A 57,090-nucleotide genomic window follows, 5' to 3' on the forward strand; every position below is an offset into this window, starting at 1 on the left:
CGGCGCGTTCGCTGACGGTCAGGACACAGGCGACCTCGGCCACCAGTGCCATCTCCTGTACGGCACGGTCCCGCGGTGACGGCGCCGGCGGCGCCAGGAACCTGGTTGCCTGCGCGTAGTCGGCGGTCAGCCGCACCCTCAACGCGGCCATCCGGGCCTCCATCCGGGCGACCTCGGCGAGCCCGTCCAGGCAACCGTCCGCCAGCCGCCGCAGCGGATCGCCGTCTCCCACCGGGTCGGCAGCAGGCGCATCGTCGCTAGCGGCCGATCCGGCCAAGGCAGCCAGCGCGGCAACCGAGGCGGCGACGGCTTCTATCGCCGTACCGCTCTCCGCGCTCAACGCTGTCCTGCTCTCCACACTCAGATCATCTCAGGTGCCACCGACAGAATAGCGACACGGCTGTCCTCGAGGGTGAGCATTAGCCTGAGGGACATCCCGCGACACCGGAGAGCCCTTAACGGCGGGAGCCGGAATCCTTAGCAGCCGGTCAGGTGCCGCTTGGGCCTGTCCTGACGGTAGAGGTAGCGGCCGGTTTCGCGGAACCCTGCCCGCGCGTACAGCTCACGGGCACCGGCGTTGGAGGCCATGACCAGCAGCCAGTACCCCGCCAGGCCGCGGGCCCCGCCCTCGTGCAGCAGCGCCCGGACCACCCGGCCGCCATAGCCCCGACGCCGTGCATCCGGACGCGTTGCCATGCAGTACAGCCCGCCCCACCCGGGCCCGGACGGGCCGGTGTTGGGCAAGGCGAGGCGTGCGACGGCGGCTGGCGCGCCGCCGTCGTCCCGCACCAGAGCGTACAGCGAGGGGCACCCTTCGAGAATGCCGCGGGCCACGGCGAGCTCGTCCGCTCCCCCGCGGCCGTCGACGCTCCACCACAGCTCCAGCCATTCCGCCGACGGCTCGGCCGAAATTTCCACGGCAGGTTCGGGGGCGCCGGGCCCGACGCCGGACTCAGCACCGGGAACATGGACCAGCACCAAGGTTTCGGACTGCCGGGTGAACCCTTCGGCGTCGAGCACCGCGTTGAGCGCCGCGTGGCGTGAGCCGTCAAAAATTTGGAAGATGAGCGGAAGCCGCCGGCTGCGGTACCAAAGCCGGGCGTCACGGACTGCGGCGAGCTGCCGGTGCGGATCCTCGCCGGGATCCATCAGCCAGACCGAGTTCGCCCGCTGGGTCACCCCTGACGCCGCCCGCAGCACCCACCCGCCGGATTCCTCGCGCTCCGCGGCAGGCCACGCTGCATCCATCAGCGTCTCCAGCCCGGGGACGGATCCAGGAATCATCCCGGGGCGCGGGTCCAGGTTCATCGGGCTACTCCGTCCGGGACGAATGCGGGCAACTAATGACAGACGGCAGGGACTCCCCGGTTGCCAGGGGAGCCCCTGCCGCTGAAGCTCGCAGGCTAGTCCCTGCCGTCTTCAGGCTTCTTGGGCTGCGGCTTGAAGTCGACGCCTGCTTCCTTGCGCTGCTGCGCCGTGATGGGAGCGGGAGCCTGGGTCAGCGGGTCGAAGCCGCCGCCGGACTTCGGGAACGCGATGACGTCGCGGATGGACTCCACACCGGCCAACAGGGCAACCACGCGGTCCCAGCCGAAGGCGATGCCGCCGTGCGGAGGGGCTCCGAACTTGAAGCCCTCCAGCAGGAAGCCGAACTTGGTCTGCGCGTCTTCCTTGTCCAGGCCCATGAGCTCGAAGACGCGTTCCTGGACGTCGCGCTCGTGGATACGGATCGAGCCGCCGCCAATTTCGTTGCCGTTGCAGACGATGTCGTAGGCGTAGGACAGCGCCGATTCGGGATCGGCGTCGAAGGAGTCCATGAACTCGGGCTTGGGCGAGGTGAAGGCGTGGTGGACGGCGGTCCACTTGCCTGCGCCGACGGCGACGTCGCCGGAGGCGACCGCAGCGGCGGCCGGCTCGAACATCGGTGCGTCCACGACCCAGCAGAAGGCCCAGTCAGCAGGGTTGATGAGCCCGGTGCGGTGGCCGATCTCGACGCGGGCAGCGCCGAGGAGCGCGCGGGACGGTGTCTTCTCGCCGGCTGCGAAGAAGATGCAGTCACCGGGCTTGGCGCCGACGGCGTCGGCGAGACCCGCCCGCTCGGTCTCGGTGAGGTTCTTGGCGACGGGACCGGCGAGTTCGCCATCCTCCTTGTACAGGACGTACGCCAGGCCCTTGGCGCCGCGCTGCTTGGCCCACTCCTGCCAGGCGTCGAGGGCCCGGCGGGCCTGGGAGGCGCCGCCGGGCATGACGACGGCGCCGACGTAGGGCGCCTTGAAGACACCAAAGTTGGTGTCCTTGAAGAATTCGGTCAGCTCGGTGAGTTCCTGGCCGAAGCGCAGGTCCGGCTTGTCCGAGCCGTAGCGGGCCATGGCGTCGTGGTAGGTGATGCGCTGGATCGGCGTCGGGATCTCGACGTCGATCAGCTTCCACAGGGCCTTGACGATGTTCTCGCCCAGACGGATGATGTCGTCCTGCTCCACGAAGCTGGCCTCGATGTCCAGCTGGGTGAATTCCGGCTGGCGGTCCGCGCGGAAGTCTTCATCGCGGTAGCAACGGGCGATCTGGTAGTACTTTTCGAAGCCGCCCACCTGAAGGAGCTGCTTGAACAGCTGCGGGGACTGCGGCAGCGCGTACCAGGAACCCGGCGCCAGGCGGGCGGGAACCACAAAGTCGCGGGCGCCTTCCGGCGTCGAACGGGTCAGCGTGGGGGTTTCGATCTCCACGTAGCCGTCCTGGTGGAGCAGTTCGCGGGCCACCCGGTTGGCTTCCGAACGCAGGCGCAGGTTACGGGCGGGGCCGGGGCGGCGCAGGTCCAGGTAGCGGTGCTTCAGGCGTGCTTCCTCGCCCACCTCAACGTGTTCGTCGATCTGGAACGGCAGCGGATCGGAGGTGTTGAGGATCGTGACCTTCTCGGCCATGACCTCGATCTCGCCGGTGGGAAGCGCCGGGTTCTCGTTGCCGTCGGGACGCTGGGAGACGGTGCCGACGATCTGCAGCACATACTCGTTGCGCAGTCCGTGGAAGACCTCTTCTTCACGGACCACAACCTGGGCGACGCCGGACGCGTCGCGCAGGTCAACGAATGCGACACCACCGTGGTCACGACGCCGGCCGACCCAGCCGGCGAGGGTTACGGTTTGTCCAATGTGCTCGGAGCGAAGTGATCCGAGGTCATGTGTGCGCAGCACAGCACGCCTTTCTGAAGAAGACAGAGGGAAAATCAAAAGCGATAACAAAACAATGACGTTCTAATAGGATCGCTACGGGAACGATCCCGTTCGAGTTTACCCGTTGGAAAGGCCCCTTTTGCCATGGCAACCCGGCGCAACGGAACCCAGCCCGGCGACCAGCCCCCCGGTCAGCACCGCGATCAGCCCGGCGGCCGCCCCGGCCCGCAGCGGCCACACCAGCGGCTGCAGCGCCGCCTCGGCGTGTTCGATTCCACGGCAATCGGCCTGGGTTCGATGCTGGGCGCCGGCGTGTTCGTCGTGTTCTCCCCCGCCGCAGCCCTGGCCGGGCCGCTGCTGACACTTGCCGTGGCCGTGGCCGGCGTCATCGCCTACTGCAATGCCGTCGCGTCGGCCCAGTTGGCGGCAAGGTACCCCGACAGCGGGGGAACTTACGTGTATGGGCGCCGGCAGCTCGGCCAGTGGCCGGGCTTCATTGCGGGCTGGGGTTTCATCACGGGCAAGACGGCGTCCTGCGCGGCGATGGCGCTGACGTTCGGGCACTACGTGGCGCCGGCCTATGCCACGCCGCTGGCGGTTGCCGGCGTCGTCGTCCTCACGGGAGTTAATCTGCTCGGCATCACGCGGACCGCACTGCTGACCAGGATCCTGCTGGCCGTCGTGTTGGCCACGCTCGTCTTCGTCGCCGTGGCCTCCCTGCTCGGTCCGCACCCGGCGGGCGCCCCCGCCGTGTCGGCGGCGCCGGCCTATCCCGCGCCGCCCTCCGGCGGCTGGGGCGTCCTTCCCGCCGCGGGGCTGATGTTCTTCGCCTTCGCGGGTTATGCGCGGATCGCCACCCTCGGCGAGGAGGTCAAGGATCCCGCCCGTACCATCCCGCGGGCCATCCTGGCCGCACTGGCCGGGGCCTTCGTGATCTACCTTGGCCTGGCCGCGCTGCTGCAGTGGCACCTGCCCCCGCAGCAGCTGGCGGGTTCGACGGCGCCGCTGCTGGACGCGGTGGCGGTCTCCCGCCTCGGCGCCGGCGTCCCGTTCGTCCAGGCCGGAGCGGCGGCGGCCTGCCTCGGCGCGCTGCTGGCCCTGATCACCGGGGTCGGCCGGACCACGTTGGCGATGGCGCGGGAACGGGACCTGCCCGCCCCGCTGGCCAAGGTGGGCCGCGCCCGCACCGTCCCGTTCACGGCGGAACTGGCCGTCGCGGCCGCCGTCGTGGTCCTGCTGCTGAGCACCGACGTGATGACCGTGGTCGGATTTTCCAGCTTCGGCGTGCTGGTCTATTACGCCGTGACCAACGCCGCGGCTTTCACGCTGGCCGGCCGCCCCTGGCATGCGCCGCGCTGGCTCAATCTGCTGGGCTTCCTCGGCTGCCTGGTCCTGGCCGTCACCCTGCCGCCGGCCTCCGTGCTGTTCATGGCGGCGGTGCTGGCGGCAGGGGTGGCCGGGCGGTTCCTGGTCCTGCTGGTGCGCAGGACGCGGGACACTAACGGGCCTGCCCGGAAGTCCTAGCCCGCGGCGACTACGCGCACGTGCAGGTCCTCCTCGGAGGGCGTCCACGAGTCCGGGTCGGCGTCGTACTGCTCGCCCGTGCGGATGTCTTTGACCTGGTGCTTGCCGTCGTCGTCAGTGAACCAGACAAACGGAATGCCGCGACGGTCGGCGAATTTGATCTGCTTGCCGAACTTCTCGGCCTTCGCGGCGACCTCCGTGGCGATGCCCCGGCTGCGCAGCTGCGCGGCGACATCCTGTGCGGCGGCCCAGCTGTCGTCGTTGTTGAGCGTCACCAGCACGGCGGTCGGCACGGAGCGGGTGGCTTTGGCCAGGTCCTGGCTCAGGATCCGCGACACCAGCCGGGTCACGCCGATCGAGAGGCCGACGCCGGGGAACTTGCGGTTGCCCTTGCTCGCCAGGGCGTCGTAGCGGCCGCCGGAGCAGATCGAGCCCAGCTGCTCGTGCCCCACCAGGACGGTTTCCACCACGGTGCCGGTGTAGTAATCGAGGCCGCGGGCGATGCTGAGATCGGCGACGACCCGTCCCGGCGCGTGCTGGACGGCGGCCGCAATGACCTGCTCCAGCTCGTTCAGGCCTTCCTCCAACAGCTCGTTGGTGACGCCCAGCGCCCGGACCTGCTCCACAAAGGACGTGTCCGTGGTGCGGATGCCCGCGAGCTTCAGGGCAGCCTGCGCCTGATCGTCAGTGGCGCCGAGTTCCTCCTTGAGCAACTCGGCCACCTTCGCCGGGCCGACCTTCTCGAGTTTGTCGATGCTGCGCAGGACGCCCGCGGTGTCCGTGAGGCCGATCCCGGTGTAGAAGCCCTCGGCCAGCTTGCGGTTGTTGATCCGCAGCAGGAAGTCGGGGATGGGCAGCGCGTTGAGCGCCTCGGCAATCACCAGCGCGATTTCAACGTCGTACCGGAACGGCAGTTCGCCGTCGCCGACGACGTCGATGTCCGCCTGGGTGAACTCGCGGGCCCGTCCCTCCTGGGGACGTTCGCCGCGCCAGACCTTCTGGATCTGGTAACGGCGGAACGGGAACGCCAGGTAGCCGGCGTTTTCCACGACATACCGGGCGAAGGGCACGGTGAGGTCGAAGTGCAGGGCAAGGGCATGCGGGTCAACCTTGGCCGCGGAGTCCTCATCGTCCTGGAGCCGGCTCAGGCCATAGACCTCTTTATCGATTTCCCCCTTGCGCAGCAACTGGCCCACCGTCTCCACGGCGCGGGTCTCGATCGAGGAGAAACCATGGAGCTCGAAGGTCCGGCGCAGCGTGTCCAGCACATGGAGTTCCACCAGCCGCTCCTCGGGAAGCCACTCGGGGAATCCTGACAGGGAGGCTGTGCGTGCCATGGTGAAATTTCTCCTCTGGTTACCACTGCGGTATCTCGTTGCTAGTGCAGTATCTTCGGGCGCGGGCGTCAGGCGGCATTCTCTCTGTCGAAACGTAACGAAGATAAGCGGCAGACCGGCCAGTCGTGCATAAACTGTGTGCGGCAGTCAGTTTATGCGTTCGGCGCCCGCTTCTTCCAACGGAGCCGGACCCGGTGGGACTGCCGGCAGCTTGCTACTGCTACCGCGACGGCGCCTACGGCCCCGTCATGGTGGCGGCCATACAACCAGGAGGACCTTTGGCGGCCAGTTCACGCAGCGCACGCGAGGCGAAGCGGCGCGTCCAGCAGATGGAGGCCAGGCGCGGCCTGCGCCGGGACCAGGACAAGCGCCGCAAGCGCGACAACGTCTTCGCCATCAGCGCCGGCACGGCCGCAATTGGCCTGGCCTTGGTGCTTCAGCTGACCGCCTTCGCCTCAAACCCGACCGAAGAGGAATTCGCGGCCGCGCAGGAGGGACTGAACAGCCCGTCGGCATCCGCCTCACCCACAGCGGCCCCGACGAACGGCGCGAACATCCCCAAGCCGGAGACTGCCGCGGGCAAGACGTTCACGGGCGAGCTCAAGCTGAACCGCGGTACGCTCGGCGTCGAACTCGACGGCACGAAGGCCCCCCAGGCCGCGGCGGTCTTCAAATCCCTTGCCGACCAAAAGTTCTACGACGGCGTCAGCTGCCACCGGCTGACCACGGCGGAGAACTTCGGCGTACTCCAGTGCGGTTCCAAGGCAGGTGACGGCAGCAGCGACCCGAGCTACACCTGGGGCCCGCTGGAAAACACCCCGACGGACAACAAGTACCCCGCCGGAACCATCGCAGTGGCCCGGACCGGCGGGAACGCCAACGGTAACGGCACCCAATTCTTCATTGTGTACAAGGACACCGTCATTCCAGCGGATGCCGCCGGGGGCTATACGGTGGTGGGCAAGGTGACCTCTGGACTCGACGTGGTGGGCGGTATTGCCGCTGCCGGACTGAAGCCCGGCGACAACGCCACCGACGGCGCACCTGCGGAACCAGTCACGATAGACTCGTTCTCACTGAAGTAACCAGCCGCGGCCCCCAAGGCCCTGGTCCCGGTATTTCCCTCCAAGCGAAAGACTTCTAGCGGTGACAGACAGTCAGAAATCCGACGAAACATTGGCAACAGCAGCTGCCAACGAAACCGAAACCGAGGCGACCCCCGCCGAGAGTGCAGGCGCTGCCGTAGACTCCGACGGCGAGACTGCGGCACCCGAGGCCCCAGCCGCGACCAGCGAGGAACCCGCCGAGGCACCCGAGGCCACTGTGCCCACCGTTCCGGCAGAACCTGCCGAGCCGGCGGAGACGGCCGAGCCTGTTGACCAAGCTGAAGCCACCGCCGCCCCGGTTCCGACGCCGGGTCCCGCGCCGGCCGCGCGTCCCGCGCCGAGCCCGGCAGCGTTTGCCGGCCGGCCGAAGGCCAAGCCGTCCGCGGCCGCACCGGCTCCGGCCCCGGCGGCCGTGTCCTCCGCAGCCTCACTGGCCGAAGCGGCCCGCTGGGGCCGTGTTGAAGGCGACGGCCACGTCTTCCTGACCGTTGACGGCACGGAATACCCCGTAGGCCAGTACCCGGGGGTCAGCGAGGACGAGGCCCTGGGCTACTTCGCCCGGAAGTTCGAGGACGTCGTGGCCCAGATCGTCCTGCTGGAACAGCGGGTGAGCTCCAAGGCGCCCACCGCGGACATGCAGAAGACCGTCACGCACCTGCGCGAGCAGCTCGCCGAGCGGAACATGGTGGGCGACATCCGCTCCGCCGAGGCCCGGCTGGACGCTCTGGTGACGCAGATTGGCGAGCTGGAAAAGGCTGAGAAGGCCGAGCACGACGCTGTCCGCGCCGCTGAGCTTGCCGCCCGCGAGGCCATCGTGGCCGAGGCCGAGGAAATTGCCGGCCACGATCCCGCGCAGATCCAGTGGAAGACCTCCAGCGCGCGGATGAACGAACTCTTCGAGAGCTGGAAGACCGCCCAGAAGAGCGGCGTCCGGCTCGGCCGCAGCAACGAGGACGCACTGTGGAAGCGGTTCCGCGCCGCCCGCACGGTGTTTGACCGGCACCGCCGCGCGTACTTCTCCCAGCTGGACAGCAACAACTCGGCGGCCAAGGCCGCAAAGGAGAAGCTGATCACCGAGGCCGAGGCCCTTTCCTCCTCGACCGACTGGGGTTTTGCCGCCGGCGAGTACCGCCGCCTGATGGATGAGTGGAAAGCCTCACCCCGCGCCAGCCGCAAGGACGACGACGCGCTGTGGGCCCGCTTCCGCGCCGCCCAGGACGTCTTCTTCACCAACCGCCAGGCAGCCAACGACGAGATCGACCAGGAGTACGGTGCGAACCTGGTGGTAAAGGAAGCGCTCCTGGTGGAAGCCAACGAGCTCCTGCCGATCAAGGATCTCGCGGCAGCCAAGAAGGCGCTGCAGTCCATCCGGGACCGCTGGGAAGAGGCCGGCAAGGTGCCGCGCGCCGACATGGGCCGCATCGAAGCCGGTCTGCGGAAGGTGGAGGACGCTGTCCGCCACGCCGAGGACGAAAACTGGAAGCGCTCCAACCCGGAGACGAAGGCGCGCACCAACAGCGCCCTCACCCAGCTCGAGGCCGCTATTGCCGGCCTCAAGGAAGATCTGGCCAAGGCGGAGAAGGCCGGCGACGAGCGCAAGATCAAGGCCGCCCGGGAAGCCCTCGAGGCACGCCAGGCCTGGCTGGAGCAGCTCGAACGCTCAGCGAGCGAACTCTCCTAGGCACGCGGCACCCCAGTACGAAGTACACCAGCAGGTCAGTCCAGGCCCCGTTTCGGTTATCCACATGACCGGTACGGGGCCTGTTCTATGTCCGGGGAACCGGGAACGATGGCGGAATGGTAGTCATGCCCCGCGCTCCCACCGCTCCGCCGGATCCGGGCCGGCACGCCCTGGTGCCGGGAGCTCCGGTGCCGGGGACTCCAAGTCCAGGTCCGGGGCCGGAACACTGCGAGCTCTACTCCCCCGGCGCGCTGTTCTCCTGGCCGGAGCTGCAGGCCATGGCCGCCGACGGCGTGCTGACCCAGCTGTATCAGCGCGGCTACCTGCCGCCCGGGTCCCATGCCAGTCCGCAGCTTCGCGCGCGGGCCGCGGCCCTGGTGGTGGCGCCGGCGATCCGGCAGCGGGTCGTGGCGGGCCGGATGACCGCGGCATGGATCTATGGGTGTGCCACGGAACCTGACCGCCTGGCGCTGCTGGTTGACGCCAACCGGCGGATTTCCAGTCTGCGGTCCGTGCGCGGCTGCACCTTCCACGAAGTTCGGCTGGGGCCGTTCGACGTCGTGAGCATGGGAGGCCTGATGGTGTCCAGCCCGCTGCGCACAGCGGTGGACGTGGCGATGCACGTGGACGCGGAGCGGGCCGTGCCGGCCCTCAGGGCGCTGTTGGCTCGTCCCGAGCTGGGCGTCCGCCTGCGGCTGGTCAGGCTCGCCGTGGAGGCGAGTCCGCGCGTTCCGCACAAGCGGGCGGCCCTGGCGAAGCTCGCCGCCCTCGAGGCAGAGCCGGCGGCGCCAGATTGATCCCGTCCAGTAAGCCTGGACCGAGGCCTGAACTGCCGGGTCAGCTGCGGCGGCGGTTTCCGGTGGTGCGGTACACGTCGAAGACGCCGTCGATCCTGCGGACCGCGCTGAGCACGTGGCTAAGGTATTTCGGGTCGCCCATCTCGAAGGCAAACTTGGAGATTGCCACCCGGTCCGTGGACGTGTGCACGCTCGCCGCCAGGATGTTGACGTGGTTTTCCGAGAGCACCCGGGTGACGTCGGAGAGCAACGATTTGCGGTCCAGCGCCTCGACCTGGATCTCCACCAGGAACACGCTGGACTGTGTGGGGGCCCAGTCCACCTCCACGATCCTGTCCGGCTGGTCCATCAGGCCGCTCACGTTGGTGCAGTCGGTCCGGTGCACGGAGACCCCGGAGCCACGAGTGACGAAGCCCAGGATCGGATCCGGCGGGACCGGCGTGCAGCACCGGGCGAGCTTGACCCAGACGTCGTCCACGCCGCGGACAACGACGCCGGAATCGGAGAACCGGGCCTTGCTCACCTGGGTGGGGATGGAGACCTCGGTGAGGGCATCGTCCGGGTGCTCATTCCCGCCCAGGCTCTCCACCAGGCGTTCCATCACGGACTGGGCGGAGGTATGGCCGTCGCCCACGCCGGCGTAGAGCCCGGAGATGTCAGCGTATTTGAAGTCCTCTGCGATCGCAGCGAGGGCGTCGTGGGTCATGAGCCGCTGCAGTGGAAGGTTTTGCTTCCGCATCGCTTTGGTCAGGAGGTCCTTGCCGCGGTCAATCGCTTCCTCGCGGCGTTCCTTGCTGAACCATTGCCTGATCTTGTTCCGGGCCCGGGCACTCTTGACGAAGTGCTGCCAGTCCTGGCTCGGGCCGGCGCCTTCGGCCTTCGAGGTGAAGATCTCGACCCAGTCGCCGTGGTTCAGTTCGCTGTTGAGAGGAACGAGCTTGCCGTTGACGCGTGCGCCGATAGTCCGGTGGCCCACCTCGGTGTGCACGGCGTACGCGAAGTCGACGGGGGTGGACCCGGCGGGGAGTGCCATGACCTCGCCCTTGGGGGTGAAGACGAACACTTCCCGGGCGTTGATTTCAAAGCGCAGGGAGTCAAGGAATTCGCCGGGGTCCGACGTTTCCTGCTGCCAGTCCACGAGGGAACGCAGCCAGCCCATGTCGCCGTCGCGCGGGCTGCCGGGGCCGGCCGCCGTCCGGTTCGGCTGGTCCTTGTACTTCCAGTGCGCGGCGACGCCGTACTCGGCCCGGCGGTGCATCTCGTGGGTGCGGATCTGGATTTCCACCGGCTTGCCGCCGGGACCGATCACCGTGGTGTGCAGCGACTGGTACATGTTGAACTTGGGCATCGCGATGTAGTCCTTGAACCGCCCGGGCAGGGGGTTCCAGCGCGAGTGCATCGCGCCCAGGGCCGCGTAACAGTCCCGGACAGAATCGACCAGGACGCGCACGCCCATGAGGTCGTTGATGTCGTCGAAGTCTTTGTCGCGGACGATCATCTTCTGATAGATCGAGTAGTAGTGCTTTGGCCGCCCGGTGATCGTGGCCTTGATCTTCGCGGCCCTGAGGTCCTCGGTGATCTGGTTGCGGATGACCGCCAGGTTCTTTTCGCGTTCCGGGGTCCGGTCCCCCACCATGCGCACGATTTCCTCGTACACCTTGGGATAGAGGGCAGCGAAGGACAGATCCTCCAGCTCCCACTTGATGGTATTCATGCCAAGCCGGTGGGCCAGCGGCGCGAAGATTTCCAGCGTCTCCCGGGCCTTGCGGGCCGAGGACTCAGCCGAGACAAAACGCCACGTGCGGGCATTGTGGAGCCGGTCGGCGAGTTTGATCATCAGGACGCGGATGTCCTTGGCCATCGCGACGACCATCTTGCGCACGGTCTCGGACTGGGCCGCCTCACCGAAGCTGACCTTGTCCAGCTTCGTGACGCCGTCCACCAGCATGGCCACTTCCGGACCGAACTCGGTCTTGAGGTCGGCGAGGGTGTAGGACGTGTCTTCGACGGTGTCGTGCAGCAGGGCCGCGGCCAGCGTGGTGCCGCTGAGGCCGAGTTCGGCGAGGATGGTGGCCACCGCGACGGGGTGGGTGATGTACGGGTCGCCGCTCTTGCGCTTCTGGCCCCGGTGGCAACGCTCGGCGACCACGAAGGCACGCTGGATGAGATCGAAATCCTCTTTGGGGTTGTTGGCGCGCACAGTGCGCAGCAACGGCTCCAAAATCGGCGAGTAGGCCGGAGTGCCACGGCCCGTCAGCCGGGCAAGGCGGGACCTCGTGCGCTCACGCCGGCCGGGAAAAGTGGGCCGGGCACCGGAGTTGTCCACCGGCACGGGAACATCGGGGCGTCCGGGAACCACCAGGCCAGTCTGTGAACCCTGGCCTTGGCCCTTGTCCGCAGGTGCCTCCGGCACCGGCGTCGAACGTTCTTCCAATGGAGCACCTCTCGCGACCGGTTAATTATTCAAGTGTATTCCCGCAGCAGGATACTTCGATAACCGGCGGGGATACGGCGACGGGCCGGAGGCCGTCGAAAACGACGGTCTCCGGCCCGTTTGTGGCCGCTGGGGACGGTTCAGGCCGTGGCGGGCGACGCCGGCGACTCGGCCTTGGCTGCCGCGTCAGCACGCCTCTGTTCCACCCGTTTGGCCTGCTTGACCAGGTCGGGTTCGCCCTGCCGCAGCGCGGCGTAAAGCGGAGCCGCGATGAAGATCGTGGCGGCAGTGCCCACCAGGATGCCGACGAACAGCGCCAGGGACAGGTCCCGCAGCGTTCCGGCACCGAGCAGCCCGGCCCCGATGAAGAGGATCGCACCGACCGGCAGGATGGCCACCACCATGGTGTTGATGGACCGGACCAGGGTCTGGTTGATGGCGAGGTTGACCTCTTCGGCGAAGGTCCGCCGGGTGGAGGCCTGCATGTCCGAGGTGTTCTCCCGGATCTTGTCGAACACCACCACGGTGTCGTACAGCGAGTAGCTGAGCACCGTGAGGAAGCCGATGATGGCCGACGGCGTTACTTCGAAGTCGCTGAGGCCGTAAACACCGGCGGTCACGAACATCGTGACCGCCATGCCGACAAGTGCCGAGAGCGACATCTTCCAGGTCCGGAAGTAGAGCGCCATCAGGACGGCGGCCAGGCCCACAAAGATTGCCAGGCCCATCAGCGCCTGCTTCGTGACGTCCGCACCCCAGGTGGGGCCGACGAAGGTCGAGGTGACTTCGTTATCGGTCACGCCGTAGGCCTTGGTGAGGCCTTCCTTAATCTGCAGCGTCTCGTCGTCGGAGAGCTTGTCCGTCTGGATGCGCATGGTGGTACCCGCGACGTTAGCCACGCGCGGCACGGATCCCGACACGACGTCCTTGACGGCCTTCTCGCCGAGGGAGGCCTCGGTGGTCTTGACGTTGGAGACCGTGAACTCGGAGCCGCCGCGGAACTCGATGCCGAGGTTGAACCCACCCTTGGCGACCGGGATCAGGATGGAGAGGGCGACGGCGATCCCGGCAATCAGGAACCACAGCTTCCTGTAGCCGACGAAGTCGTACGAGCGCTTGCCCGTGTACAGCTCATTGCCGAATGTTGAGAAGTTGACCATTTACTTGCCCTCCTTGGACGCGCTCTTGGAGGTACCGGCGAGCTGTGCCTGTTGTGCCTGCTCCTGCTTTTCGGCGAGGCGGCGTTCTGCAATGGTCATCCGGCGTTCTGCCTCGGCGGCGGCGCCGGTGTTCTTCGCGCGCACCACTGCCACGGGCTTGTCCTCCGGGGTCCGGACCCGGCCGGCACCGCGGTACAGCGGGACGGCGCCGAGGCGCTTCGGGTCCAGGCCCGAGAACCGGTGGCCTTCGCCGAAGAACTTGGTCCGGGCCAGCAGCTGCAGGGTGGGGTGGGTGAACATGAAGACGACGATGAGGTCGGCGATCGCGGTGAGGCCGAGGGTGAACGCGAAGCCGCGGACGTTGCCCACTGCCACGAAGAACAGCACGACGGCGGCGAGAAGGTTCACGGCCTTGGACGCGAGGATGGTGCGCTTGGCCCGCTTCCAGCCGTTTTCGACGGCCGAGACCAGGCCGCGGCCTTCGCGGAGCTCATCGCGGATGCGTTCGAAGTAGACGATGAACGAGTCGGCTGTCTGGCCGATGGCCACGATCAGGCCCGCGACGCCGGCGAGCGAAAGCCGGTAGTTTTCGGTCCAGCCGAGGATGGCGATGGCCAAGAACGTCAGCACCCCGGCGATCACGAGGGATGCCACGGTCACGAGGCCAAGGGCCCGGTACTGGAACAGCGAGTAGACAAACACCAACAGGAGGCCGATCACGCCGGCGAGCATACCCATGCGGAGCTGCTCACCGCCGAGGGTTGCCGAGATCTGCTGTTCGCTCTGGATTTCGAAGCTGATCGGCAGGGCACCGAAACGGAGCTGGTCGGAGAGGGCCTTGGCCGACTCCTCGGTGAATCCGCCGGTGATCTGCGGCCGGCCGTCGGTGATGACGGCGAGGGAGCGCGGGGCGGAGATGACCTGGTCGTCCAGGACGATTGCGAACTGGGATTTCGGATCCGAGCCGGTCTGGCCGCCGCCGGCGGCGTAGAACTGGTACAGGCGCTCGGTGATTTCCTTGAACTTGGTGGTGCCCGCGTCATCGAACTGGATGTTGACGGCCCATTCATTGGTCACGGCACCCTGGGCGCCGCGCTGCAGCTGGAACGAGGAGGACTTGATGTTCGAGCCCTTCACCTCCACCGGACCGAGGATGTACTTGATGGCCGGCGACTTGGCCGAGGCCGGCTCGCAGGTCACCAGCGGCTTGGTCGGGTCGGAGCGCTGCTGCTTGTCCTGGGAGGGGTTGTCGCAGTCGAGGGCCTCGAACTGCTTGTAGACCTCGGGGGTAATCCAGTTCTCATCGCTGCTGTTGGCGGGCGCGGCTGTCGGCTTCGGCAGCTGGGCATCCGGGGTCCTGGAGGCGGCGGGGACCGCTGCGCCGGGGCCGGTCTGGATGACCGGGCGGAAGTTCATGTCGGCGGAAGCCTGGATCAGCGCACGGGTTTCCTTGGCAGGGGTTCCCGGGAGGCTGACGACGACGTTGCGGCCGGACTGCGTGCTGATTTCCGCTTCCGCAACGCCCGAGCCGTCCACGCGCTGGCGAATGATCGCCACGGCTTGGTTGAGCTGGTCTTCGGTGATACCCGAACCGCCCTCAACCTTGGGCGCCAGGATCATCTGGGTGCCACCTTCAAGGTCCAGTGCGAGCTTTGGAGCCCAGCCCGCCTGGCCGGCCATCGTGCCGCCCGCCAGGACAGCCGTCATGGCGGCGATGATTACGCCAAGCCAGACCAGCATCCTGATGGCTGAGTTTTTGGGGCCAGTTCGTGCCATTGTCGATCTTTCTATTATTTACGGCGGATCCGCCGGCGCGGGCTCTGGGCCCCGCCGACGGATGCCCGCAACCGTTGCTTCGCGGGATAGCTCAGGTAGGCAGACTAGCTGTCTTTTTTGCCTTCGTCGTTGAGGCGGCGCAGGGTTTCCTCGGGCGTTTCGGTGCGCGGCGCGTCGTGGACGGGGGCGCTGGCGTCGGTCCCCTCAGCACCCAGCTTCTCGGTGGTCAGCGAGGACGCGTCGTCGGGAACGACCGTGGGCTCCTCGGCGGCGACAACCGGCTCCACAATTTTGGTGACGGCCTGGCGGTGCACCGTGGCCGTGTTGCCCGGGGAAAGCTCAAGCGTGACCTTGTTCTCCGCTTCGTCAATGTCGACGATCCGGCCGAACAGCCCGAAACTCGTCATGACCTCGACGCCCGGGCCGAACTTCGACTGGAGCTGCGCCTGCTGCTGCTGCGTTTTCTTGTTGCGGCGGAACATCATGAAGACGAACACGCCAAGCATCACGAACAGGAGAATTGTCATTAGATCCAAGGGGAAAGTTCCGTTCTGTACTTGCATAGCTGTTTTTCAGCAACGTCCGTTTGCTCCTGACGGCGCGGGCAGGGGTCTGCGCAGCAAACTGGCCGCGAGACCGTCCCCCAGACCGCCGGCGGCTACCTGCTCTCCGCCCACGGAAACAAAACCCGGACGTGCCGAGCGTCATACCAGTCTAAAGGGAAAAGCTGAAAGAACGGTGCTAGCGGCTGTTTCGGATCCACTGAGGATCGGTTTCTTCGCCGAGATCCCCAGCGGACCCGCCGATCGGGCTCTCGCCCGGCTCGTCGGCCTGGAACAGTTCCAGCGGGTCCTGGCCGAAGGCGCCGGCCGGAATGGCGAAGCCCAGGTGCGTCCATGCCGGCGCCAGGGCTATCCGGCCGCGCGGCGTCCGGCCCAGGAGTCCTTCGCGCACCAGATAGGGCTCGGCGACCGTTTCCACGGTCTCCGTTTCCTCGCCGACGGCGATCGCGAGCGTGGACAGGCCTACCGGGCCGCCGCCGAACTTGGTGATGAGGGCCTCGAGAACGGCACGGTCCAGCCGGTCCAGGCCCCGCTTGTCCACCTCATACATGTCCAGGGCCGCGGAGGCCGCCCGCGCGTCGATTTGCTCGATGCCGTGCACGAGCGCCCAGTCCCGGACCCGGCGCAGGAGCCGGTTGGCGATGCGCGGCGTGCCTCGGGACCGGCCGGCAATCTCGCTGAATCCGGCGGAGTTGACCTTCAGGTCCAGCAGGCCGGCGGAGCGGCGCAGGACCAGTTCCAGCTCCTCGACGGAGTAAAACTCGAGGTGGCCGGTGAAACCGAACCGGTCCCGCAGCGGGCCGGGAAGGAGGCCGGCCCGCGTGGTGGCGCCGACGAGCGTGAAGGGCGGCAGCTCCAGCGGAATGGCCGTGGCGCCGGCGCCCTTGCCGACGACGATATCGACGCGGAAATCTTCCATCGCCATGTACAGCATTTCCTCGGCCGGCCGGGACATGCGGTGGATTTCATCCAGGAACAGGACCTCGCCCTCAGAGAGTGAGGACAGGATGGCCGCAAGGTCGCCCGCGTGTTGGATGGCCGGGCCGCTGCTGATCCGCAGCGGAACGTTCATTTCGGCGGCGATGATCATGGACAGTGTGGTCTTGCCCAGGCCGGGAGGGCCCGAGAGCAGCACGTGGTCCGCGCTGCGCCCACGCATGCGCGAGGCCTCCAACACGAGGGAGAGCTGCTTGCGGACCCGGTGCTGGCCCACGAAGTCGTGCAGGTTCTTGGGCCGCAGGGCGGCTTCGATGACCCGCTCCTCCGGTTCCTCTCCCCCGGCGACGATCGACGGCTCAGCCACGCGCGCCTACCCGGTTCCCGGCGCGGGCGCCGTCCTGGCCCAGCCAGCGCAGCGTCGCGCGGAGAATCTCCGCCACATTGCCGTTCGCCGCGAGGTCCGGGGAATCGGCAAGGGACTTGTCGATGCTGGCCGTGGCATCCTTTTCGGACCAGCCCAGGCTGGTCATCGCGGCCACCACCTGCGGCTTCCAGACGGATTCGGCGGACACGGCCGCGACAGGCGCGCCGGCGGTGCCGTGCGGCACAAGCTTGCCGGCTAGTTCGAGCACGATCCGGCCGGCCACCTTCGGTCCGATGCCGGGGACCTTCGTGAAGGCCTTGCCGTCGCCGGAGTGGGCGGCCACCCGGATGGCTTCGGGCTCGTGGACGGTCAGCACCGCCAGTGCGAGGCGGGGACCGACTCCGCTGACGCTGAGGAGCACATCAAACACCTCGCGTTCGTCATCGCTGGCGAAGCCGAACAGGGTCAGCGAGTCTTCCCGCACGATCAGGGACGTGAATAGCTTTCCCTCCTCACCCACCCGGAGGCCGCTGAGGGTCTGCGGTGTGGCGTTGACGCTCATGCCGGCGCCGTTGAGGTCGATCACGGCGGAGGACAGGCCAACATGCGCAACGGTTCCACGAAGAAAACTGATCAAGGCCGGGCTCCTGGTCTAACTGGCGTCTACAACTGGGTGATGAAAGAACGTACAGCCGGGCACGCCGGCTATCCGAACATATCTACGAATACCCTACCAAGCCCCGCGGCGTCACAGCCGGACATTCAGCGCGCACGGCGCGCTTTTGCCTCCGCGTCCGCCCACGCCCGCTGCGCCGGAGTGAGGGACTGGCTGCCCGGCCCAGTCGTGGCTACGGCGGCCCCGCTGCCGGCCCGCCAAGCGTGGGTGATGGCCAACGCAAGGGCGTCGGCGGCGTCGGCAGGGCGCGGAGGCGCGTCCAGCCGGAGGATCTTGGTCACCAGCTTGGTGACCGCATCCTTGTTCGAGGTCCCGCTTCCCGTCACGGCTGCCTTGACCTCGGACGGGGTGTGCAGAGCCACCGGGATGCCACGGCGCGCGGCGGCCGCAATGACCACACCGGAGGCCTGCGCCACCCCCATGACCGTGCTGACGTTGAGCTGGGAAAAGACCCGCTCCACGGCGAGGACCTGGGGTTCGTAGCGGTCCAGCCACTCGTCGATGGACGTGGCGATGACCAGCAGCCGCTGGTCCAGGCTCTCCTCGGGTGAGGTGCCCACAACGCCGAAGGCCACCAAAGTGGCCCGCCGGTTCCGCTCGACGTCGACAACGCCGATCCCGCAACGGGTGAGGCCTGGGTCGACCCCCAACACGCGCAGCGTCACGGTTGGGCCGTCAAGACCGGGCCCCAAAAGTCACGTTTGGGTGAGCGGGTCACTCGGCTTCCAGTGCGGCCTGCACTTCGTCGCTGAGGTCGGCGTTGCTGTACACGTTCTGGACGTCGTCGAGCTCTTCCAGGGCGTCCACCAGCTTCATGAACTTCTTGGCGGCATCAAGGTCCAGCGGCACCTGCATGGACGGCACAAACTCGGCCTCGTCGGTGTCGTACTCAATGCCGGCTTCCGTGAGGGCATCGCGGATGGCCTGGAGGTCGGTCGGCTCGGAGTGGATCTCGAAGCTGTCGCCGTTGTCCTTGACTTCCTCGGCCCCGGCATCCAGCACGGCCATCAGGACGTCGTCCTCGGCCAGGCCGTTCTTCGGCAGCGAGACGACGCCCTTGCGGGAGAAGAGGTAGCTGACGGAGCCGGGATCGGCGATCGTGCCGCCGTTGCGGGAGATGGCGAGCCGGACCTCGGAGGCGGCACGGTTCTTGTTGTCCGTGAGGCACTCGATCAGCAGCGCGGAACCCTGCGGGCCGCGGCACTCGTACATGATTTCGGTGTAATCGACGACCTCGCCGGTGAGCCCGGCGCCGCGCTTGATGGCGCGGTCGATATTGTCAGCGGGCACCGACGTCTTTTTCGCCTTGGTGACGGCCAGTTCCAAGCTGGGGTTGCCGGAGAGGTCGGGGCCGCCCATGCGCGCGGCGACTTCGATGTTCTTGATCAGCTTGGCGAACGACTTGGCCCGGCGGCTGTCAAGGATGGCCTTCTTATGCTTGGTCGTCGCCCATTTGGAGTGGCCTGACATGCTTTACGCTTCTCCTCTGATCATTCGAATAAACAGTTCATGCACGCGCTTCTCCCCCGTCACTTCCGGGTGGAAGGAGGTGGCCAGCAGCTTGCCGGAACGCACTGCAACAATTCTAGCCGTCCCGTCCAGGGATTCGGGGTGGCCGGCTTTGGACGGTTCCACCTGAGCAAGGACTTCGACGCCGTCGCCGACGCGCTCCACCCAGGGCCCGCGGATAAAGACGGCGTGGACCGGGGCCACTGCCCCGCCCGCGGCGCTGAACCCTAACCCCATGAAGTCCAGGTCCGTCTCGAAGGACTCGCGCTGCCGGCCGAAGGCGTTGCGGCGCACGGTGATGTCGAGTCCGCCGAACGTCTGCTGCGGGTTTCCGGCCAGGTCCTTCGCCGGGTCCGCGATCTCGTCCGCCAGCAGGATCATCCCGGCGCACGAGCCGTAAACGGGCAGGCCGGCCTGGATGCGTTCGCGCAGCGGATCCCGGAGCCCGAAGATCCGGGAGAGCTTGTCGATCGTGGTCGATTCGCCGCCGGGGATGATGAGCCCGTCCAGGCCGTCGAGTTCGGCGGGACGCCGGATCCCGACGCCGGCGGCGCCGGCGGCTTCCACGGCATGCAGATGCTCCCGGAAATCGCCCTGCAGCGCCAGGACGCCGATCCGGAGCCCCGTTCCCACGCGGGATTCAGGGGAAAAAGAGGGGGTGGTCATCCCCACAGCATAATGCTCTGCGCCTGCACGGCACGCATGGAAGACGCATGCAACGGCACCGGGCGTCCGGGTTCCATGCCGCTGCTGGGATATATTACAGAGCATGCTTTACTTCAGCGTTCCGCTCGGCAAGTTCGTCCGCCGGGTCTCCCGGCTCAGGGGCGGAGGCTCGGCCCTCCCCGGGCTTGTGGTCGAAAAAATCGACCCCGATTTCATGCGGCGGACGCTGTCCACGCTGCCGCTGGGGGTCGCCGTCGTCAGTGGCACGAACGGGAAGACCACCACCACCAAGATGGTCGTGGAACTGCTCGAAAGCCAGGGACTGAAAGTCTTCACCAACCGCACCGGCAGCAACTTCACCCGCGGCGTGGCCGCGGCCCTCCTGGGCGAGGTCGACTGGCGGGGCCGGCTCGATGCCGACGTCGCGGTCCTGGAACTGGATGAGGCGCATGCCGTCCACTTCGTCAACAAGGTCCCGCCGCAGTACAGCCTCCTGCTCAATGTCCTCCGCGACCAGCTGGACCGGTTCGGCGAGATCGACAAGACCGCCGAACTGCTCCAGCACATCGCGTCCAAGACCACCGGGACCGTGGTCCTGAACCGGGAAGACCCGCGCGTCGCCCGGATCGCCCAGACCCTGGACGGGCCGGAGGTGCTCTACTTCGGGCTCGACGATTCGCTGCTGAGCACCTTCCCCAACGACGACGACATGCGCGCCGCCCCGGGCAGCCCGGTGCCGGCCGCCCCCGCCCGGCCCGCCGCCGACGTCGTGTTGCGCCGCGTGGGCGCCGACGACGCCGATTTCGAGTACGACGGCGCGACGGTCACCACGGGGATGAAACTGCGCGGCGTCTACAACATCTTCAATGCCGCCGCCGCGCTGACCCTGGCCCGCGGCGTCTCCGGCGCCCGCGGCACCGGGACCGACCAGGCCGGCCTGCTCACGGCGCTGTCCAAGGTGGCGCCGGCGTTCGGCCGCGGCGAAAGCCTCGTGGTCGATGGCCTGCCGCTGGAACTGGTCCTGGTCAAGAACCCCAGCGGTTTCCGGCTCGGCCTCAAATCGTTCCCCGCCGCCGGGTACGCCACGATGATCGCGATCAACGACAACTACGCCGACGGCCGGGACATGTCCTGGCTGTGGGACGTCGAATTCGACACGCTCCGCGACGGCGGCGTGGACCAGCTCACGGGCTCCCGCGCGTATGACATGGCGCTGCGGCTGCAGTACGACGACGTCGCGATCGGCGCCGTCGACACGGACATTGCGCCGGCACTGGCAGCGTTCATCCGCGGCGGCGAGGGCAAGCCGAAGAGGATCTTCTGCACCTACACGGCCATGCTGGCCATCCGCCGCGAGCTGTCCAAAATCACCACAGTGGAGGTGGTCTCATGACCCCCGCGTCCCCCGAATCCCCCGAAACCCCGCACGAGCTGTCCTTCGGGCACGAACTTCCGCCCGAAGATTCCGCGGCCCCCAGCAAGGGAACCATCCGGGTCCTGCAGCTCTACCCGCGGGACATGAACATTTACGGCGACTGGGGCAACGCCCTGGTCCTCGCGCAGCGCCTGCGCTGGCACGGCTACACGCCGGAACTGCTCGAGTACAACGTTGGTGACCCGTTCCCGGCAGATGTGGACCTGATTGTCGGTGGCGGCGGACAGGACAGCGGACAGCTCGTCATCCAGGACGACCTCCTCTCGCGCGAGTCCACCCTGAAGCAGATGGCCGACGAGGGTACCCCGATGCTCGTGATCTGCGGGCTGTACCAGCTCTTCGGGAAATTCTTCAAGACCCGGCTCGGGTCGGTCCTTCAGGGCATCGGCATCCTGGACGTGGAAACCCACGGCACCGACGAGCGCCTGATCGGCAACGTCACGGTCTCCTCCCCCGAATTCGGCAACATCCTCGGCTACGAAAACCACAGCGGCCAGACCACACTGGGACCGGGCGTCGAACCGCTCGGGACGACGGCCAAAGGTACCGGCAACAACAGCACGGACGGCCAGGAGGGAGCCCGCTACCGCAACATCGTGGCGAGCTACCTGCACGGCTCGCTGCTGCCCAAGAACCCGGCTCTCGCGGATTTCCTGATCCGGACCGCCGTCGAACGCAAATACGGCAGCTTCACCCCGGGCACGCCGGATGACTCCTACGCGGTGCTGGCGCGGGAACACGCCGCCCGCCGGCCCCGCTGACCCAGGTGGCAGGCGCCGAGGGCGGCACGGTCCGGATTGGGCGCGACACCCCGGAACGCGAGGACGTCCTGCGGCTCCTGGGCGAACACCTCGCCGACATGTACGCGACCTCCCCGCCGGAAAGCGTCCACGCCCTTGATCCTGCCGCCCTGGCCGGACCCGGCATCAGCTTCTGGACCGCCCGGCAGGACTCCCGGCTCCTGGGCTGCGCGGCACTGAAACACCTGGCTCCCGGCGACGCCGAGATCAAGTCAATGCGCACCGCGAATGCAGCCCGCGGGCGCGGCGTTGCGTCGGCGCTGCTCCGCCACCTCCTGGCCGAGGCCCGGCACAGCGGCTACGAACGCTTGTTCCTGGAGACGGGGAGCCAGGAGTTCTTCGCCCCCGCGCGGCGGCTGTACGAGCGGCACGGCTTCACGGACTGCCCGCCGTTTGCCGGCTACGAAGCCGACCCCAACAGCGTCTTCATGTCCCTGCTCCTGGACGCCGGGTAGCTGCCCGGCAGCCTTCCATGGGCCCCGCCTGCCGTCATCGGCTCCGGACGAAAGCCAGGACATCGCGCGGCACCCGCCGGCTCGATCCTGCCCGGATATGGCCCCATCGCTCGTAGACGATCAGGGTGCAGTCTGGAATCAATTGCGCGGTCTCCTCCGCAACCGTCCTCGGGAAGAACGCGTCCCGGCCGCCGCAGAGCAGCAGGACGGGCGGACGAATGAGCGGCAGTACCGCCCGCGCATCAAACGCGAACTCGGCCCGCGCCTCCGTCAGGACGTCCGCGGCGGGGCATCCGGAGGGGTCCAGCACGCGCCGGCCGACGACAGGTCCCAGCAGTTCCCGCAGCCAGCGGGTCCGCGGCCCCGGTAAGAGGTACTCGGCCAGGACCGTCCCGGCGCGGCCTGGGTCTCCGGCAGCGACGGCGGCGGCCATCCGCTCGTCCACGTCCTTGCCCCACGCGCTCAGTTCGGCCGCCGTGACCACCATCGCGATGTGCCCGAAGGACTCGGGATGGCGGGCGGCCAGGTACTGCCCGATCATCCCGCCGAATGACTCGGCCACCACCAGGCCGACCCGGCCGCCGAACTCCTCGGCGATCAGCTGGGCGTAGTCGTCCGCCATGTCGGCGCTGGTGTGCGACGCCGGCATGTTCCGCCGGCGGGTGACAATCCAGATGGCGTACCCGGCCTCCTGATAGGCGGCAAACTCCCGCCGGAACAGTCCGCGCAGCACCCCCTGGGGCACGAAGCTCCCCGGTCCGCCCTGGACGAACAAGAGCGTCTTCGGGCCCCGGCCCCACGTCAGGTATTCCATCCCGTTGCTGAACGTCCCGCTCCGGGATTCCCGATCCCGCCGGTTTACCCGGGCCATGGCGCCGGCCTACGGTGATATCTGAGTCGTCGGCTGCGGCGTCGGCTGCGGCTGCCGTAGCAGCTCCGCGAACTCCGCCGGCCGGGATGCCGGCCACCAGTGGCCGCTGTCCACCCGGATCACCGTGAGGTCATCCACCCAGGAATCCAGTCCGTCCACGAGGTCCGGCGACAGGAAGGAATCCTTCAGCGGCACCACCACCCGGACGGGCAGCGTCACGCGGCCGCCGGCCGGCCAGTTCACCGCCGAGAAGAAATTTGCGCGGTAAAGAGCCAGTCCGCGGATGGGATCATCGCCGACGTCGCGCTTGGCCATCTGCCCGTAGCGTTTGGTGAGGAAGAGGCGCCAGGCGGCCTCCGGCAGCTTCGGCACAAGGAACGCGGCGATGTACCAGCTGCGGGCCAATTGTCCGGCCAGCTGCAGCCACGCCCGGGGACGTGCATACCGGCTCCGCACCCAGCGGGCGAAGTGCCGCAGGTCCGGGCCCGAGATGGACGTGTACCGGCCGATCAGGCCCGCGGCCCTGGGGTCCTGGACGGCGGCCCAGCCCTGGATCGAGCCCCAGTCATGGCCCACAAGATGGACATCCGTGGCGCCGACGGCGGCCAGCACGGCGAACATGTCATCCACGAGCTTCTTCAGGGTGAAGTCCCCGGGGAGGCCGACGACGGCGGACGCGCCCGCGTTCCGGGTGTCGTAGGCGACCACGTAGTGGCTTCGGGCCAGATCACGGATGGCCGGCAGGAAGACCTGATGATCGTCCGGATAGCCGTGTACCAGCAGCAGCGTCGGCACTTCCGGTCCCGGCTCCCTGCCATACTCGAACACTGCAAGCTCAGCCCCGCTGGACGCGACGGTGCTCCGCCGTTCGTTGATCATCTCCATGCTGCCCAAGCTTAGGACCCCGGGGGGAGAATAAGCTCATGGGCGCCCGCCGCCGCGGCGCCCATCGACTCCAGCACGGCCGCGGTGCGCCGGCGCGTGGCTGCGTCCACCGCCGTTCCGGCGCAACGGCCCTGCGGCGCGTCGGCCGCCACCGAACACCAGCGGTAGGGTCCGCGGACCATCACTGACGGCGCCCAGGCCAGGTCCGAGGCGGCCCAGAACCCGGACGCGTCCTGGCTGAACTGCACCCGGACCAACAGGCCCTCGTTGTTGACCACGAACGACGGCGAGAGCTCGGTGATGCCGTTGCCGAGCCCGTACACAATCCAGGTTCCCTTGTACTTTTCGATCGGCAGCACCGAATGGCTGTGGTGGCCGTAGATCAGGCTGAACAGGCCGCTGTCCACGAGCGCATGGGCGACGTCGCGCTGCTGGGTGTTGGGCTCGGCTGAGTACTCCTCCCCGGCGTGCATGACCCCCAGCACGATGTCCGCGCCCAAAGCCCTGGCCTTGCGTGCTCTGGAAATCATGGCGCCGGGATCGAGCAGGTCGACCTGCCAGGGCTGCTCGGCGCGCAGCCCGTTGAGGCCATATGCGGCATCAATGACGGCGATTTTGGCCGCGGCGGTCTGCAGGATCAGGATGCCCTGCGACTCTGCCTCGGTCCGGTACGAGCCCGTGTGCCGGAGTCCGGCGGCGTCGAGGGCGTCCAGGGTGCGGACGAGTCCCGCGGTGCCGCGGTCAACGGTGTGATTGCTGGCGGTCGTGCAGGCCTGATAGCCCACGCCCCGCACGGCGGTGATGATCTGCGGCGGAACGTTGAAGGAGGGATACCCGGAGAATGGTCCGTCCGGGCCGGCCACCGGGGTCTCCAAGTGGCAGATCGCCACGTCGCTCTGCTCGATGTAGCGCCGCTGGCCCTCCAGCAGCGGCCCGAAGTCCAGCCCCGTCGCTCCGGCGGCGCGGGCGTCCTCGCGGGCCTGCTGCCAGAGCTGGGGGTGGACCAGCATGTCCCCGGTGACGAGGACGGAGGCGCACCGGGCGGCCGCACAGCCTGGCCCCTTCCCGGGCGTCGGCGTCGGCGTCGGCGTCGGCGTCGGCGTCGGCGTCGGCGTCGGGGTCGGAGTCGGGGGCGGGGTGCCCGACGGCTGCTGGGTAACGTCGGACGTTCCCCCGGTACCGCCGGCCGTGGGACCCGGGGGCTTATCCGGCCCGGCGAGGAGTCCGCAGGATGCCAGCATCAACCCGAGAACAACGGCCGTTGCTGCGGTCAGGATCCGGCCCCGCGGCCTCGCGGTCGTGTTCTCCATGCCGCTCATCCTATGGTGGGCGGCATCACAACACACGGAGCCGATCGTTGAGAAGCGGCCGCCTGCATGAAAGAGTCATTTCATGACCAATCCCCTCCTGAGCCCCAGCACCCTGCCCTATGGACTGCCACCGTTTGCGGATATCGACGACGCGCACTACGCCGAGGCCGTCGAGGCCGGCCTGGCCGAGCACCTTGCCGAAATCCAGGCCATCGTGGACACTCCGGCGGCCCCGACCTTCGAAAACACGGCCCTCGCCATGGAACGCTCCGGGCGGCTCCTGGACCGGGCCGCCGCGTCCTTTTTCACGCTGGTGTCCGCAGACGCCTCTGACACCATCCGCGACCTCGAGACCCGCCTGTCCCCGCTCTTCGCCGCCCACCAGGACGCCGTCTACCTCAACCGCGGGCTCTACGAACGCTTCGCGGCGCTGGACGCAACGGTCCTGGACGCGGAGTCCGCCCGGCTCGTGGAGGAATACCTCAAGGAGTTCCGGGCCTCCGGCATCCAGCTCGACGACGCCGGCCAGGAGCGCCTCAGGGACGTCAACGCCGAGCTTTCCCGGCTCGGCACCGAGTTCGGCCAGCGCGTCAAGGAGGGCATGAAGTCCGCTGCCCTGCTGCTGGATGACGCCGCCGACCTCGCGGGCCTGCCCGCCGACGACGTCGCCAGCGCCGCCGAGGCCGCCCGGACCGCCGGGCACGAGGGAAAGTTCCTGCTGACCCTGATCCAGCCGAGCAACCAGCCTGCCATGGCCGCGCTGGCGAACCGGGAAATCCGCCGTCGCCTCTACGAGGCCTCCATCGGCCGCGGCAGCGACGGCGGAAGCTTCGATGTGCTCGACCTGGTCAAGGACATGGTCCGGCTCCGCGCCGAGAAGGCCAGCCTTCTCGGGTTCGCGAACTTCGCCGAACTCAGCGTGGACCGGCAGACTGCACCGGACTTCCAGGCCGTCCAGGCAATGATGAGCCGGCTGGCCCCCGCAGCCGTCCGCAATGCCGACGCAGAGGCCGAGGCGCTGGCCGGGGCCGCCGGCCACCCCCTCGAGGCCTGGGACTGGGCGTATTACTCGGCCAAGGTCAAGCGGGAGCGGTATGCCGTGGACGAACAGGCCCTGCGCCCCTACTTCGAGCTGGACCGGGTTTTGAATGATGGCGTGTTCTTCGCGGCAAACGCCCTGTACGGCGTCACCTTCCACGAACGCGCCGACCTCGCCGGCTACCACCCGGACGTGCGCATCTGGGAGGTTAAGAATTCCGACGGCACGGACCTGGGCCTTTTCCTGGGCGACTACTACACACGGGAGACGAAGCGCGGGGGCGCGTGGATGAATTCCCTCGTGGAGCAGTCAGGGCTCTTGAACACCCGACCTGTGGTGATCAACAACCTCAACATCTCCAAGCCGCCGGCCGGCGAGCCCACCCTGCTGACGCTGGACGAGCTCCGCACCACCTTCCACGAGTTCGGCCACGCCCTGCACGGCCTGTTTTCCGCCGTCACCTATCCTCGGTTCTCCGGCACGAACGTGCCGCGGGACTTCGTGGAATACCCTTCGCAGGTCAACGAAATGTGGATCATGTGGCCCGAAGTCCTGGCCAACTATGCCCGGCACCACGCCACCGGCGAACCCCTGCCGCAGGAGACCGTGGACAAGCTCAATGCCGCCCAGCTTTGGGGCGAAGGCTTCGGCACCACGGAATACCTCGGCGCTGCCCTGCTGGACCTGGCGTGGCATGTCCTGGATGGCTCCGACATCCCGGATGACGCCGTCGAGTTTGAAGCGAAGGCGCTGGCCGCGGCCGGCGTGGCGCACAGCCTGATCCCGCCGCGCTACCGGACCGGCTACTTCCAGCACATCTTCGCGGGAGGCTGGTATGCCGCCGGCTACTACTCCTACATCTGGAGCGAGGTCCTGGACGCTGACACCGTGGAATGGTTCAAGGAAAACGGCGGACTCAGCCGCGCGAACGGCAATTTCTTCCGCGCCGAACTGCTTTCCCGCGGCAACAGCCGGGACCCGCTGGAGTCCTTCCGCGCCTTCCGCGGCCGGGACTCGGATCTCGGGCCGCTGCTGAAGCGCCGCGGCCTCGACTAACCCCCGCAGAACGCAAACGACGCCGGGCGGTCACCTAAGAAGGTGACCGCCCGGCGTCGTCGTTCAATCAGAAGCGCAAGGCGAAGGGCGGCGTGATCCGGCAGCGTGCGTAAAAGGGGCCCCGCGCCCCGGGCAGCCGCTCAGCTGCCAACAGGGCGCGGGGAATAGCACGCAGAGGATCAGCGCCGTCCGGCGCCGCCAAAGGCGCGAACGCTACCAGCCGCGCTCGGCGAGGCGGTGCGGCTGCGGGATCTCGTCGACGTTGATGCCGACCATGGCCTCGCCCAGGCCGCGGGAGGCCTTGGCGATCTCGTCCGGGTCGTCGTAGAACGTGGTGGCCTTCACGACGGCGGCGGCACGCTGGGCCGGGTTGCCGGACTTGAAGATGCCGGAGCCGACGAACACGCCGTCGGCGCCGAGCTGCATCATCATCGCGGCGTCGGCCGGGGTGGCGATGCCGCCGGCGGTGAACAGCACCACCGGGAGCTTGCCGGTCGCGGCAACTTCCTTGACCAGTTCGTACGGAGCCTGCAGCTCCTTGGCCGCGACGTAGAGCTCGTCCTCGGCCATGCCGGCGAGCTTCTTGATCTCGGCACGGATCTGGCGCATGTGCGTGGTGGCGTTGGAGACGTCCCCGGTGCCGGCCTCGCCCTTGGACCGGATCATCGCCGCGCCCTCGTTGATCCGGCGCAGGGCCTCGCCCAGGTTGGTCGCACCGCAGACGAACGGAACGGTGAAGTTCCACTTGTCGATGTGGTTGGTGTAGTCCGCCGGGGTCAGGACCTCGGACTCGTCGATGTAGTCCACGCCGAGGGACTGCAGCACCTGCGCCTCGACGAAGTGCCCGATCCGGGCCTTGGCCATGACGGGCACGGACACGGCCGCAATGATCTTGTCGATCATGTCGGGATCGGACATGCGGGACACGCCGCCCTGGGCGCGGATATCGGCCGGAACACGTTCCAGCGCCATCACGGCCACGGCACCGGCGTCTTCGGCGATGCGGGCCTGCTCGGCGTTGACGACGTCCATGATGACGCCGCCCTTGAGCATCTCAGCCATGCCGCGCTTGACGCGGCTGCTGCCCGTGACGTTCTTCGCGGACGCGCCGGCTTCGCTGCTTACATCAGGTGTAGACACAAAAACCCCTATGGGTAGATAGATGACCTCGCCGGGGCGCGAACGGCACGTTCATGCCGTGTCTCGCACACACCGGATTACCGGATCCATTGGCCGGTAAAGCTAATACTATCCCCCGGCCGGGGCGCGGCAGAATTCGGGTTACAGCAGTCGAATCTCGCGCGGGGACAGGGATTCGGCGCGGCCGCCGGGGTGCCGCCTGGCGCCGTCAGGCGGGACGTTCCGTGGCGGTACCTTCGGGTTCCGCCAGCGACTGGCGGTGCACTGTCACGATGCGCTGGATCACCGTCACCAGGCTCGCTGTCGCGAGAAGGCACAGCGTCACGAAGAGCACCACAGGGGTCAGGCCCAGTCCGGTGAGCCCCGTGACCACCAGCACGGACACGAGGCGCTCGGCGCGCTCGGCGATGCCCACGTTGGCGTGGAAGCCCAGGGCCTCGGCCTTGGCCCGCGCATAGGAGACCACCATGCCGAGCACCAGGCAGAGAATCGCGGCGACGGCGACGGCCGGGTTGGCGCCGCCGGTGAAGAACCAGACGGCGACGCCGGCGAACAGGGCGCCGTCGGCCACGCGGTCAAGGGTGGAGTCCAGGAAATTGCCCCACCGGCCGCCGCGGTGCTGCATCCGGGCCATGATGCCGTCAATAACGTCGGAGAAAATGAACGCCGTGATGAACACGGTCCCCCAGAAGAGCTGCCCGAGCGGGTAGAACACGAGAGCGCCGATCACGACGCCGAGCGTGCCGACCACGGTCACGGCGTCGGGAGAGACCCCGATCCTCAGCAGCCAGCGGGCAACCGGGGAAAACAGGGCGGTGAAGAAGCCCCGGGCGTGCCTGTTAAGCATCCTTCTCCCCCGCTGTGTCCTGCGGCGCGGGCATTTCCTGCGGCCACGCGTCGGCGACCTGCTGACGGACCTCACCGAGGGTCTGCGTGACCGCCTTTGTCTGGGCAATGATGGGGAAGAAATTTCCATCACCGCCCCAGCGCGGCACCACGTGCTGGTGCAGATGGCCGGCGATGCCCGCCCCGCCGGTGACGCCCTGGTTCATGCCCAGGTTGAAACCGGAAGGGTTGGCGACTTTGCGCAGCACCCGCATGGCCGTCTGGGTCAGTTCGGCGAATTCCGCCGTTTCCTCGACCGTGAGGTCCGTGTAGTCCGGGATGTGCCGGTAGGGGCAGACCAGCAGGTGGCCCGGGTTGTACGGAAAGAGGTTCAGCACCACGTAGCTCGTCCTTCCCCGGTAGACGATCAGGGAGTCCTCATCGCCCCGCTCGGGCGCGGCGCAGAACGGGCAGTCGTCCGGGTTCTTGAACTGATGCTGGCCGCCCTTGATGTACGCCATCCGGTGCGGCGTCCACAGGCGCTGGAAAGCGTCCGGGACCCCGGCCAGGCTGAAGTCGTCCGTCACGGCGTGGTCGCCCGGATACTCCGGCCCGGCCCCTGTGGTTTCCTGCACGCGCTGCCCTTCCGTCTGCCTAGCTGGTCCGGTTTCGGACAGCGTCGACGATCCGCTGTACGGCCTCGGACACGGGCACGCCGTTGTCCTGGCTGCCGTCGCGGAAGCGGAAGGACACGGCACCCGCCTCGGCATCGTCCCCGCCGGCGATCAGCACGAACGGGACCTTGTCCTTGCTGGCCGTGCGGATCTTCTTCGGGAAACGGTCCGAGGAGATGTCCACCTCGGCGCGGATGCCGGCCGCCTTGAGCTGGTCCACAACGTCGAACATGTAGTCGTTGAATGCCTCCGCCACCGGGATGCCCACCACCTGGACCGGTGCCAGCCAGGCGGGGAAGGCACCGGCGTAGTGCTCGGTGAGCACGCCCATGAAGCGCTCCACCGAGCCAAACAGGGCGCGGTGGATCATCACGGGCCGCTGCCGGGTGCCGTCGGCGGCCTGGAACTCGAGTTCGAAGCGTTCGGGCAAGTTGAAGTCCAGCTGGATGGTGGACATCTGCCAGGTTCGGCCGAGCGCGTCCTTGGTCTGGACGGAAATCTTGGGGCCGTAGAATGCCGCTCCGCCCGGATCCGGGATGAGCTCGAGCCCGGAGGCTTCGGCCACCTCGGCGAGGGTGCGGGTGGCTTCGTCCCATGTGGCGTCGTCGCCTACAAACTTGTCCTCGTTCTTGGTGGAGAGCTCGAGGTAGAAGTCGTCCAGGCCATAGTCCTTGAGCAGGCCGAGGACGAAGTTCAGCGTGCTGGTGAGCTCGTCCTTCATCTGCTCGCGGGTGCAGTAGATGTGGGCGTCGTCCTGGGTCATGCCCCGGACGCGGGTCAGGCCGTGCACCACGCCGGACTTCTCGTAGCGGTAGACCGAGCCGAACTCGAAGAGCCGCAGCGGCAGTTCGCGGTAGGAGCGGCCGCGGGACCGGAAGATCAGGTTGTGCATGGGGCAGTTCATCGGCTTGAGGTAGTAGTCCTGGCCGGGCTTGCGCACGGTGCCGTCCTCGTTCAGTTCCGCGTCGATGTGCATTGCCGGGAACATGCCCTCGCGGTACCAGTCCAGGTGGCCGGAGACTTCGTAGAGGTGGCCTTTGGTGATGTGCGGGGTGTAGACGAAGTCGTAGCCGGCATCGACGTGGCGCTGGCGGGAGTAGTCCTCCATGGCCTTGCGGATGATGCCGCCCTTGGGGTGGAAGACCGGCAGACCGGAGCCGAGCTCGTCCGGGAAGGAGAACAGGTCCAGCTCCGCGCCGAGCTTGCGGTGGTCGCGGCGCTCGGCCTCGGCAATGCGCTCCTGGTAGGCCTTGAGCGCGTCCTTGGTGGGCCAGGCGGTGCCGTAGATGCGCTGCAGCTGCTGGTTGTTCTGGTTGCCCAGCCAGTAGGCGGCCGAGGAGCGGGTCAGGGCAAAGGCGTTGGAGATCAGCTTGGTGTTCGGCAGGTGCGGGCCGCGGCACAGATCGCACCAGATGCTGTCGCCGCTCTTGCGGTCCACGTTGTCGTAAATGGTGATGTCGCCGGCGCCGACCTCGACGTTGACGCCCTCGCCGGCCTCGGCGGCGTCATTCTTCCTGCCCAGCAGTTCGAGCTTGTAGGGCTCGTCCTTCATCGCTTCGCGGGCCTCGTCCTCGGACACCACGCGGCGAACGAACTTCTGGTTCTGGTTGATGATCTTCTGCATCATCTTTTCGAGCTGGCGGAGGTCTTCCGGGGTGAACGGTTCCGCGACGTCGAAGTCGAAGTAGAAGCCGTCCGTGATGTAGGGGCCGATGCCGAGCTTGGCGTCGGGGCGCAGCTGCTGCACGGCCTGGGCCATGACGTGGGCCGTGGAGTGGCGCAGGACGTTGAGCCCGTCCGGGGAATCAATGGTGACGGCCTCGACATTGGCGTCCTCGGGAAGGGGCTGGTCCAGGTCCTTCAACTCGCCGTTAACGCGGGCCACAACGACGTCGCGGCGCTCAAAGAAGAGTTCCGCGCCGGTGGTCCCGGTAGTCACCTTGGTCTCTTCGCCGTCGACGAGAAGGGTGATCTGCTGGGCATCTGACACGGGTGTCTCCTATTCAAAGTTAAGGCTTCGTAGCTTGTGGCGTACGGGGACCACAGCCAGCCTCGTCCATGCTATCGGTTTCTCCAGAGGCCAACCAACGCGCCACGAGCGAGCCGCACCGCCGGCCGGTCAGCCGCCCAGCCCGGTGATGGCGAGGTTCCTGCTGATCCCGTCCAGGGGGCTGGACAGGGGGCCGGACAGGTAAGGCTCCTGCCGGCCGGCGGCGCCGGGAGCCGATGCCGGAAACGGGAGGGTCTCCGGGCGGCTGAGGTCCCAGGCCATGGAGGCGCTGATGCTGATCCCCCGCGGCCCGGTCCGGCGGGTGGTGCCGCGGATCAGGAGCAGGCGGGTGCCGAACAGCAAGGGTCCGGACTGCTCCTGCGCCTCGTGGAAGAACACCGAATCCACACAGCCCGTGCCGTCGTCGACGCTGATGAACACCACCCGCCGGCCGCCCCTCATGGGCGGGGTCTGGGTGGCCACCCGGACCCCGGCCACCAGCACCTCCGTGCCGTTGCGCAGTCCCAGCAGCTTGTCCGCGGTGGTGACGCCCAGCCGGTCCAGCAGCGGGCGGTGGCTGGTCATGAGGTGCTCGCTGACGTCCACAGCCATCAGGTCCAGTTCCGCGCGGACGTTATCCACCATGCTGGGTGCGGGCAGTGCCGCCTTGAGGTTCGTCAACTCCACGTCCCCCAGCGGCAACGCCAGCTGGCCCTGAATGACTTCCACGCCCTTACGGAGGGGGCGGGCCTGGAGTTTTTGCAGGTGCTGGACAAGATCCGCCCGGTTGGCTTCTCCCCCGGACGCCCGGTGCAGCGAATCGAAGGCGCCCAGCTGGGCCAGTCGCTGGATGCTGGGCCGGCTGAGCCGCGACCTGGCCCTCAGGTCCGCCAGGGAGTCGTAGGGCTGGCCGGCCACAATCCGCTTCAGCTCGGCGCCGGAGAGCCCGAAGATGCCGTTCAGGCTCAGCCGGATGCCCAGCCTGCCCCGGTCTGGTCCGGATTCCACCCGCTCCACCCGGTACTCGGCCTGGCTCCGGTTGATGTCGAGGGGAAGGATGGGGATCCCCAGCCGGCGGGCCTCGGCCACGAGCAGGCGTTTGGGGTACATTCCGGGGTCGTGTTCCCACAGCCCGGCGAGGAACGCCTCCGGGTGGTGTGCCTTCAGCCAGGCCGACTGGTAGGTGGGCACGGCGAAGGCGGCTCCGTGGGCCTTGCAGAACCCGAAGCTGCCAAAGGCCTTCAGCGTGCCCCAGACCTTGTCCACCACCTCGGGACTGTAGTTCCGGGCCCGCGCCTCCTTCCGGAAAAACTCCTCCACCCTGGCTTCCAACACGTCGTTGCCCAGCGCACGGCGGAACTCGTCGGCCCTCGCCAGCCCGCACCCGGTCATGACGTCGAAGGTCTTGAGGATTTGTTCGTGGAAGACCGTGACCCCGTGGGTTTCCTGAAGGACAGGTTTGAGGTCCGGGTGCGGGTAGACCTCGGGGGCGAATCCGTGCCGGTGCTCCAGGAAGGGCCGGACCATGTCGGATTTCATCGGGCCTGGGCGGAACAGGGAAATGTCGATAATGAGGTCGTTGAACTCCCGGGGGGCCAACTTGCCGATCAGTTCGCGCTGGCCAGGGGACTCGATCTGGAAGCAGCCCAGGGTGTGGGTGCTGCGGATCAGTTCAAAGGTTGGCTCGTCGTCGAGCGGGACGGCGTTGAGGTCGATGTGCCCGTCCCCTGAGATGTAATCCGGCCCCGTCCCGTCCGGCCCGGCCGGATGCGCGCCGGCGGCCACCACCTCGGCCTTGGACGGGTGGAGCCGGATCACTTCCCGGACGGCGAAGGCCATGGCGCTCTGCATCCGGACGCCCAAGACATCGAGTTTGAGCATGCCCATGGGGTCCATGTCGTGCTTGTCGAACTGGCTCATGGGCAGGCCCAGGCCGCTGGGCTGGACGGGGGTGCGGTCCAGCAGGGTGGCATCGCCGAGGATGACGCCGCACGGGTGCATGGAGATGTGGCGGGGCAGCCGGTCCAGCCGCTCCGTGAGGTCCACCAGCAGGTCCAGCTGCTGGTTCTCGGAGAAGCCTCGCTGCTCCACCCGGTCCGCGAATTCCTTCAGCTCGGGTTTCTCCACGAGGGCTTCGCGGAAGTGCCGGGCCGAGAACCGCCACAGCTGCTTGGCGATTTCCCCGACCTCGCCGTCGTCCATGCCCAGGGCCAGGCCGGCATCGCGCACGGCACCGCGAGCGCGGTACCCGTTCTGCATGCTCATCAGCGTGACGCGTTCGGCGCCGAAGCGCTCAAAGATCTTCCGGTAGACGTTGTGCCGTTCGGCGCTTTCGACGTCGATGTCTATGTCCGGCAGCGTGGCGCGGTCGCGGGAGAGGAAGCGTTCAAAGATGAGGTCGTGCTGGAGCGGGTTCACCTGGCTGATGTCGATCAGGTAGTTGACCAGGCTGGAGGCGCCCGAACCGCGCGCGGCCGCCCGGACGCCCAGGGCCAGGATCATCCGGGAGACCTCTGCGACGGTCAGGAAGTACGAGGCGAAGCCCAGCGAGTCGATGATCCGGAGCTCATGCTCCAGCCTGGCCCTCAGCTGCTGTTCCCGCTGCCCGGAAATGCCCGGGAAGCGGCGGCCGATGCCGGCCTCACACCGCAGGGTCAGTTCGGCGAGCGCGTCGCCGTCGATCCCGATCACGGATGCCTCCGGGACCACGGGCTGTTTCCAGCCCATGTCGGCTTCCGGATCCATGCGGCAGCGGTCCGCGAGCGCCTCGGTCTGGGCCAGGAGCCGCTTGAAGTCCGCCGTGCCGTAGCCGGCGGCGTGGATGATCTCCTTGCCCAGCTGCAGCATCCGGGCCGCCGATTTGAGCCAGCCCTGCCCGTTGGGCTGCAGCAGCGGGGCGGCCGAGAGCTCGGGGAGGGATTTCAGTGTCCGAGCCGAGTCCAGCACATCGGCGGTGGCCGCGCCGTCCTCAGCCACGTACCGCACAGCGTTGCTCAGCACGGCGGGCACCCCGTGTTCTGCGGCGAGTTTGAGCATGCGCACCGCGTGGGCGGTGCTCAGCGGTTCCCCGGGCGGGCTGAGCTGGGACACAACCTCTGCCGCCAACGTTCCGGGGGGCATGGCGTCCAGCCATCGTTTGAACAGGGTGCGGGGCCGCAGGTAGCGCCGGCCGCCCATGGCCCGGCCGACGTCGGAGTCCGGGCCGATCAGCACTGTCAGGACCGGCTTCAGGGTTTCCGGGTGCAGGGTGCGGGAGGCCAGTTCCGCCCGGGTGACGGCCACCGGCACTATTCCCCCGGCCTTGCCCGTGGTGCGGGCATGGGCGTCGGAGATCAGCCGGCACAGCGCCCGGTAGCCGGCACCGTTGTTGTGTCCGTGCGCCAGCACGACGACGCGTCCCCCGAGCTGGGTGCGGTGGTCGCCGTCGTCGTCAAAGACTGCAAGGTCCACCCCGACGATTGCATCCAGCCCGGCTGCCATGCACGCCTTCAGGTGCTTGACGGTTCCGTACAGGCCGTCGCGGTCCGTGCAGGCCAGCGCGGTGGCGCCGTCAGCGGCAGCCGCGGCGGCAAGTTCCTCCGGCCAGGAGACGCCATAGTGGGCGCTGAACGCGGTGGAGACGTGCAGATGGGTGAAACTCATGCTGATTCGGGCTTCCGGAGGGGCTGCAGGGCGTCGTGGATCTTCAGGAGCCGCCACCGGCCGCTGCCGACATGCCGGGTCAGGTCAAGGGTGAGGGTGGAATCCGCGGCGTGATCCCCGGCCGCACGCACCTGGACCCGCCAGATCTCATGGTCCACCAGGCCTGGCCCGCTTCCGAGTGGCGCCCGGCGTTCCTCGGCCCACCATTGGCGGCGTTCGTACCAGCGGACGGGGTCCGCGCAGACCGTGTAGCGCCGGCCGGCCCAGTCGAGGCGCAGGGGCTGGCCCGAGGGCGTGCAGACGACATCCACGGACTCGCTGAAAATACCCACGTTGCCTCCCGACCCAGTCCGGGCTGGAGCCGGCCCAGTCCCCGCTTCGACTTCCTACGTCCATTCCGCATCCGGCGCCCGGAGTTCCAGGCCGCATGGATTTATTCGAACATATCTTCGAATAAAATCAGTCTACGACGGAGAGGCGACAAAACCCAGATCGGGGGGTGGACTCACGCAGGTACAGGTAGCAGGATTGAGCCATGAGCTCCCATAACGCACTCCTGAAGCACGTAAGCATCGCCGCCAAGGATCCAACCTTGGTGGCGACTTTTGATATAGACGGAAACATCCCCGGCCAGGGCGCCTACGTGGTGGGGCTCTTGGCAGCCACCCCGGACTATTCCCACCAGCGCAGGATGGGGATCGAGTTCATGAACGGCGAAGCCGTGTCCTTCTACTGCTTCAGCCACGACGGCACCGAGGAAAATTTCGACCTCAAGGGGGTCGAACACTCGGGCAACACCATTACCGGCCATTTCCCGCTTACGACTGTGCTTGGCCTGCCCAAGGGCCATCTCATGACGGCCTTCAGCGATTGTGACGGCCGGGACTACCAGGCCAACGTGCCTGTCGAAGAAGCCCTCTAGACAACTTCTAGGAGCTGGACTTGTACACTTCCAGCTCGAGCGTGATGAAGGCATCGATCATCGCCCGGTAGGTCTTCTCGACAAGTTCGACGTCGATGTCCTTCTTTTCCGCCGTGGCGCGGACGTGTTCGATGACCCGCTCCACACGCCCGGGCGCACGGACCTCGGCGCTGTCCGCCTTGAGGGTCCCGGCGATCCGGATCAGCCGTTCCCGGCGCCCGATCAAGGACACGATCTGCTCGTCCACCTCGTCAACAGCCACCCGCACGGCGGCGAGCTGTTCGCGGTCGGCCTGGGCGGCCTTGTCGTCTGCGTGATTTGTGGGCATGTGCATGACAGTATCGAAAGATGCAGCCACGAGTCGACTTCATATCGCTAGGTGTCCGCAGTGTTGACGCCTCACGCCGCTTCTACGTCGATGGCCTCGGATGGCCGGTCCACCGGGAAGTCCCCGGGCAGGTGCTCTTCATCCAGGTCAACCACGGCCTCATCCTCTCGCTCTGGGACGCGGGCCAAATGCAGACCGAGGCGGCCACCGATGCCCCTGCCGGCATTGCGTGCATCACGCTCAGCCACAACCTGGCCGGCACGGCGGACGTCGACCGGGTGATGGCCGAAGCCGGGACCGCGGGGGCCCGCATCGTTGCGGCACCGAAGACCCAGCCCTGGGGCGGCTACACCGGCTACTTCGCCGATCCCGACGGCTACCGCTGGGAGGTCGCCTTCAACCCCGACTGGTCGGTCAACGGCGGCGGCAAAGTAACGCTCTGACTCAGGTAACCAGTGCCGCCCCGTGCCTTGGCAGCCGCCGGGCAGCCGCCAGACAGGCCGGCGTACCGCTAGAACAGGCTCCCCACCGGCTGGATGAGTTCCGGTGAGTCATTCCTGACGTTCCCGACGGCGGTGCCGACGGCGTCGATCGTCCAGCCTTCCGCGACGTCGTGCGCGCCGGCCCGGACCAGATCCACGAGCCCGGCCGCATCATCGGCCTGCGGGTCCAGCCATGTCTGCATGGTCTCCCGGTTCATGGGCAGCGGAACCCTGTCATGCAGCGCGGTCAGCTCGGCCAGCATTCCCCCGGCGTAGCCCTCCGGCGGCGAGTCGGTGGTCATGATCGAGGTCGAGAGCATCCAGCGCTCCGGGTCACCCTCTGCCTTGGACGGGTCCCGCCACCATTCATAGAGTCCCGCGAAGACAATGGGGCGTCCGTCCTTGGGATGGACGTAGTAGGGCTGCTTGGTGCGGCCCTCGCCCTTCCACTCGTAGTAGCCATCCGCCGGGACGGCGCAGCGACGGGCGCGGGTCGCTTTCCGGAAGGCGGGCTTCTCCAGCACGGTCTCGCTGCGGGCATTGATCATCTTGGACCCGATGCCCGGGTCCTTGGCCCAGGACGGCACCAGGCCCCAGCGCGCAATGTGCAGTTGGCGGACCGGTTCTCCCTCCACAAGCCGTTCGAGCAGGATCGGCACATCAGCCGTCGGGGCCACGTTCCACGACGGCGGAATCGCGATCTCATCCTCCAGCCCGGCATCGAATTCGGCCAGCAGGTCTCCGACGGCCCGGGCCATCACGTAGCGTCCGCACATGGCATCAGCATGCCACCGCACCCATCCCGTGTCATCCGGGCTGCCGCCTGAGCCCGCCGAGGTCGCCGGAAACGTGCGAAGTCGCCGGAACTTTCCGGCGATTTCGCATCTTTACCGCGAGTTCGCGTCGGACGGCGAAGGGGGCAGCGCTCTCTGCGGGAATAGCGGGCTGCAGGGTACGGTTGTTGGCAGTGACGTACGACTTCAGTGGGCGCCCGGCCCGATACGCCGGCCCCATCCACTTACTTGAGGAGAACTTCGTGGACTTCACCCCCGAATCCGGCACCATCACTATGTTTTCGACCACGTGGTGCGGCTACTGCAACCGGCTGAAGAAGCAGCTGGACGCACAGGGCATCGGGTACACCGAGATCAACATCGAGGAAGTCGAAGGCACGGCCGATCTCGTCGAGCAGCTCAACGGAGGCAACCGCACCGTCCCCACCGTGCTGTTCCCCGACGGCACCGCCGCCACCAACCCCTCCGCAGCTGAGGTCAAGAGCCGGCTCGCCGCCTAGGCCCTTCCTGCATCCCAGGACACCACCAAACCACGACGGCGCGGCCTCCCAAGGGCCGCGCCGCCGCCCGTTGTGCCAGTAACCAGTAAGTTGTGCCAGCAATCCGCGTTCCAGAACAGAGGAGCTTGTTTCATGGTCCATAAAGTCAAAGCCGCAGTAGTCCGTTCCAAGAATGCCGACGTCACCCTGGAGACGATCCTGGTGCCGGACCCGGGCCCCGGCGAGGCCCTCGTGGACATCCTCACCTGCGGTGTCTGCCACACCGATCTGCACTACAAGCAGGGCGCCATCAACGACGACTTCCCCTTCCTGCTCGGCCACGAGGCCACCGGCGTTGTCAGTGCCGTGGGACCGGACGTCACCGAGGTCGCCCCCGGGGACCGCGTGGTGCTGAACTGGCGGGCCGTCTGCGGCGAGTGCCGGGCCTGCCGCCGGGGCCAGCCGCAGTACTGCTTCAATACCCACAACGCCACCCAGAAAATGACGCTGGAGGACGGCACCGAGCTGACGGCCGCGCTGGGCATCGGTGCCTTCGCCGAAAAGACCCTCGTAGCGGCCGGCCAGTGCACCAAGGTGGACGACGACGCCGATCCCGCCGCCGTCGGCCTGCTCGGCTGCGGCGTCATGGCAGGCATCGGCGCGGCGATCAACACCGGAAACGTCCAGCGCGGCGATTCGGTCGCCGTGATCGGCTGCGGCGGAGTCGGCACGGCGGCCGTCGCCGGCGCGGCGCTCGCCGGCGCCACCACCGTGATCGCCGTCGACATCGACGCCAAAAAGCTCCAGCGCGCCAAGGACCTCGGCGCCACCCACACGGTGGACTCCTCCGCCGTCGACCCCGTCGAAGCAATCCGCGAACTGACCGGTGGTTTCGGCGCCGATGTGGTGATCGACGCCGTCGGCCGCCCGGAAACATACAAGCAGGCCTTCTACGCCCGGGACCTCGCCGGCACGGTGGTCCTGGTGGGTGTGCCGAGCCCCGAGATGACCCTGGAACTGCCGCTGCTGGATGTGTTCGGGCGCGGCGGCTCCCTGAAGTCCTCCTGGTACGGCGACTGCCTGCCTTCGCGCGACTTCCCCACACTCATCAGCCTCTACCGGCAGGGCAAGCTGGACCTGGACGCCTTCGTGACGGAGCGGATCACGATCGACCAGATCGAGGAGGCCTTCACGAAGATGCATGCCGGCGCTGTGCTGCGCTCGGTGGTGGAGCTGTGAACGCCGGCCATGTGAGCATCCGGATCGACCGGCTGGTCACCTCCGGGACGTTTTCCCTCGACGGCGGCACCTGGGATGTTGAGAACAACGTCTGGATCCTCGGGGACGACGCCGAATGCGTCATCATCGACCCGGCCCACGATCCCGCTGCCGTGGCCGCGGCCGTCTCGGGCCGGAAGGTCACCGCAATCCTGCTCACGCACGGCCACGATGACCACATCAGCGCCGTGGGCGAGGTCCGGACTCTCGTGAACGCGCCGGTGTACCTGCACCGGGACGACTGGATGCTGTGGGAGCGGGTGTTCCCCGGCACCGAGCCGGACCACGCCATTGCCGACGGCGACACGTTCGACGTCGCAGGGGCAAGACTCGTGGCACGGCACACCCCCGGCCACTCGCCCGGGTCCGTGTGCTTCCTTCTCGAAAGCGAAGGCACCGTGCTTAGCGAAAAAACAGTGTTCAGCGGGGACACGCTGTTCCAGGGTGGCCCCGGGGCGACGGGCCGATCCTTCAGCGATTTCCCGACCATCATCGAGTCCATCCGGACCCGGCTCCTGCCGCTCCCGGCCGACACGACGGTCCGGACCGGCCACGGGGAACCCACAACGATCGGCACCGAAGCGCCGCACCTTGAGGAATGGATCGCCCGCGGCCACTGACCGCGTCCGCGGAAAGGCCCGGTCCACTGCTTCCGGACCGGGCTTTTCCGCCATAGGATGTGGGGCCATGAGCTCTCACCCCAGCATGGATCCGGCAACACTGGCCGCGGACCTGCGTACCCAGTTCGATGCATTCCTCGACGAGCATCGTGCGGACCTGCACGCCTGCCTGGACGGGCTCACCGAAGAGGAGGCCCGGGCCTCGCTGGTGCCGTCGCGGACCACCCTTCTGGGGCTGGTCAAGCACGCCGCCTTCGTGGAGAAGGTCTGGTTTGACGAGGCCATCACGTGCCGGCCCCGGGCGGTGATCGGCATTCCGGCCACCCCCGACGAATCGTTCATCCTGGCGGACGACGACACCATCGCGGGCCTCCAGGCCGCCTACCTCCAGGCCTGCGGGGACTCACGGCGTCGGGCCGCTTCGCTCGGCCTTGACGACCTTGTCAGAGGCAACCGGCGCGGCCCGCTGCCGCTGCGGTGGGTCTACCTGCACATGCTCAGGGAACTCGCCCAGCACTGCGGCCACGCGGATATTCTGCGCGAGCAGATCCTCGCTGCGCGCACCTGACGGCACCGGCCGCCCGTGTCAAGGTTCTAAACCAGAAGACCCGCATTGCACCATGGGTGCGGGTGAGCGCGGATGCGGCCACCCCCGATTGGTTTTCACAGGGCCGCATCCGCGCTGGTCTAGGGAAGCCCGGGTTCCGGCTCTGGTTCCGCGTGCCGGCGGCGTAATCGCGCCCCGGCCAGCTCACACAGCAAAGCGGGGGCGCGCAAGGAACCGGGCCGGCCGGATGTCGTGTCCGATCTCAAGGCGAACGCCGTGAACGGGGCGACGGCACTGCCGGCGACAACGACTTTGATGGCCATGAGATAGGAACTCCCGCAACGAAGTTAGCAGCCTCTGCATGACCAAAATCAGAATATCAATTGCATTTGCCGCACAAAAGGAAAAGAGAGTAACAATTAACCTGCGGCTTTTTGGGCCGGCATCCCCGTAATCCGCGGCTCACCGTCTCTACAGTCCGGAAAGATGTGGGATGCGGATGAGGTCAACCGGCCGATGCGCTGGCCGTCATTTCGTGGACGGGGCGTATTCCGGGTAGTAACGCTGGATCTCTTGAACGGTCTTGCCGGCCCTCACCATTCGCTCAACGGACATCATGCTCCGGACTTCCTCGTCCGAGGACCGGGTGCTGTTCCACGGTCCCATCGTTCGGTAGCAGAAGTCATTCGGATCGTTCAGCCTGGCCTCGTTGTAGCACTCGGGATGATCCGAGGCATCAACTGCCGTGCCAGCAGGACCGGATTTCGATGCTCCGAATGCGGCGGACAGCCCCAGCGCGAGAAGTGGCGTGAGCGCCACGGCTGCAATTCCAGTTTTCATTCCTTTATTCATGGTTCCCCCAATTGGCCAGAAATATGTTGGCGAGCCTACCGCACAGGTGCCAGGTTTCCCGAGCGACGGTATTTTCCCCTCGGTCATGGAGGATTCGGCAGTTTGCCTCGCCGGAATCGCAGTTGGGTCTTGATCCACTCCGCGGTCTTGGGAAACAATGTTCGCGGCGTAACTGGCCCCGGAGAAAGGGTTTCAATGACAGCGCGGGATACCTCCTCAGTCGGCGCTCCGTGCTGGGTCGACACCTGGCAGCCCGACCCCCAGGCGGCCAAGGACTTCTACGGTCCGCTCTTCGGGTGGACTTTCGACGACCCCATTCCGATGCCGCCCGGGCTCGACGGCTTCTACTACGCCGCCCGCCTCCGCGGTCAACTGGTTGCCGGAATCGGACAGGCGCCGCCGCAATCGCCGCCGGGGTGGATCACCCACGTGCGTGTCGTCAACGTCGGGGAAGCCTTGGCTCGTGCCGAGCGGGCGGGGGGCAAGCGCCTGGCGCCGTTTGGTGCCGGCCCGGATGACCGTATTGCTATGCTCGCCGATGCCACCGGCATCCCGTTCTGCCTGCGGCGGGCAGGAGGGAACGACGGCGCCCAGCTGGCCAATGAGCCGAATTCCTGGGCCATGAGCTCGCTGCACACCACAGATGTCGGGCGGGCCCAGGCGTTCTACGGTGCAATGTTCGACTGGGAACTCGAACCCGTCCCGGACGCCCCCTTCTCGCGGTGGCTCCGCTCCGGCCGGGTAGTGGCGGTGGTGGCAGCCACGGACGGCGTCGCGGTCCCGCCGCATTGGAGCGTCAATTTCGCCGTCCGCGACGCGGACGCCATTGCCCGGCAGGCCGTAACACTGGGTGGCAGCATCTTGATGGCGCCCATGGACACGCCGGGATATCGCAGCGCCGTGATCAGGGACCCCCAGGGCGGCACCATCGCGGTCAGCGCAACCACCGGCTGACGCTTGCTGGAGAGCATGAGCGCCACACCGATTGGCGGCGCTGGTAGGGTCAGCCCATGGATGAAATTTTGGGGAAGTTCATCGACGATTTCGCGCGGCTCGTGGAGCTCGCGCAGTCCGGCCAGCGTCGGGGGCAACCGGGAACCCAGCTGCTGACTACGCTCACCGAGCATTTGGCGGTCCGGGCCGAATCAGTGTCAGTAGTGGTTGAGGAGATTCCGCCGCACCGATTCGTGGACGCAGACATCCTCATGGAAGAGCTCGCCGCCGAGGATCCTGAGTTCCGGCTCGTGGGCATCGGCGGCGGCGACCAACGCCACCATCACTCGCTGAGCGACATGCTGCAGCAGTCCCAGCTATATCCGCAGTTCCCCCTGTCCCAGCCGGACTACGCCAACTTAGCTGTCGGGCCGAACGAACAACGGCAGGCCGTGGCACTGGGGCTCTGGCTGTTCAGCCATGGAGGCAGTCCCATCGCCGTGCTGCAGCGGGACGCCAACCCCCGGTACGGCCGGCAGTTAGCGTCCCTTGAGGTTTTGGCCGGCGCTACAGATAAGGCCGCACGCTTCCTCTCGGAGTTCCGCCGTCGGATGCAGCACCGCAGCGTGCTCAAGGGACAGGTCATTTCCCTGGTGATGGGTGAGTATGGTCCCAGCGCGGCCGGGGTGACGTTCCATGCACGGCCAGTCCTTGCCGCGTCGGATGTCATCCTGCCGGATGGTCTGCTGGAGAAAGTGTCGGACCACGCCTTAGGTATCGCCGAGCACCGCGAGTCTCTGATCAGGTACGGCCAGCACCTCAAACGCGGCGTCCTGCTCTACGGCAGGCCGGGGACGGGCAAGACCCATACGGTGCGGTATTTGTTGAGCCGGAGCGAAGGTGTCACAGCAATCCTTCTTTCGGGAGGATCGCTCGCCAGGATCTCAGAAGCCGCCACCATGGCCAGGGCGCTGCAGCCCTCCATCGTGGTCCTCGAGGACTGCGACCTCATCGCCGAGGACCGCAGCTTCGGGCACGGACCCCAGCCGCTGCTATTCGAGGTGCTGGACGCCATGGACGGTTTGGCCAGCGATGCCGACGTGGCGTTCGTCCTCACCACCAACCGCGTGGACATGCTGGAACGCGCCCTGGCACAGCGTCCCGGCCGTGTGGACCTGGCCGTGGAAATTCCCATGCCAGCCCAGGCGGAGCGGGTTGCACTGATCAAACTGTATGCCCGCGGTATTCCCCTCAGTCCGAACTCGATTGAAGACGCCGCCGCCCGCACCGAAGGAACCACCGCTTCGTTCGCACGCGAACTCGTCCGCCGTGCGGTCGTTGCCGGCGCATTGGACGGCGTGCCGGTGGCGGACCATCATCTTCAGAAGGCTGTGGATGACCTGATGGCCGACAGCGCCGCGCTCACCCGAAGCCTTCTCGGCAGCGGCACCGGAGACGGCTCTGAGGGCATGGGCGGACCGTTCCCCGGACCGCCGGCGGCCTTCCATCCCGGGGGCTAGGACTAACCGCGCCACTGCGCTTGGGCCCTCAGCGCCGCCAGCGGTACGGGGTGGTCGTTGAGACTCGCAGCAATCCATAGCGTTCCAGGATCGGTCGCGAATATTCAGTCGAGTCACTGTGGATGAGTCTCTTGCCGAGCGTCAGCGCGGCCCGGGCCCGGGCGGCGGTGAGCGCCCGGTAGATACCCTGACCACGCCATTCTGGTCGCGTCGCCCCGCCCCAGATGCCCGCGAATTCCGTATCCGGCACCGGCTCGAGGCGGCCAGCGCTCACGATCAGTCCTTCGTGTTCGGCTACCCACAGTTCCATGCCGTCGTCGCGCGCCATGCGTTTCAGGATTGCGTCGGCGTTGCCGTCGGAGACGTCAACGCCGAAAACCTCGTCCTGCATCGCGCTCATGGCGCGGATGTCCCGTTCTGCGCTCACCGGCCGCAGGCTGACGCCGGGCGGGAGCTGGACGTCCACCGTCAAGGCGTTTGCCGGTCCGATCATGATCGACTCGGTCTCATCAGGCTCAAATCCGTTGTCGAGCAGTGCCCCGTGGAGTCCGGGCGCATGATCGTGACCACGGGTTTTCCACTCGACCCGCACGATTGCGGGATCGCTGCGGTAAAACGCGAGCGCTTCGGCTACCCACTGCGCGATCGTCAGGGCATTGGCCCCATCGAGGTTCTGATAGGTCACGAAGCCCCTGCCGCCTGCGAAGGTCACCAGCCGCAGCGGACCCAGCCGTTCCACGCCGCTGGCACCGGGCGTCTCTGCAGCTGTTCGGAGTTGCTGGTCGTACGCCACAAGAAGTTCTTCAGAAAGAGTCATCGGCGTCCACCCTACAGCCACGCCGGACGCCGGATACAGGACATAGGACACCCGGCGCTCAAGTTCCCTCACCGAGGGGCAACCCGGCCGGAGCGATGGCTAAGTGTCACCTGCACTCCTGCCGCCGCCCCCAGCGCGGCCACGTGGCGAAGGTCCGCCTCCGCCGCAAGATCCCCCACGCTCCGCTCTGGAGGGCCTCCGCAGCCTCGTCGTACCCGGCCGCAGGCCTCTTCCGCGGCCAGCCCGCGAGGCTTAGACTCGATTGGCTTGAGCAAACAGGGAGAAGTTCGGCATGAGGCTCGTCGTCGATCTCACTAAGTGTCAGGGTTACGCACAATGCGCCTTCCTCGCCCCGGAGGTCTTCACGATCCAGGGGGACGAGGCACTTACCTACGACCCGGACCCTGACGAGGCGCAGCGCACGAGAATCCGGCGGGCAGCCGCGGCCTGCCCCGTCCAGGCCATCCGGCTCGACCAGCTTGAGGAGCCGCACAGGCCGCGGCCTCCCGAAGACGCCCCGGGAACGGCCGCTGCCGCAAGGGGCAACGGGGGCGCGTTCCTTCGATCCGGCAGGATTGTCATCGTGGGCACGTCACTGACCGGGCTCCGTGCGGCGGAGCGGCTGCGCGAGGAAGGGTTCACGGGCTCGCTGACTCTCATTGGTGAGGAAGCGCACGAGCCGTATGACCGGCCGCCGCTGTCGAAACAGGTCCTGGCCGGGTCGGTGCCGTCCGATGACACGTCGCTGCCGCGCCGCCGGGCAATCGACGCCGACTGGCGTCTGGGCGTCGCGGCCACGGGTCTGGATCTCGCCGCCAGGCAGGTGCATCTCGCCGACGGTGGCCGGATCGGATTCGACAAGTTGTTGATCGCCACTGGGGTGCGGGCCCGGTCCTGGCCAAACGCGGCGGAGGCGGCGCTGGCAGGCGTGCTGACCTTGCGGACCCGCGAGGACGCGGCAACGCTTCGGCAGCTCCTGGCCGCGCGCCCTCGCCGGGTCCTGGTCATTGGCGCCGGGTTCATCGGCTGCGAAGTCGCTTCGGTGTGCCGCGAACTTGGCCTGCCGGTCACCGTGGCGGAGGCGGGCCCGGCACCGCTCGGCGCGGCGCTCGGCAGCGTGATCGGTGCAATTGCCGGAGAGCTTCAGATCGAGAACGGCGTGGATCTGCGCTGCGGCGTCAGGGTCGTTGCACTGGAAGGCGATGCCGGCGGACAGCTGCGCCGCGCCCGCCTCTCCGATGGCACAACACTTGACGTGGACATCGCGGTCGCCGCGCTGGGGACCGTTCGTAACGGTGATTGGCTCGCAGGCTCCGGATTGGCGAGCGGCGTGTGGGGTGTCGCGTGCGACGCCGGCTGCCGGGCATTCGACGTCAACGGGCTGGTCACCGATGACGTCTTCGTCGCCGGCGACGTATCCCGCGCCCCGCAGCCGATGTTCGGCTACCAGTTCCTCGCCGTCGAACACTGGGGCAACGCGATCTCCCAGGCCGAGGTTGCAGCGCACAATATGGTCAGCGGCGAAACCGAACGGTGGCCGCACCTGGCTGTGCCCAAATTCTGGTCCGTCCAGTTCGGCACCGAAATCAAGAGCGTGGGTGTGCCCTCGGTCGCCGATGAGGTCGCCATCGTGCAAGGATCGGTCGGATCTCGGCGGTTCCTGGCCGTTTACGGCTACAAGGGCCGGATCGTGGCTGCAGTGGCGTTCAACCAGAACAAATGGCTTGACTTCTATGAACCGCTGATTGACCAGGCGGCGCCCTTCCCGCCGTCGTTCCACCATATTGACGAGCCCGAGGATGCGCAGCCCGTACCGGCCGGGTTCCAGCCCGCCGCCAGCCCCACCCAGGATGCGACCGTCGTCGTGACCGGTCACTATCCCAATGAGCGGCGCGCCAGATTGACTGACCGCCGCCTCCCGTAAAGCGCCGCACCGGAGACCGGCAGCCACCGGCCCACGACCCAAGGAGCCTTCGCCATGGCCGAGCCCAGCACCTGGGAGCAGATCCTCGACTACACCAACCGGGCTAACCCCTACCCGTTCTACGACGAACTCCGCAAAACCCCCGTGAGACGACTTCCGGACGGCAGCTATCTCGTGAGCACCTACGCGGAGATCGCCGCCCTGTTGCACGATCCACGGGTCAGCTCCGACATAACCCGCAACCCGGCTGCCGCCGCGGCGGGCGCCGCCGTCGGTGAGGACGGGGACGGGGACGGCGCCGGCATGACGCCGACTTTCCTCAGCATGGATCCCCCTGATCACGACAAGTTCCGGCGGATCACCATGCGGCATTTCGGGCCGCCCACGACGCCTGGCCGGGTGGCCGGGATGGAGGCGCGGATGGCGGAAATTGTCACCGATCTGGTCGACAATATGTCGGACCGCGGCCGGATCGACGTCGTCGATGATCTGGCGTATCCCCTGCCCGTCACGGTGATCTGCGAACTTCTCGGTGTGCCCCCGGGAGATGAACAGCGCTTCCGGGTCTGGGTGGACCTGGCCCTGCAATCGACCGATCCCGGACTCGATCCCGAAACCCAGCAAAAGAAGAGGATTGAAGCCGGCACGGAACTGCGAGCGTTCATGCAAGAGCTGGTCGACGCCCACCGGCAGGCCCCGGGGACTGACCTGCTTTCAGCGATGGCCACCGACGATGGCCCGGAGGGCCGCATGCCGGACGAACAACTGGTGAGCACCGGGCTTCTCCTGCTCATCGCCGGACATGAAACCACCGTGAACCTCATCTCCAACGGCGTACTGACGTTACTCCGCCACCCGGCCGAGCTCCAGAGGCTGCGCGCTGACCCCGGCCTGGCCATCCCGATGGTCGAGGAACTGCTCCGCTACGAGCCGCCCGTGCATTTCGTCCCGTTCCGCACCGCCCTCGACGACATCGACATCGCCGGCACCACCATCCCGGCCGGCGCCTCCCTCACCCTGGTCCTTGCTGCGGGCAACCGCGACCCCGCCCATGTGGCTGACCCCGGGCTCTTCATCCCTGACCGGGCCAACAACCAGCACCTCGGTTTTGGGGGCGGGGTTCATCTGTGCTTCGGGGCGCCCCTGGCCCGGCTGGAAGCGCAGATCGCACTCACTGAATTCGCCACCAGGCTGGAGAACCCGCGGCTGGTCTCGGACCCACCGCCGTACCGGCCGAGCCCGTTCCTGCGCGGCCCCTCCCACCTCCCGGTAGACATCGACGGCGTCCTCGCCCCGGGTAAGCCCTTGCCGGCAGTCGCCCGGAAAATGCACTTCAGCGGGTGACGGTTAGAGGTTTCATGGGCAACACACAGGACACCCGTTCCAGTCGTAGGTCGCCAGCGCCCGCCACGCGGTTGTTCCTGCCGGTGTCATCGCACCAGTCAATGTTGTAGGGCACCGCGGTTACGGCGGCATCCCCCACAGCTGTCCGGGCGGGAACGACAAACGTATAGGTGAACCCCCCGGCGTCGTTCATGGCGGTGGTGGTGTTGACAACCTCCACGCCTGTGGCGTCGGTGACGCTCACCTGGATACGGGCGTTCTTGCCGTAGCGGGGATTGCAGTCAGCGTCCGGCGCTGCCACCGTCACGCTCTGCCCCGGTTTGGCTTCCGACGGGGTCAGCGAATAGGCGGGCGGGAAACACGGCGGTTCCCCACCGGTGGAGGACGAGCACCCCGAGATCGAGGCAGCCAGCACCAATGCGCCAACCGTGGCACGGATCGCGGAGCGCCGCCCGCTGTCTTTCAGACAGAAAACCATGCCGTCAGTGTCGCTGGTACAGCAGTCGGCGCCTACTGTTGTGCTGAATTCGTACCCGGATCGTTGCCTGCGCCTGCCCGCCGGCGGTTGACCGCCCCCATCAAGCGCAGGCAGAGCGCCCAGTAGGCCACGCCCGCGGCCAGCGAGCCTGCCACGGCCAAGGCAGGGCTGATCCCGGCCAGCGGCGGATAGACCACCCAGTGGACCAGGTACGCGTAGAGGGAGGCGCTGGCGAGCACCACCAAGAGGCGGCGGAGGACCTTCGGCACCGGAATGCTGGGCAGCCAGATGAGCAGCAGGATCCCGGCGAGTAGCGTGGCCTCCCGGCCGGGGTTCTCGAAGAATCCCGGAACGGTCACTGCTGCAACGACAGAGACCAGGCAACGCTGGGCGAAGGTCCGGGACCGTGCGATAGCCCAACCCAGCGCGAAGAGCCAGAGAGCAGGCGCCGTGTGCGGCACCCCGGGGTTCACCAGCTCATACCGGGTCAGGAGCCCCACGCCGGTCAGCGCCAGCGGAAAGAGCAGGGGGAAGCGCCGCTCGGCGCGGTCCGCCCACGGAACGGCAAGCAGTGCCACGGACCCCACAAGCAGGTAAACAAGAACTTCGATGAACCAGAAATGCCACTGGGTGCTCACCCCCTCCGGCCCGAGGACGGCATTGAGCAGCACGATATTGGTGGGAGAGTAGTTGTCGGTGATCAGGTACGCCACCGCGATGAACGCCATGCTCGGCACGACGATTCTTGCCACGCTGGACAGCTGCCGCCGCAGCCGCGGGACCCGCTTCCCGGAGAGCTGGAAGCGGGCGAAGTTGCAACCGGCCACGGCCATGAGCACGTGGGCCGCACCCTGCCAGCTGAACAGACCGACATGTGTGCTCACGATCAGGACGATCCCGACGGCCCGCAGCACAATGCTCGTCTCGACCGGCGCAAAGAAGCGACGACGCGTCCGGCCCGGTGCAGTGCGCGGCCGGGGCTCCAGATCCCGGACCGGCGTCACGTGCCAGTCCCGCGGGAGATGGCCCAGCGCCTGTTCCAGCCGCACCGACGCGGCCACATAAGAGAGCGAGTCCCCGCCCAGGGACACGAACGTGTCGCTGTCCGCGATGTCGGCGCACTCCAGCACGTCCTGCAAGATCCCCCGGACGCTGTCCGGAGGACTATTGTCCGGCGCGCCGGTTTCCGCTGCGGGGGCGGGTGCCGGCCCGGGTTTCGGCCCGCACAGGGCCAGGACGCCCCTGTAGTCGAGCTTGCCCGTTGCCAGGCGCGGGAGATGGTCGACGGCGTGCACCTCAAGGGCGGCTCGCGGCAGCCCCATGCCCTGGGCGAGGACCTTGCCCAGCAGGTGCGCGTCGTGGTCGCCTTCAACAGCGACGACGACTCCGTCGTCCGTCCCGGCGCTGGCCGCCCGCACACCGAGATCCGCCAGGAGCCGCTCCACCTGCCCCAGGTCAACGCGCAGCCCCACGATCTTGACGAACCGGCTGCGCCGGCCCACCACTTCGTAGACGCCCGCCGGGTGCAGCCTGGCGAGGTCGCCGGTGCGGAGCTCCGCAACGGTCCGGCCTGCGGCAAGGTCCGCCGGGCATTCGGCGTAGCCAAGCATGACGTTGGCGCCGCTGTAGACCAGTTCGCCGTGTTCCAGCCCCGGCACGGGGTCGATCCGGAACGAGCCGCCGGGCACCGGGACGCCCACCGCGCCCGGCACCTCGGCCGCCAGCTCCGGAGGCAGGTACGCCATCCGGGCCGTCGCCTCGGTCTGGCCGTACATCACGAAAAATTCCCAGCCATTTCGGCGGCCCAGTTCGGCGTAGTTCCGCACCGAATCCGGCGCCAGCCGGCCCCCGGCCTGGGTGACGCAGCGCAGGCCGGGCAGATCCATGTCCGCGAACCCGGTCCGTTCCAGCAGTTCAAAGGTGTACGGAACGGCCGCGAAAGACGTCGCCCCGCGGCCTCGGAAGAGGTCCCAGAAGCACGGATCGACCACGGAAAGATCGGTCAGGACCAGTCCGGCGCCGCGGAGCAGGTGGCTGTTGATCACGGACAGCCCATAGCAGTAGGACATGGGCAGCGTCGTGGCCGCGCGGTCGTCGGGCCCGATGTTCAGGTACTCGGAAATCGACGCGGCGTTGGACTGCAGGTTCGCATGCGAGAGCCGCACGAGCTTGGGCGAGCCGGTGGATCCGGAGGTGCTGAGCAGGAGCGCGAGGTCCGGGTGAAGCTCGTGGCGGGTGCCGGTCCGGCGTTCGTCCAGCAGCAGCTGCCCGTTGCCGGGTTGGACAACGACGTCGGGGTCGTAGGCCGCGACGAGGGATTCCAGGGCGGCCGGCTTGTCCTCCGGCAGGAGGATCAGCGGGTGGCCGCCGGCCAGGGCCGCCAGATAGACCACCAGAGAGTCGAGGTCGTTGGCTGCGGCGAGCGCCACGAGGCGCCGTGTGGTGCCAAGCCGGAGGGCGAAGGCATCGACCCGCTCCGCCAGCTCCCGGTACGTCATTGCCAGGGTGTCGGTAAGGATGGCTGGGCTGTCCCCGTAGCTCGCAAGATCGGCGGCAAAGGGCACCCGCATGAAGTCAAGCTGCGTGGTCACCCGGACGATGTCATTAGATTAGGCTTACCTAATCCAAATTAGGGTACGAAAGGTTTGCGTAATCGCCGCGAATCGGTATCCTCCTTACTTAGGTGTACCTAAGTCGGGATTGCATCGGCAATGTTGCCGGGGAAGCCCACTCGGTCCCGTACCCCTGCCTCCCCTCCCCCGCACCGCACCGCACCGCACCGCACCGCACTGCTCCACCCCACCGATCCAAGGAAACACCATGCCCAGCATCCCCCTGCCCAAAAACGCCCCCCGGTTCCGGAAGACGCTTGCCCTGTTGGCCGCGGCAACCGCAGTTCCGTTGGCCCTGGCCGGCTGTATGGGCAACCCAAAGGACCCGGGCGCCGCCGGACCCATCCAGGTCACGAGCAGTACCGGCGTCGACGCCCATCTTCAGGGCCTGTTGGACACCGGCACCCGGCAATACTCCGCTTTCGTCGTGGATCAGACCGATCAGCTGGTTACCGGCACGAGGTCATTCGCGGCGGCTTACGCCGCCGGGTATGCGACGAAGGCCCGCGGACTCTATGCCGCCACGCGCATGCACTGGGAGCGTATCGAGCCGGTCGCCGAGTCGTTCGGGGACCTGGACCCCAAGCTCGACGCCCGTGAAGCCGACCTCGCACCCGGCCAGGAATGGACCGGCTGGCACCGGGCCGAGAAGGACTTGTTCCCGCCGGCCGGCTACACTCCCCTCGCACCGACGGAGCGTGCCGCCATCGCCACGCAGCTTGTTGCCGACACCGAGGACCTGGCCCAGCGGACCCGCACCGTGGAACTCTCCGCGGACAAGATCGGCAACGGCGCCAAGGAACTCCTGGACGAGATGGCCACCGGCAAAGTTACCGGGGAGGAAGAAATCTGGTCCCACACCGATCTCTGGGACTTCCAGGCCAACGTTGACGGAGCCCGGACCGCCTTCGAGAGCCTGTTGCCTGCGCTGCAGCAGAAGGACCCGGCCCTGGCCGAAGCGCTCGAGGCCAAGTTCGCCGCCTTGCAGGCCGGGCTCAAGCAGCATTCCACCGGCGCAGGCTTCGTCTACTACAACGACCTCAGCCAGGCCCAGGTGCAGCAACTCGCCTCCCTGGTTGATGCCCTGGGCGAGCCCTTGGCCAAGCTCGCTTCGGCAATAGCCCCGTGACCGGCTGCCCCTTCGGCGGCAGCCCCCGCCAGACCCCCGACGGCGGCGCCCCCGAATCAGCTAGCGCACCGGAACCAGCCAAGCCACCGGGAGCCGCCGCCATGCCCGCGCCGCCCGCAGCCCCCGGTTCGGGAAAGGGCCGGCTGTCCCGCCGCGGGCTCCTGTCCCTGGCAGGAGCCGGCGGCGCGGGCGCCGTCGCCGGCCTGGCGGTTGGCTTCCTCAGTCACGACGCCGTCGAGGCCGCGGCCGCCCCCGTGGCAGAGCCCGGCGACATCATCGCCTTCCACGGTGACCGGCAGGCCGGCATCGTCACGCCGGCCCAGGACCGCCTTCACATTGCAGCCTTCGACCTCGTCACGGAGGACCGTGCAGAGCTCATCCGGCTTCTGAAAAACTGGACGGCCGCCGCCGTGGCGATGACCGAGGGGCGCAGCACGGGCAGCAGCGGGGCCGTCGATGGCCCCTACGACGCCCCGCCCGAGGACACGGGTGAGGCCCTGGACCTCGGCGCCGGCAGACTCACCCTCACCTTCGGGTTCGGCCCCGGCCTGTTCGAGAAGGACGGCAAGGCCCGCTTCGGACTCGAGGGGCGCCGCCCGGACGCACTGATCGACCTGCCGCACTTCCCAGGCGACGACCTCCAGCCGGGACGCACCGGCGGCGACATCGTGGTGCAGGCCTGCGCCAACGACCCCCAGGTGGCCGTCCACGCGATCCGCAACCTTGCCCGCATCGGCTTCGGGCAGTCGCGCGTCCGCTGGTCCCAACTCGGCTTCGGGCGGACGTCCTCCACGTCGAGGTCACAGGCCACCCCGCGGAACCTCTTCGGCTTCAAGGACGGCACCAACAACCTCAAAGCCGAGGACACCGCCCTGCTTGGGGAGCACGTGTGGGCAGGCCAGGGAACGCGCCCGGAAGAGGGCTGGATGGCCGGCGGCACGTACCTCGTGGCGCGCCGGATCCGGATGCACATCGAAATCTGGGACCGCACGTCGCTGCGGGAACAGGAAGCGCTGATCGGGCGCACCAAGGGCGCCGGGGCCCCGCTCTCCGGCGGCGAGGAATTCACCGCCCCCGACTTCGAGCTCCAGGGGCGCGGCGGGGAACCACTGATCCCGCTGGACGCCCACGTCAGGCTCGCGCACTCGAGCCAGAACGACGGCGTCAAGATGCTCCGGCGCGGCTACAACTACACCGACGGCTCGGACGGCCTGGGGCACCTCGACGCCGGACTGTTCTTCATCGCGTTCGTCACGGACCCCAGGACCCACTATGTGCCCATGCAGCTGGCCATGGCGAAGGAGGACACACTGGCCCTGGAATACCTCAAGCACACCGGCTCGGGCCTGTTCGCGGTTCCGCCGGGCATCCGGGCGGGAGGCTTCATCGGCGAAGGTCTCTTCGCATGATGGCGGCAGTCACCGCTGCGGGCAGCCGCCCGGGAGCCGAAGAGCTCACTGCGTGGCAGACGGGACCGTTCCGGGCGGGAGGACCCGGCTGTGGCGCTTCTCGGCCACAGCCGGATCGAATCTCGTATCTTCCAGGGTCCCTCCGTCGTCGAGCCAACGGCGGTTGGTGTAGAAGCTGATAGCCCGATCGTTGCCTTTCTCAACCCAGAGAAATGCCCGGTCATAGCCGAGTTCGATCAGCTGTTGTTCCGCGGCCGCGAACAGGACGGAACCTACGCCCTGCGCCCAGCAGTCCGGATGCACGTTGATCGCGTGGAGCTGACCGGTTCCCGGGTCCGGGTCGCCGGCAGCAGGGCCGAGGATGGCGAACCCGGCAACCGCATCGGCGCTTTGGACGACGAGGTGAATGGTCCCTTGCCTGGGTTCAAGGATGTTTCGGCGCCAGGCGGATGCCGCGCGGTCGACGTCGAGACCGTCCAGGTACTCATCGGTCATGACGCCGCGGTAAGTGGCCCGCCAGGCCGCGATGTGGATCTCGGCCAGCCGTGCGGCGTCGTGCACGGTTGCTGCCCTGACACTGATGTCCGGAGTGGTCATGGTCCAGAATCTATCAACTGCGGTCACCGGTGCCGGGCGGCGCGCGCGAGGCGGCGGGCAAGGTAGCCGATGACGAGGACGCTGGCTGCGGCGAGGAGCCACGCAGACATCACAGCACGAACGACTCCTGCGGCGAGACCCGATTCCTTGGAATTTCGAGGAGTTCCAGAGCCCGGCCCGAAACACCCGGAATTAGTTGGAGAATCGGAAAGAAGTGTGGGTCGGTGATGTGTCCGTCAAACAGGACTGGGGTACCGCCGGCGCTCACCAGAACTTCTGCCATGCAGGCGGCGACGTCGAGACGCGCCAAGCGGTTGGCCTGGTCCAGGAATTCGCATATTGCCTCCACTTCCGGATCCCGGTCAGTACCGAAGACAAAGCACGCCGCAGCAATCCGGTCATTCCTGACGACGAATACGCTTCGGGACCGGTCCAGTTCTTTCTGGATCATGGGGCGGAATTCAGCGAGGAGTGTCGCGCGCGACCCAGTAGGTGACCATGGCGCGTGCACGATTTCATACATTTCCGTCCATGCTTCATTCAGTTGATCCAGAGCTATTCGATCTCCTGTGAGGATGCCGCCACAGCGGTTTTCGTTTGCCCATCGGAGCACTTCAATACTCGCGGTATCGATCTGCTCGGGCGGACACATTTGATAGCGCACAGCTCCCAGCGATCTGTAAAACTCGTGCGCAACCGTGCCCGGATGGGCTTTGACGGACAGTGGCATCCAACGACGCCTTTGAATGGATTTCACCAGTGCCGAACCGATACCCTGCCGCCGGTATTGCTCACGCACGAAAACGTTGACCGTGTCCCGAGTTGGATGGACGCGGTTGGTGGCTGAGACAGCGATCCCCACTGGCTCTGCACCGAACTTTGCCACCAGCGATGATCCCCCGGGACGCCATTCATCGGCTCTGGCCCATGGCGCGTCGGCTGCGAAGTGATCCGCATCAGCGGCTGTCGCCGGATTGATCACCAGATTTTTTGCTTGTCCGGTCAGCATCCTGGCAGTCTATTCGTTTCAAAGCTGCGGCTTCCGGACGGCATCTTCGAACAAGGAAACAGGTGCTATCCCACCCAGCGACCGGTTGGAAACAGGAACAGAGGCTTTCGGCCGATTCCTTTGGCGCGGTAGCCTGCACTCACACCCTGTATGCCTCTCCCCCGATCGCGATGAGGTCAAATCCCTCCTCGGGCCAGAAGAGTCCAGCAGAACCGTTTTCTTGGAAGGCCACGCCATGTCAGATTCTGAACTTTCCATTCTCCGTGAGCGGGCTGCCCGCGGTGACAACGACGCCATCGGCGAGCTCATCGAGCTGGCCGCGGAGCGGGAAGATTTCGAGGAGCTGCGGCAACTTGCCGACGGCGGCAGCCGCGACGCTGAGGATCAGCTGGTTGAACTCGCCACTGAGAAGGAAGATCTGGACGAGCTTCGGCGTCTGGCATCCGCCGGCAATACGGACGCGGCCGAAGTTCTGGCCGAGCTCACTGAGTAAGCACTCCCGTCTTTCGGCCGGGTCACCGCAGCTGAAATTGACTATGTCAATAGTCGCTGCAGCATCTATGCTGCGCTGAGCCGCAAACGCGGCATCAACTATTCCGTCCACAGGATTGATCGAATGTCGGCGATGATTCAAGGGAAAGTGCCCACGTGACGCCGAAAGAGCTGGTGGTGCGCGCAGCGAGGCCGGAAGACGCGGCCGAGGTGCGCCGGTTGTCCATCGCCTTCACTCCAGCCGCACAGGAGGTTCCGCCCGAGGTTTTCCATAGCCGTTTCGCCCGGTTCCTTGCCGACGCCTCATGGTGCCTCCCTGTGGCTCCGGCACGCACCAGGCTGCTCGGCTACGGCCTCGCTCAGGATTTCGGGCCGGGCCTGCGGGCTGACTTCACGACAGGCCGGGTCCATGACGTCTTTGTAGACCCCGACACGCGCCTGGCCGGCACCGGCCGGGCCCTTATGAACTTCATCTTCGATTGGTCACGGGCCAGGCCACAGCCAATGATCCTGGACTGGCAGGCAAGTCCCTCCGCCATCGGCTTTTACGAGGCACTCGGCTTCACCCCCGATCGTGTGGGCGACTTTCCCGAGTATCCGGGCTTCACCCTTGACCACCGATCCGGACACGGCGTGCGCTACATTGCTCTCAACCCGGCGACGGCCCGGGCGATGGAGGGGGACCATTGAAAGCGTCAAAAGA

Annotated in this window: 51 protein-coding genes and 1 pseudogene; 22 read left to right on the plus strand and 30 right to left on the minus strand. The window is 67.4% G+C overall.

Annotation, left to right across the window (positions count from 1 at the left end; translation table 11 throughout):
• From AC1DKN_RS13970 to aspS, 3 genes and pseudogenes are all read right to left on the minus strand, one after another.
• Positions 1-358, minus strand: a pseudogene (locus AC1DKN_RS13970) (HNH endonuclease signature motif containing protein); the annotation flags it as partial.
• Between the two features lie 119 nt (positions 359-477).
• Positions 478-1,308 (minus strand): GNAT family N-acetyltransferase, encoded by an 831-nt coding sequence (locus AC1DKN_RS13975; RefSeq protein ID WP_476871600.1) that lies wholly within the window; start codon positions 1,306-1,308, stop codon positions 478-480.
• A 95-nt stretch (positions 1,309-1,403) separates the two neighbouring features.
• The gene (gene aspS, locus AC1DKN_RS13980) at positions 1,404-3,188 is read right to left on the minus strand and encodes an aspartate--tRNA ligase (protein ID WP_476849310.1); all 1,785 of its coding nucleotides are present in this window, start codon (positions 3,186-3,188) and stop codon (positions 1,404-1,406) included.
• A gap of 123 nt (positions 3,189-3,311) precedes the next feature.
• On the opposite strand from aspS, the gene AC1DKN_RS13985 reads away from it, so the two are divergent.
• A complete protein-coding gene (locus AC1DKN_RS13985; protein WP_476871601.1) occupies positions 3,312-4,691 on the plus strand; it encodes an APC family permease in 1,380 nt (459 codons plus the stop codon).
• On the opposite strand, the gene hisS is transcribed toward AC1DKN_RS13985, so the two are convergent.
• The gene (hisS, locus tag AC1DKN_RS13990) at positions 4,688-6,028 is read right to left on the minus strand and encodes a histidine--tRNA ligase (RefSeq protein ID WP_476849312.1); all 1,341 of its coding nucleotides are present in this window, start codon (positions 6,026-6,028) and stop codon (positions 4,688-4,690) included. The two genes, AC1DKN_RS13985 and hisS, sit on opposite strands and share 4 nt — an antisense overlap.
• A 278-nt stretch (positions 6,029-6,306) precedes the next feature.
• Here hisS and AC1DKN_RS13995 point away from each other — a divergent pair, with 278 nt between their 5' ends.
• From AC1DKN_RS13995 to AC1DKN_RS14005, 3 genes are all read left to right on the plus strand, one after another.
• Positions 6,307-7,113 (plus strand): peptidylprolyl isomerase, encoded by an 807-nt coding sequence (locus tag AC1DKN_RS13995; protein ID WP_476849313.1) that lies wholly within the window; start codon positions 6,307-6,309, stop codon positions 7,111-7,113.
• Positions 7,114-7,174: 61 nt separating this feature from the next.
• Positions 7,175-8,815 carry a DUF349 domain-containing protein gene (locus tag AC1DKN_RS14000; protein WP_476871602.1) on the plus strand — a complete coding sequence of 547 codons (1,641 nt, stop codon included), beginning with the start codon at positions 7,175-7,177 and terminating at the stop codon, positions 8,813-8,815.
• Positions 8,816-8,931: 116 nt separating this feature from the next.
• Positions 8,932-9,612: a hypothetical protein gene (locus AC1DKN_RS14005; protein WP_476871603.1), complete on the plus strand. Its 681-nt coding sequence runs from the start codon at positions 8,932-8,934 to the stop codon at positions 9,610-9,612.
• Between the two features lie 40 nt (positions 9,613-9,652).
• Here the strand turns inward: AC1DKN_RS14005 and AC1DKN_RS14010 are convergent, their stop codons facing one another.
• The 9 genes from AC1DKN_RS14010 to pdxT form a co-directional block, all read right to left on the minus strand.
• Complete coding sequence (locus tag AC1DKN_RS14010) at positions 9,653-11,971, minus strand: RelA/SpoT family protein (protein WP_476849343.1); 2,319 nt, start codon at positions 11,969-11,971, stop codon at positions 9,653-9,655.
• A 215-nt stretch (positions 11,972-12,186) separates the two neighbouring features.
• Positions 12,187-13,206, minus strand: coding sequence for a protein translocase subunit SecF (secF, locus tag AC1DKN_RS14015; protein ID WP_230008622.1), 1,020 nt, complete (start codon positions 13,204-13,206; stop codon positions 12,187-12,189).
• Positions 13,207-14,982: a protein translocase subunit SecD gene (secD, locus tag AC1DKN_RS14020; RefSeq protein WP_476858410.1), complete on the minus strand. Its 1,776-nt coding sequence runs from the start codon at positions 14,980-14,982 to the stop codon at positions 13,207-13,209.
• A 104-nt stretch (positions 14,983-15,086) separates the two neighbouring features.
• A complete protein-coding gene (gene yajC, locus AC1DKN_RS14025; protein ID WP_476849317.1) occupies positions 15,087-15,509 on the minus strand; it encodes a preprotein translocase subunit YajC in 423 nt (140 codons plus the stop codon).
• A gap of 214 nt (positions 15,510-15,723) precedes the next feature.
• Positions 15,724-16,848 carry a Holliday junction branch migration DNA helicase RuvB gene (gene ruvB, locus AC1DKN_RS14030; protein WP_476871604.1) on the minus strand — a complete coding sequence of 375 codons (1,125 nt, stop codon included), beginning with the start codon at positions 16,846-16,848 and terminating at the stop codon, positions 15,724-15,726.
• Positions 16,841-17,485, minus strand: coding sequence for a Holliday junction branch migration protein RuvA (gene ruvA / locus AC1DKN_RS14035; protein WP_476871605.1), 645 nt, complete (start codon positions 17,483-17,485; stop codon positions 16,841-16,843). Before ruvA ends, ruvB begins: the two co-directional genes overlap by 8 nt.
• 125 nt (positions 17,486-17,610) lie before the next feature.
• Entirely contained in the window at positions 17,611-18,189 is a 579-nt protein-coding gene (gene ruvC, locus AC1DKN_RS14040) for a crossover junction endodeoxyribonuclease RuvC (protein WP_079554348.1), read from the minus strand.
• A 49-nt stretch (positions 18,190-18,238) separates the two neighbouring features.
• Entirely contained in the window at positions 18,239-18,994 is a 756-nt protein-coding gene (locus tag AC1DKN_RS14045; protein ID WP_223916716.1) for a YebC/PmpR family DNA-binding transcriptional regulator, read from the minus strand.
• 3 nt (positions 18,995-18,997) lie between these two features.
• On the minus strand, positions 18,998-19,699 hold the full coding sequence (gene pdxT, locus AC1DKN_RS14050) for a pyridoxal 5'-phosphate synthase glutaminase subunit PdxT (RefSeq protein ID WP_476856804.1): 702 nt from the start codon (positions 19,697-19,699) through the stop codon (positions 18,998-19,000).
• A gap of 103 nt (positions 19,700-19,802) precedes the next feature.
• Between pdxT and AC1DKN_RS14055 the strand changes: the two genes are divergently transcribed.
• The 3 genes from AC1DKN_RS14055 to AC1DKN_RS14065 are packed head-to-tail and all read left to right on the plus strand — an operon-like array spanning position 19,803 to position 22,389.
• On the plus strand, positions 19,803-21,092 hold the full coding sequence (locus tag AC1DKN_RS14055) for a MurT ligase domain-containing protein (protein ID WP_476856805.1): 1,290 nt from the start codon (positions 19,803-19,805) through the stop codon (positions 21,090-21,092).
• Entirely contained in the window at positions 21,089-21,895 is an 807-nt protein-coding gene (locus tag AC1DKN_RS14060; protein ID WP_476871606.1) for a type 1 glutamine amidotransferase, read from the plus strand. Before AC1DKN_RS14055 ends, AC1DKN_RS14060 begins: the two co-directional genes overlap by 4 nt.
• A 5-nt stretch (positions 21,896-21,900) precedes the next feature.
• A complete protein-coding gene (locus AC1DKN_RS14065) occupies positions 21,901-22,389 on the plus strand; it encodes a GNAT family N-acetyltransferase (protein WP_476871607.1) in 489 nt (162 codons plus the stop codon).
• A gap of 34 nt (positions 22,390-22,423) precedes the next feature.
• Here the strand turns inward: AC1DKN_RS14065 and AC1DKN_RS14070 are convergent, their stop codons facing one another.
• The 3 genes from AC1DKN_RS14070 to AC1DKN_RS14080 are packed head-to-tail and all read right to left on the minus strand — an operon-like array spanning position 22,424 to position 25,455.
• Positions 22,424-23,260, minus strand: a complete 837-nt coding sequence (locus AC1DKN_RS14070) for an alpha/beta fold hydrolase (RefSeq protein WP_476858405.1) — start codon at positions 23,258-23,260, stop codon at positions 22,424-22,426.
• Positions 23,261-23,269: 9 nt separating this feature from the next.
• Positions 23,270-24,145: an alpha/beta fold hydrolase gene (locus tag AC1DKN_RS14075; RefSeq protein ID WP_476871608.1), complete on the minus strand. Its 876-nt coding sequence runs from the start codon at positions 24,143-24,145 to the stop codon at positions 23,270-23,272.
• A gap of 11 nt (positions 24,146-24,156) precedes the next feature.
• The gene (locus AC1DKN_RS14080; RefSeq protein ID WP_476871609.1) at positions 24,157-25,455 is read right to left on the minus strand and encodes a CapA family protein; all 1,299 of its coding nucleotides are present in this window, start codon (positions 25,453-25,455) and stop codon (positions 24,157-24,159) included.
• Positions 25,456-25,537: 82 nt separating this feature from the next.
• Between AC1DKN_RS14080 and AC1DKN_RS14085 the strand changes: the two genes are divergently transcribed.
• Positions 25,538-27,550 (plus strand): M3 family metallopeptidase, encoded by a 2,013-nt coding sequence (locus AC1DKN_RS14085; protein WP_476871610.1) that lies wholly within the window; start codon positions 25,538-25,540, stop codon positions 27,548-27,550.
• 213 nt (positions 27,551-27,763) lie between these two features.
• On the opposite strand, the gene pdxS is transcribed toward AC1DKN_RS14085, so the two are convergent.
• From pdxS to AC1DKN_RS14115, 6 genes are all read right to left on the minus strand, one after another.
• The gene (pdxS, locus tag AC1DKN_RS14090; protein WP_026266390.1) at positions 27,764-28,690 is read right to left on the minus strand and encodes a pyridoxal 5'-phosphate synthase lyase subunit PdxS; all 927 of its coding nucleotides are present in this window, start codon (positions 28,688-28,690) and stop codon (positions 27,764-27,766) included.
• Between the two features lie 208 nt (positions 28,691-28,898).
• Complete coding sequence (gene pgsA / locus AC1DKN_RS14095) at positions 28,899-29,537, minus strand: phosphatidylinositol phosphate synthase (RefSeq protein ID WP_223916731.1); 639 nt, start codon at positions 29,535-29,537, stop codon at positions 28,899-28,901.
• Positions 29,530-30,150: an HIT family protein gene (locus AC1DKN_RS14100; protein ID WP_476849327.1), complete on the minus strand. Its 621-nt coding sequence runs from the start codon at positions 30,148-30,150 to the stop codon at positions 29,530-29,532. The genes pgsA and AC1DKN_RS14100 overlap by 8 nt, the downstream gene beginning before the upstream one ends.
• 19 nt (positions 30,151-30,169) lie before the next feature.
• On the minus strand, positions 30,170-32,179 hold the full coding sequence (gene thrS / locus AC1DKN_RS14105) for a threonine--tRNA ligase (protein WP_476871611.1): 2,010 nt from the start codon (positions 32,177-32,179) through the stop codon (positions 30,170-30,172).
• Positions 32,180-32,308: 129 nt separating this feature from the next.
• Complete coding sequence (locus AC1DKN_RS14110; protein ID WP_476871612.1) at positions 32,309-35,821, minus strand: DNA polymerase III subunit alpha; 3,513 nt, start codon at positions 35,819-35,821, stop codon at positions 32,309-32,311.
• Positions 35,818-36,153 carry a DUF6504 family protein gene (locus AC1DKN_RS14115; RefSeq protein ID WP_476856813.1) on the minus strand — a complete coding sequence of 112 codons (336 nt, stop codon included), beginning with the start codon at positions 36,151-36,153 and terminating at the stop codon, positions 35,818-35,820. The genes AC1DKN_RS14110 and AC1DKN_RS14115 overlap by 4 nt, the downstream gene beginning before the upstream one ends.
• A gap of 203 nt (positions 36,154-36,356) precedes the next feature.
• Between AC1DKN_RS14115 and AC1DKN_RS14120 the strand changes: the two genes are divergently transcribed.
• The gene (locus AC1DKN_RS14120) at positions 36,357-36,743 is read left to right on the plus strand and encodes a hypothetical protein (protein WP_476849331.1); all 387 of its coding nucleotides are present in this window, start codon (positions 36,357-36,359) and stop codon (positions 36,741-36,743) included.
• 7 nt (positions 36,744-36,750) lie between these two features.
• Here AC1DKN_RS14120 and AC1DKN_RS14125 read toward each other — a convergent pair whose 3' ends face one another.
• Positions 36,751-37,077 (minus strand): chorismate mutase, encoded by a 327-nt coding sequence (locus AC1DKN_RS14125; RefSeq protein WP_028277548.1) that lies wholly within the window; start codon positions 37,075-37,077, stop codon positions 36,751-36,753.
• Positions 37,078-37,091: 14 nt separating this feature from the next.
• Between AC1DKN_RS14125 and AC1DKN_RS14130 the strand changes: the two genes are divergently transcribed.
• On the plus strand, positions 37,092-37,514 hold the full coding sequence (locus AC1DKN_RS14130) for a VOC family protein (protein WP_476871613.1): 423 nt from the start codon (positions 37,092-37,094) through the stop codon (positions 37,512-37,514).
• A 68-nt stretch (positions 37,515-37,582) separates the two neighbouring features.
• Here the strand turns inward: AC1DKN_RS14130 and AC1DKN_RS14135 are convergent, their stop codons facing one another.
• Positions 37,583-38,329, minus strand: a complete 747-nt coding sequence (locus AC1DKN_RS14135) for an SOS response-associated peptidase (protein ID WP_476849333.1) — start codon at positions 38,327-38,329, stop codon at positions 37,583-37,585.
• 260 nt (positions 38,330-38,589) lie between these two features.
• Between AC1DKN_RS14135 and AC1DKN_RS14140 the strand changes: the two genes are divergently transcribed.
• The 4 genes from AC1DKN_RS14140 to AC1DKN_RS14155 all read left to right on the plus strand — a co-directional run bounded on the left by AC1DKN_RS14140 (position 38,590) and on the right by AC1DKN_RS14155 (position 41,292).
• Positions 38,590-38,847 carry a mycoredoxin gene (locus AC1DKN_RS14140; protein WP_011692168.1) on the plus strand — a complete coding sequence of 86 codons (258 nt, stop codon included), beginning with the start codon at positions 38,590-38,592 and terminating at the stop codon, positions 38,845-38,847.
• A gap of 132 nt (positions 38,848-38,979) precedes the next feature.
• Positions 38,980-40,065, plus strand: a complete 1,086-nt coding sequence (locus AC1DKN_RS14145; RefSeq protein ID WP_476849334.1) for an S-(hydroxymethyl)mycothiol dehydrogenase — start codon at positions 38,980-38,982, stop codon at positions 40,063-40,065.
• On the plus strand, positions 40,062-40,724 hold the full coding sequence (locus tag AC1DKN_RS14150) for an MBL fold metallo-hydrolase (protein WP_476871614.1): 663 nt from the start codon (positions 40,062-40,064) through the stop codon (positions 40,722-40,724). The genes AC1DKN_RS14145 and AC1DKN_RS14150 overlap by 4 nt, the downstream gene beginning before the upstream one ends.
• Positions 40,725-40,791: 67 nt before the next feature.
• The gene (locus AC1DKN_RS14155) at positions 40,792-41,292 is read left to right on the plus strand and encodes a DinB family protein (protein ID WP_476871615.1); all 501 of its coding nucleotides are present in this window, start codon (positions 40,792-40,794) and stop codon (positions 41,290-41,292) included.
• A 507-nt stretch (positions 41,293-41,799) separates the two neighbouring features.
• Here AC1DKN_RS14155 and AC1DKN_RS14160 read toward each other — a convergent pair.
• The gene (locus AC1DKN_RS14160) at positions 41,800-42,111 is read right to left on the minus strand and encodes a hypothetical protein (RefSeq protein ID WP_476871616.1); all 312 of its coding nucleotides are present in this window, start codon (positions 42,109-42,111) and stop codon (positions 41,800-41,802) included.
• 207 nt (positions 42,112-42,318) lie between these two features.
• Between AC1DKN_RS14160 and AC1DKN_RS14165 the strand changes: the two genes are divergently transcribed.
• Together AC1DKN_RS14165 and AC1DKN_RS14170 are read left to right on the plus strand one after the other, a co-directional pair.
• Complete coding sequence (locus AC1DKN_RS14165; protein WP_476871617.1) at positions 42,319-43,077, plus strand: VOC family protein; 759 nt, start codon at positions 42,319-42,321, stop codon at positions 43,075-43,077.
• 56 nt (positions 43,078-43,133) lie between these two features.
• On the plus strand, positions 43,134-44,576 hold the full coding sequence (locus AC1DKN_RS14170) for an AAA family ATPase (protein ID WP_476871618.1): 1,443 nt from the start codon (positions 43,134-43,136) through the stop codon (positions 44,574-44,576).
• Positions 44,577-44,604: 28 nt separating this feature from the next.
• On the opposite strand, the gene AC1DKN_RS14175 is transcribed toward AC1DKN_RS14170, so the two are convergent.
• Positions 44,605-45,393: a GNAT family N-acetyltransferase gene (locus tag AC1DKN_RS14175; protein ID WP_476871619.1), complete on the minus strand. Its 789-nt coding sequence runs from the start codon at positions 45,391-45,393 to the stop codon at positions 44,605-44,607.
• Positions 45,394-45,685: 292 nt separating this feature from the next.
• On the opposite strand from AC1DKN_RS14175, the gene AC1DKN_RS14180 reads away from it, so the two are divergent.
• Both AC1DKN_RS14180 and AC1DKN_RS14185 read left to right on the plus strand, forming a co-directional pair.
• On the plus strand, positions 45,686-47,317 hold the full coding sequence (locus tag AC1DKN_RS14180) for an FAD-dependent oxidoreductase (RefSeq protein WP_476871620.1): 1,632 nt from the start codon (positions 45,686-45,688) through the stop codon (positions 47,315-47,317).
• Positions 47,318-47,371: 54 nt separating this feature from the next.
• Positions 47,372-48,661 (plus strand): cytochrome P450, encoded by a 1,290-nt coding sequence (locus AC1DKN_RS14185; RefSeq protein ID WP_476850014.1) that lies wholly within the window; start codon positions 47,372-47,374, stop codon positions 48,659-48,661.
• On the opposite strand, the gene AC1DKN_RS14190 is transcribed toward AC1DKN_RS14185, so the two are convergent.
• On the minus strand, positions 48,651-49,139 hold the full coding sequence (locus tag AC1DKN_RS14190; RefSeq protein ID WP_476850015.1) for a hypothetical protein: 489 nt from the start codon (positions 49,137-49,139) through the stop codon (positions 48,651-48,653). The genes AC1DKN_RS14185 and AC1DKN_RS14190 overlap by 11 nt on opposite strands.
• A gap of 32 nt (positions 49,140-49,171) precedes the next feature.
• Positions 49,172-51,730 (minus strand): AMP-binding protein, encoded by a 2,559-nt coding sequence (locus AC1DKN_RS14195; protein ID WP_476871621.1) that lies wholly within the window; start codon positions 51,728-51,730, stop codon positions 49,172-49,174.
• Between the two features lie 229 nt (positions 51,731-51,959).
• Here AC1DKN_RS14195 and efeO point away from each other — a divergent pair, with 229 nt between their 5' ends.
• Together efeO and efeB are read left to right on the plus strand one after the other, a co-directional pair.
• Positions 51,960-52,880, plus strand: a complete 921-nt coding sequence (gene efeO, locus AC1DKN_RS14200) for an iron uptake system protein EfeO (protein ID WP_476871622.1) — start codon at positions 51,960-51,962, stop codon at positions 52,878-52,880.
• A complete protein-coding gene (gene efeB / locus AC1DKN_RS14205; RefSeq protein WP_476871623.1) occupies positions 52,877-54,289 on the plus strand; it encodes an iron uptake transporter deferrochelatase/peroxidase subunit in 1,413 nt (470 codons plus the stop codon). Before efeO ends, efeB begins: the two co-directional genes overlap by 4 nt.
• 45 nt (positions 54,290-54,334) lie before the next feature.
• Here efeB and AC1DKN_RS14210 read toward each other — a convergent pair whose 3' ends face one another.
• Both AC1DKN_RS14210 and AC1DKN_RS14215 read right to left on the minus strand, forming a co-directional pair.
• Complete coding sequence (locus AC1DKN_RS14210) at positions 54,335-54,886, minus strand: N-acetyltransferase family protein (RefSeq protein WP_476850019.1); 552 nt, start codon at positions 54,884-54,886, stop codon at positions 54,335-54,337.
• Between the two features lie 109 nt (positions 54,887-54,995).
• The gene (locus tag AC1DKN_RS14215) at positions 54,996-55,895 is read right to left on the minus strand and encodes a GNAT family N-acetyltransferase (RefSeq protein WP_476871624.1); all 900 of its coding nucleotides are present in this window, start codon (positions 55,893-55,895) and stop codon (positions 54,996-54,998) included.
• A gap of 235 nt (positions 55,896-56,130) precedes the next feature.
• Between AC1DKN_RS14215 and AC1DKN_RS14220 the strand changes: the two genes are divergently transcribed.
• Both AC1DKN_RS14220 and AC1DKN_RS14225 read left to right on the plus strand, forming a co-directional pair.
• Positions 56,131-56,388, plus strand: a complete 258-nt coding sequence (locus AC1DKN_RS14220; protein WP_476850021.1) for a hypothetical protein — start codon at positions 56,131-56,133, stop codon at positions 56,386-56,388.
• Between the two features lie 155 nt (positions 56,389-56,543).
• The gene (locus AC1DKN_RS14225; RefSeq protein ID WP_476850022.1) at positions 56,544-57,077 is read left to right on the plus strand and encodes an N-acetyltransferase family protein; all 534 of its coding nucleotides are present in this window, start codon (positions 56,544-56,546) and stop codon (positions 57,075-57,077) included.
• Positions 57,078-57,090 lie beyond the last annotated feature (13 nt).

The sequence above is a fragment of the Arthrobacter sp. 01N444 genome, from assembly GCF_056399305.1.

Excerpts from the sequence above, each read along its gene's own strand:
- AC1DKN_RS13975 (WP_476871600.1), bottom strand. The coding sequence starts at position 1,308 with ATGAACCTGGACCCGCGCCCCGGGATGATTCCTGGATCCGTCCCCGGG.
- AC1DKN_RS13985 (WP_476871601.1), top strand. The coding sequence starts at position 3,312 with ATGGCAACCCGGCGCAACGGAACCCAGCCCGGCGACCAGCCCCCCGGT.
- hisS (WP_476849312.1), bottom strand. The coding sequence starts at position 6,028 with ATGGCACGCACAGCCTCCCTGTCAGGATTCCCCGAGTGGCTTCCCGAG.
- AC1DKN_RS14005 (WP_476871603.1), top strand. The coding sequence starts at position 8,932 with ATGGTAGTCATGCCCCGCGCTCCCACCGCTCCGCCGGATCCGGGCCGG.
- secF (WP_230008622.1), bottom strand. The coding sequence starts at position 13,206 with ATGGTCAACTTCTCAACATTCGGCAATGAGCTGTACACGGGCAAGCGC.
- secD (WP_476858410.1), bottom strand. The coding sequence starts at position 14,982 with ATGGCACGAACTGGCCCCAAAAACTCAGCCATCAGGATGCTGGTCTGG.
- yajC (WP_476849317.1), bottom strand. The coding sequence starts at position 15,509 with ATGACAATTCTCCTGTTCGTGATGCTTGGCGTGTTCGTCTTCATGATG.
- AC1DKN_RS14045 (WP_223916716.1), bottom strand. The coding sequence starts at position 18,994 with ATGTCAGGCCACTCCAAATGGGCGACGACCAAGCATAAGAAGGCCATC.
- pdxT (WP_476856804.1), bottom strand. The coding sequence starts at position 19,699 with ATGACCACCCCCTCTTTTTCCCCTGAATCCCGCGTGGGAACGGGGCTC.
- AC1DKN_RS14055 (WP_476856805.1), top strand. The coding sequence starts at position 19,803 with ATGCTTTACTTCAGCGTTCCGCTCGGCAAGTTCGTCCGCCGGGTCTCC.
- AC1DKN_RS14060 (WP_476871606.1), top strand. The coding sequence starts at position 21,089 with ATGACCCCCGCGTCCCCCGAATCCCCCGAAACCCCGCACGAGCTGTCC.
- AC1DKN_RS14070 (WP_476858405.1), bottom strand. The coding sequence starts at position 23,260 with ATGGCCCGGGTAAACCGGCGGGATCGGGAATCCCGGAGCGGGACGTTC.
- AC1DKN_RS14075 (WP_476871608.1), bottom strand. The coding sequence starts at position 24,145 with ATGGAGATGATCAACGAACGGCGGAGCACCGTCGCGTCCAGCGGGGCT.
- AC1DKN_RS14080 (WP_476871609.1), bottom strand. The coding sequence starts at position 25,455 with ATGGAGAACACGACCGCGAGGCCGCGGGGCCGGATCCTGACCGCAGCA.
- AC1DKN_RS14085 (WP_476871610.1), top strand. The coding sequence starts at position 25,538 with ATGACCAATCCCCTCCTGAGCCCCAGCACCCTGCCCTATGGACTGCCA.
- pgsA (WP_223916731.1), bottom strand. The coding sequence starts at position 29,537 with ATGCTTAACAGGCACGCCCGGGGCTTCTTCACCGCCCTGTTTTCCCCG.
- AC1DKN_RS14110 (WP_476871612.1), bottom strand. The coding sequence starts at position 35,821 with ATGAGTTTCACCCATCTGCACGTCTCCACCGCGTTCAGCGCCCACTAT.
- AC1DKN_RS14120 (WP_476849331.1), top strand. The coding sequence starts at position 36,357 with ATGAGCTCCCATAACGCACTCCTGAAGCACGTAAGCATCGCCGCCAAG.
- AC1DKN_RS14125 (WP_028277548.1), bottom strand. The coding sequence starts at position 37,077 with ATGCACATGCCCACAAATCACGCAGACGACAAGGCCGCCCAGGCCGAC.
- AC1DKN_RS14130 (WP_476871613.1), top strand. The coding sequence starts at position 37,092 with ATGCAGCCACGAGTCGACTTCATATCGCTAGGTGTCCGCAGTGTTGAC.
- AC1DKN_RS14135 (WP_476849333.1), bottom strand. The coding sequence starts at position 38,329 with ATGTGCGGACGCTACGTGATGGCCCGGGCCGTCGGAGACCTGCTGGCC.
- AC1DKN_RS14145 (WP_476849334.1), top strand. The coding sequence starts at position 38,980 with ATGGTCCATAAAGTCAAAGCCGCAGTAGTCCGTTCCAAGAATGCCGAC.
- AC1DKN_RS14155 (WP_476871615.1), top strand. The coding sequence starts at position 40,792 with ATGAGCTCTCACCCCAGCATGGATCCGGCAACACTGGCCGCGGACCTG.
- AC1DKN_RS14160 (WP_476871616.1), bottom strand. The coding sequence starts at position 42,111 with ATGAAAACTGGAATTGCAGCCGTGGCGCTCACGCCACTTCTCGCGCTG.
- AC1DKN_RS14165 (WP_476871617.1), top strand. The coding sequence starts at position 42,319 with ATGACAGCGCGGGATACCTCCTCAGTCGGCGCTCCGTGCTGGGTCGAC.
- AC1DKN_RS14170 (WP_476871618.1), top strand. The coding sequence starts at position 43,134 with ATGGATGAAATTTTGGGGAAGTTCATCGACGATTTCGCGCGGCTCGTG.
- AC1DKN_RS14175 (WP_476871619.1), bottom strand. The coding sequence starts at position 45,393 with ATGACTCTTTCTGAAGAACTTCTTGTGGCGTACGACCAGCAACTCCGA.
- AC1DKN_RS14180 (WP_476871620.1), top strand. The coding sequence starts at position 45,686 with ATGAGGCTCGTCGTCGATCTCACTAAGTGTCAGGGTTACGCACAATGC.
- AC1DKN_RS14185 (WP_476850014.1), top strand. The coding sequence starts at position 47,372 with ATGGCCGAGCCCAGCACCTGGGAGCAGATCCTCGACTACACCAACCGG.
- AC1DKN_RS14190 (WP_476850015.1), bottom strand. The coding sequence starts at position 49,139 with ATGGTTTTCTGTCTGAAAGACAGCGGGCGGCGCTCCGCGATCCGTGCC.
- efeO (WP_476871622.1), top strand. The coding sequence starts at position 51,960 with ATGCCCAGCATCCCCCTGCCCAAAAACGCCCCCCGGTTCCGGAAGACG.
- AC1DKN_RS14210 (WP_476850019.1), bottom strand. The coding sequence starts at position 54,886 with ATGACCACTCCGGACATCAGTGTCAGGGCAGCAACCGTGCACGACGCC.
- AC1DKN_RS14215 (WP_476871624.1), bottom strand. The coding sequence starts at position 55,895 with ATGCTGACCGGACAAGCAAAAAATCTGGTGATCAATCCGGCGACAGCC.
- AC1DKN_RS14220 (WP_476850021.1), top strand. The coding sequence starts at position 56,131 with ATGTCAGATTCTGAACTTTCCATTCTCCGTGAGCGGGCTGCCCGCGGT.